This window comes from Bradyrhizobium sp. HKCCYLRH3099, assembly GCF_051167855.1.
Classification (GTDB): domain Bacteria; phylum Pseudomonadota; class Alphaproteobacteria; order Rhizobiales; family Xanthobacteraceae; genus Bradyrhizobium.
The window spans coordinates 446,398-499,438 of the sequence record NZ_JBNPTW010000002.1 but is presented as its reverse complement, the minus strand read 5'-3'; the positions used below and the strand labels follow the sequence as shown (position 1 = coordinate 499,438).

Genomic DNA, 53,041 nt, shown 5'->3' with positions numbered 1-53,041 from the left:
GTCGCTGCTCGGCGAACCGGCCGATGCCGCGTTGCAGGCAGCCTGCGTCGAGATGTGCGCCACGATCTATCCGGGCAAGCCGCTCGAGGTGCCCGGCATGATCATGCGCGGCGCCTACGGGCACATCCAGCATATCAAGCAGGACTATCACGGCAGAGCCTCCCTGGTGGAGACGGCGATGTCCCAGATCATCCCGAACTCGGCCGACGCGCTGTTCTCCGTCGGCTATGCGAGGCTGTGATGGCGGTTCTCGGACATCAGGCGGTCGCAGCGTCACAACCGAGATTTGCCGATCGCGCCTATATCGCGTGGGGGACGGTGGCGTTCGCCTACGCCATCGCCTTCCTGCAGCGGATGTCGCCGCAGACCGTGGGCCTCGGCTTCGTCCGTGATTTCGGCACCGACGCATCCGGCGTCGCGATGCTCGCCTCGAGCTACTTCTGGGGCTACACCCTGATGCAGATTCCTGCGGGCGTGCTGGTCGATCGCTACGGCGTCAAGCGTGTCGTCCTTTGCAGCATGGCCGCGTCCGCGCTCGGCAGCGCCGCCTTCGCGCTGTCGCCGACGCTGTTCGATGTCTTCATCGCGCGCGTCGTCGTCGCCTGCGGCGACGCGCTGGTGTTCACGGCGCTGTTGAAGCTCGTGGCTCAAAGCTTCTCCGATCAGCGCTTCGGCCTGATGTCCGGCATCTCCCAGGTGTCAGGCTATGCCGGCGGCGTCATCGCGACCACGCCGCTCGCGGCTGCGATCAGCGGCTTCGGCTGGCGCGCCTGCTTCCTGTTCATCGCCTGCGTCGGTGTCGCCAATCTTGCCTGCGCATCCACAGTGCTCAAGGCTGCGCCGGCGAACAATGCCGCCAGGACGCTCAAGAGTGTGCTGATCGCGAGTTGGCACGCGCTCGGATCGGCGGCGAACTGGGGCTGCGCCATGAGCTTCGCGGCGCATTTCGCGGTCGTCACGACGCTGGCCGGCGTGTGGGGCATCCCGATGGTCGCCCATTACTTCGGCCTCTCGTCCTCGGCGGCCGGGGGCCCGCTGCTCGCCTTCATGGTCGGCAATGCGGTCGGATCGATCTTTCTCGGTCACGCGGCAGACCGGACGCGGTCGCTGCACGGAGCGCTGATCGCCATCACCCTGTTGCGCATGCTGCTCGTCGCACTCCTCCTGCCGGCCTTCGCGCATGCGCTCGGCTTCTTCTATGTCGGCGCGGTGTTCGCGGTGCTGGGCCTGGTGGCCGGCGGCACCGTGCCGCTGATCCTGAAATGCACCAAGTCGCTCTATACGGCGGAGCGCATCGGCGTAGGCGCGTCGATCAACACGACCACCGCCGGCGTGTTCGCCGGTCTGGCGCAGCCGGTGATCGCGCTTGCGATGGTGGCGGCGAGCGGCCTCGGCGCGGACGCCGGCGGCAGCCTGCGCACGGTGGCCAGCGACGGCAGCTACGCCGCGCTGATCGAGATCCTTCTTTTGATGTCGCTTCCTGGACTGCTCGGGCCGCTGATGATGAGGCACAAGTTGATACTTCGTACTTAAATCATAAGAAAACAGAGAGGGTCAGTATGTCGCGTTTGTACTTGAGAAAGGACGAAGTCCGATCCGGCCACGCAGCCGGGAGCTGGCAAAGCGTCCTGTTTTCTGAATTCGAAGCTCAGATGAGCAGCGAAGCAAGACCCTTTCCTTGCGTGTTCGGCGTCGCGGGCTATCGCCACGATCAGTTGCGCTATCTGTTTCTCGACCCGATCGACATCGACGTTCTCGGCCAGCAACTCGCTCTATTCGTATCCGAGAGCAGATCTCACGGGCCCAACACGTCGCTGATCCTCTTCACCCGGCCGCGTCCGGTGCAGACGATGGACGCCTACTACAAGAAGTTCTGGCAGATCCTCGATCAGCTCGCTCAGATCGACAAGCAGGCCTGGCCTGCAGAGATTCCGGAGACGGTCGACCATCCGATGTGGGAATTCTCGTTTGCGGGCGAACCGATCTTCGTCGTCTGCAGCACGCCGGCGCACGTGATGCGGCAGAGCCGACGCTCGAGCGCTTTCATGCTCACCTTCCAGCCCCGCTGGGTGTTCGAGCGCATGCTCGGCACGGACGAAGCCGCGGCCAAGGCCTTCGATGAGGTGCGCAAGCGGCTGATCCCGTTCGACACGACGAGGCCTTCTCCCCTGCTCGGCCGCTACGGCAATCCGGAGGGCCGGGAGTTCAAGCAATACTTCCTCTACGACGACAACCAGCCGCCGCCGGCCTGTCCCTTCCACAAGCTGGCCCAGGGCAAGCCATCGTCCATCGGAGACAAGGAGCAAGCCGCATGACCCAGATCATCGCTGCAACGAAAACCGATTTCGCGATCGATCCCGACATCCTCGCGCTTCTGCCGAGCCAGGGCTGCATCGAGTTGCAGCACGATGCGGCCGGAAAGGTTCACGCCTTCCACACCCACCCGGTCGACGAAATCCTCGTCGTGATCAAGGGACGGCTGACGTTTCGCTGGGAGGGCGGCGAGCGCGTCTGCACCGCCGGTGACAAGATCCTCTTGCCGGCTGGGACGCTGCACGAATCGGAAGCGCTTGACGATGCAATCTACGCGATTGCTACGCGGCCACCCGCATCTCTTGCTTGCAGTCAGGAGACATAGCTTCAGGAGAGAGGACAGTCCGTTTCCGGACGAGGGGCGGAATTCAACCGCTCGACCATTTCGATCACTTCGATGCGCTGGCCCGGAGCCAGCTTCAGGAAAGCCTTCAATAGACGAAGGCTCTCCACGGCTTCGCTCGATGGGGCTCCGAGCTTGGTGTGCAGCTCCGCGATGAATGTGGGATTCTTCATCTCGCACCTTTGGCAGGAAACAGTAATGCCAGTCCTTAGCAAACGTGAAGGCCTTGCACGCAAGGTAGATACTGCAGCAATCGAGGCGGAGAGTCTCGGTCTGACGACTGCGACGCTGATCCTCAGGATGGCCCGGCTGGAAATCGACCGCGCGGAACCCGAAGAGGTAGAAAGTATGCCAGTGAACAACTCCTGCAGCAAGCCGAACTGACCGATAGGTTGAATTCGGCGGCGCAATTTGAGCTTTGTGGCAGTTTCCGGCTAACGACGCCAGGGGAAACGGTCATTTACCGAACGCAACAGGGGAATTCCGGCAGCGGTAAGCTTGTCCTCCACATTAGAGGTCTTCTATAGTTTGGCCCTGGGGGAGCATGGGGGCGGGTCCTGCGTCGGGTCCGCCCCCGCTCCCGCACGACAGCGGCTGCGGGAAGACCATGCGCACTTACTATTTCGATATGAAGGATGGCATTCCAACCCGGGACCGGACCGGCCTGGAATTCGCGACAAGTGCGGGGGCCATCGAGCACAGCCGGGATTTGGCCCGGCGGTTGCGGCACGATCCCCGCATTACAGACCGCAGGCTTTCGATCGTCGTGGTCGACGAGTCCGGCGCGGAAATTCACCGCGAGCCGGTCTATCCAGCAGCGGTGAAGGCGAGCCTGTCCTGATTTTTCCGGGCCCGTCGGCGCGCAAGAGCATCCGGCAGAAGTCACAACCTTTCGTAGAATTTGGCGCCACGGTCGCAACTTATCAGAGCATCTCGGCGGCCTCGAATCCGCAATCACCGCCACTGCTGGTCATCGCGCTGCACGTGGCACCGAAGAGATCGAGCAGCCGATCGCGAGCATCTATTGCTGCTTTTCCCAGAACGACAGCAGTCCCTGCGAGGCTGAGCCGCCGATCACGCAGGGAATGCCGACCGCGACCTGCCCCAGCGCAGCGGCCGAGACGCATCCGAGCGCCAGGGCCCCGACCCCAAGTTGTCCCCAGAAATCCATGTTGCGCCGGGCATCGGAGCCCTTGGTCTTGAGCTCTTCGACGGCGGCGACGGCATCCTTGCGCACCGCACCCAACTGCACCGTGTCGGCAGCCTCCACGACTTCCCTCAACGGCTCCTTGACGGGTCCTGACTGACGCGCCAGTTCCTCGCGCAGATAGTCGCGCAGACCGGCGTCACGCACCGAGTAGCTGGCGAGCGTGTAGCGCGCCATGCTGCCGACGGTGAGCTTGTCGACGGTGTCGCGGCTCTTCGCCCAGGGCAGCATCTGCACGATGCGCTGGATCGGGATGCGCGAGCCGGTTGCGAAGTAATAGCCCCAGAGGATGTCGAGCAGATCCTGGTGCGTCGCGTAGCTCAGCCTTGTGTCGAGCTTGCGCTCCTCCTTCTTGAACGGATTCTGCGTGAACGCGCCGCGCAGCTTGTCCATCATTCCCGGCTTCGCCTCCTCCAGCGGAATCTCCATCAGCGTCGGCTGCGTGCCGCTGAGATAGCCGTCGATCATCACGCGGCGCCCAGGCATCCGCGGCGCCACTTTGCGCAGGAGGTTGCGCCATTCCGGCACGCCTGAATAGGCGATGGCCCGGACGATCACCCACTCCTCCTCCGGAGGCACAGGAAAGAAGCTGTTGATCAGTTGCTCGGCCTTGGCCGGATTGGAGCCGATCGCCCCCGCGATGAAGCCGAGATAGATTCCCGAATTTTCCGGCTCCTTGAAGGTCTGCGAGTGGAATAGCACGCGCACGGCAGCCGGCACGTGAGCATAGTCCGGCTTTGTCCGATAATTGTAGATCCACTGCTGCACGACGCCGAGCGAGGCGCGCGGGTCGATCTCCGGAACGATCGCCGCAGCCAGGGCCGATTGCACGAAGGTACAAACAATGAGGGCCAGAGCGATCGCACGCATGGTCTGTTCCCACCTGGTTTGCGACGCCAGCGCCTTGCCGGCGCCAGCAGATGTCGAACGATGTTGACTGGCGTTTGAATCGACTCTGCGTCGATTCTGCGGCCTCCATCGGTTCCGATCCACTGGCGCTTTCGCAGGCGTGATTCATGGCCCGCAAGTCTCCATGGCCCTGACATGATTTGGCCGTCCGCCCGCTCTTGCATCCTGCCGATGACGAGCAGGCAGGACGCAGAGACATGACCGCCCGGGACGATCGTCTCCCTGCCTCCGGCAGATCGCGCAGCAGCAGAATGCTGTTGGCGGCACTGGCGGCAACAACGTTTCAGTGCGGGACGGCATCAGCGGAAACCCTTGTCGTAGAAGGCAATCGGCGCGTCGATGCCAACACGGTGCGCTCCTATTTCCATGCCGATGCCAAGGGACGCTACGACGACGCCGCGCTCGACGCGGGATTGAAGTCGCTGATTGCCACGGGACTGGTGGACGACGTGAAGCTCGCCCGTACCGGCGGCCGGATCGTCGTCCGCCTCCGGGAAGCAAAAGTGCTCGATCGCGTCGTCTTCGAAGGTAACAAGAAGGTGAAAGACGCCGATCTGACAGCGGCCGTTCTATCGAAGCCGCGCGCGGGTCTGCGACGCGCGACCGTACAGGGCGACGTCGTCCGCATCATCCAGGCCTACCATCGCGTCGGACGTGACGACGTCCGGGTCGTGCCGGAAATCATCGATCGCGGCAACGATCGCGTCGATCTGGTCTTCACCATCACCGAAGGCAAGAAGACGCCGGTCCGCGCCATCAGCTTCGTCGGCAATCATGCCTATGGCGCGCGTCAACTGCATGCCGTGATCAAGACCTCGGCGACCCACGTGCTGAGCTTCGTGACCGGCGGCAACGTCTATGACGCCGATCGGGTCAATGAAGATCGCGAGCTGCTGCGGCAATACTATCGAAGCCACGGTTATGCCGACGCCGAGGTGACGAATGTGAGCGTCGACTACGATGCGGCGAACAGCGGTTACAATCTCGTGTTCTCGATCGAGGAAGGCGGGCTCTACAAGTTTGGAGCAATCGACGTCGCATGCAACGTGCAGGGTCTGTCCTGCGACAGCCTGCGGGCGCTGGTGCCGGCGCAGCAAGGCGACGTGTTCGACGAGAGCAAGCTCGACAAGACCTCGGAGGTGCTGACGGCCGAACTCGGCAGGCTCGGCTTTCCATTCGCGCAAATCGAGCCCAAGATCACCCGAAATGCTCCGGCAGGCCTGGCCGACATCACCATCCAGGTCGAGCAGGGGCGGCGCAGCTACGTCGAGCGCATCGAGATTCACGGCAATACGAACACCCGGGACGACGTCATCCGCCGCGAATTCGATATCGGTGAAGGCGACGCCTACAACAGGACGCTGGTCGATCGCGCCGAGCGGCGCCTGCGCAGCCTGAACTATTTCACGACCGTCAAAATCACCACGCGGCCGGGATCGACGCGGGATCGTATCGTGCTGGACGTCGAAGCCGTTGACCAGGCCACCGGCGACTTCAACGTGTCCGGCGGCTATTCCTCGACGGACGGACTGCTCGCCGAGGTCAAGATTGGCGACCGCAACGTGCTTGGCACAGGCAACACGGCGCAGGCGAAATTCACCTACGGCCAGTTCGCGCGCGGCGCCACCCTGTCCTTCACGTCGCCCTATGCGCTGGGCCGGACAACACCCGGCCTGGAATTGTTCGCACGCCAGAACATGGTGAGCAACTTCCAGGCGTTCGGCAGCAATACCTATGGCGGCGCTCTCACTCTGGGCATGCCGGTCAGCGAGCAGACCGCCATGCTGTGGCGCTACTCGCTCTACGACCAGAAGGTGGTGCTCGCGCCTGGGATCTCGCCGGCGGCGGCTTCGTTGCCGGTGCGACAGGCGGTCAATGCGGGACGGCAGACCGTGTCCTCGCTCGGCAATACGATCACCACCAGCACGCTCGACAACAACAAGTTTCCCACCAGCGGTATCCGGTCACAACTGACGCAGGATCTCGCCGGCCTCGGCGGCGACGTGCGCTTTTTGCGGACGACCGGAGACGTCCGCTACTACCGCGCCGTCAATCGGGACTTGACCGCGATGGTGCGCGCCCAGGGCGGCTACATCACCGGATGGGGCGGCCAGCAGGCGCCGCTTCTCAATAGCTTCTTCGGCGGCCCCACCATGGTGCGCGGCTTCGCGCCCGGCGGCTTCGGTCCGCGCGATCTCACGCCGGGATCGACGCGCGACAATGTCGGCGGCAGCATGTATTGGGCGACCACCGCGGAGCTGCAGGGCAACATTCCCGGCCTGCCGCAGGAGTACGGCCTGCGGGCATCCGCCTTCGTCGATACCGGCACCGTGTTCGGCTATCGCGGACCAATGCAGAACGCGCAGGTCGCGAACCGGAACGTGCTGCGGTCATCGGTCGGCGTGGGCATGACCTGGGCCTCGCCGTTCGGGCCGCTCACGGTCGATTATGCGGTTCCGATCAGCAAGGCGCCCTACGACGTGGCGCAGCCGTTCCGCTTCAGCGCCGGCGGCTTCTAGGCGAAACGCCGGCGCCCGGACGGGCCTCATCGCCGCAGCATCCGTTCAGTACGGATGGTAGTAGTGAACGCGCGGCCCATAATATGGGTGGCCGTAGTACGGATGGCCGTAATAGGGCTGCGGTGCATAGTACACCCTCGGCTGCCCGTAGTAGCCGGGTCCCGCATAGTACCCCGGCCCATAGTAGTAGTCGTCGTCGTGCTGATGCGCGGCAATCGCGCCGATCGTACCGATCATCGCGCCCATGATGGCAAGGCCGGCGGCGGAGTTGCCCCGGTAGACACGACGATGGCGTCGACGCGCGCTCAGATCCGTGACGTCGCTCGAAGCCACCTTGGCGACCGCTGCCTTGCTGGCCGGGCCAGCCCCCCGCGCGGCGGCCGGCACCGGCTCGGCCGCTGTGAAGGCGATCGCCGCGACAGCTGCAAGCGCGGCCTTGCCGCCGGATGAACGGAACAGATAGTTACCTGTGAACATGGCATCCCCCGTCACTTCGCGCGTCTCTGATACGACAAGCCGAAGCAGGCAGCTTGACCTGCGTCAACAAGGGCTTCAACCCGGGACGAACAGCTTTTCGTTTGCACATGAGAGTGCTTAGACTCGGCTCGCGCCACCTGGTTCAAATCTTCGCCGCAATTATTTCAAGCGCTTTCCGCGAACCGAAAGCCACCTGCAGACCACCAAAGCCTGCGCGCTCAGCGACGACGATATGATGACGAGCAGGAGACCTCATGACTTCATTGACCCGCCCCATGTTCGGCGCTCTCGCCATGCTGGCGTTGACTGCGTCCGCCGCGCTGGCCGAGGAGGCCAAGACGTCCTTGTTCAAGGTGGTGACGGTCAAGGACGAGATCGTCATCGGGTTGACGGCCGACGAGATGAAGACGATCGGCGGCAATGATGCCGGTGCGATCGCGCACGCGCTGTCCCAGAAGGGCGATCTCACGGCCTGGCAGTACAATGTCCATCGTGGACCAAATGGCGAGCTGCAGATGGCTCCGTCGGCCAAGATCGCCCTGCTCGCCCATGCGTCGCTGCGGGTCGAGCCCTACAGCACGACGTACACCGTCGCGCCGCATCCCTGAACGCCGGACACCTCGACGGAGGAGGCGACCGGCGCTCGCTGCGCTGGTTGGAGATGCCTTTAGGTTTCGCGCCGCGGGCTCGATCGCGGCGTTTGCCCAGGCCGGAGCGCCGTGCGCTCCGTCGCAAGACCGTATACCACCGCCAGCCGGTCCAGGCACTCCTTGAAGCGGCGGGCGAAATAGTCGTTCCAGCGTTGGCTGGCCAGCCCGCGCTTGTGCCCGACCTGCTCCATGGTCAGACCTTGCACCAGAACGTCATGGGTGATGGCGGCCCCATCAGCGCCAAGCTCGCGCTCGGCGCGATTGAGACGCAGGACCGCCTGCCGCTGCGCTTCAGTGACCGGCTCGCGTCCGCGCGCGCCATCGACATGGTCGCGCGACGGGTCGATCGCCTGCGGCCCGCGCTCGGCCCGCTCCCAGTCGTTCTGAAACGCACGTCCGGCCTGGTACTGGGCGTCGTCGAGCTGCTTGTGCGCGTGCAGCCGTCCCAGCGGATCGCCGCGCACGGAGCGCAGCGCGACGATTTTTTCACCCGGTTCGAGCGCGAGGGGATCGTCGATTTCGACCGGAACGACATCCGCGTTCCGCGGCAGCTGGGCTGCCCGGCGGTCGTGCGTCTTGGCCATACGAATGGATTTGCTGCGTCGAGGGCGCGCCATGTCTCGTCTCCGGAACTGTGAAGGAAATCAGGTCTGTGGCAGGGACTGCGTCTCAGACCGCGTCTCACGCGGCGGCGACGAGCCGCAGGGTCAGAGGGCCCGTCGGCCGGTCGGTCGCCGGCTCGGCGGGCTCACGCGTGAGATGAAAATGCGGCGTGCAATAGCAGGAGCCGGGCTGGCGAGGATGACCGCAGAAGGTGATGGGATCATCATCGCGGTCGCCGCCATAGGGGTAGCGGCAATCGCCGGGCTCGAGCTGGTCGAGCGACAGCAGCCGCGGGCTGATGCCGACCGAGCGCAGCTTGACCCGGGTCTTGCGCTGCGGCGCCGACACCGGCCGGTCCGGGGCCTCGGCGCGTCGATGGCGGGTTCCCGACGCCGCCGACATCGGCCGGGCTTCGGAGCGAGCGATTCTGGGGGCTGCCGGCGCGACGAGACCGAGCCGCTTGCCGCGGCCGAGCGTCGCATTACGGGTATAGGCCGTACCGAACTGCGCATTGAGCGCCCGGGCGATCTCGGCGTAGGAGAGCCCCCTGGCATGGAGCTCGCGGAGCGCGCTGGAATGTGAATCGGGCCAATCGGTGGACTGCATTCTTGCCTCTTTCTTCTGGATTTCGACCGCCGGCTCTTGCATGCCGGCTTAATTTCCGTTATTCCGAAGGAAAAGTCAAGCTTGAGTTCTGATAAATCGAAACGTATAATCCTTTCCGAGATTCGCAAAAGGGGTCAATGCCATGTTGGACGTCGCCATGATCGAGCGTGCACTCGAGAAGCCGGGAAAAACGAAGGGAGGGCTGGCCCGCGCCATGGGCGTGCGGCCCGGCGCCGTCTCCGAGATCCTCGGAGGCCAGCGCCTGATCAAGGCCGCCGAAATCCCGCTGATCACCGAATATCTGGAGCTGAACTCCGTTCCGATCATGGGCCGGGTCGGCGCCGGCTCGGTGATCGAGCCCGATTTCGAGCAGGTGCCGCTCGAAGGCATGGGCGAGGTCGCCCTGCCGTTCCCGATCTCCGAGGAGACCATCGCCTTCGAGGTCATGGGCGATTCGATGCTGCCGAAATATGAGAATGGCGACGTCATCGTCGTCTATCGCGAACAGCGCCATCCGCTGTCGAGCTTCTACGGCGAGGAGGCCGTGGTGCGCCTCAAGTCCGGCGAGCGCTATCTGAAGACGATCGAGCGCGGCAAATCGCCGTCCGTGGTCAATCTGAAGAGCTTCAACGCCAAGCCGATCGTCGGCGTCAAGCTGGACTGGATCGGCGAGATCTTCGTGACCCTGCCGCGCGGCCAGATCTCGCGGATCCGCGCCAAGGCGGCCGCCAAGTCACGCGCCCGCGCGGCGAACAAGGAACGTTGAGAAAGAATGCGCGAGGAGGACCTCGGGCCTCCTCGCGCGCGGTGCCTGAGACGGCAAGACGATTCGCCTTGACATTTTCTTATTTTCAGAAATAATGCAGCGGCCGATTTGGTCCGGAGGCGAACTGGCGCTTCATGCAGTATTTCGTCGTGATGATCGACTATGGCCGCCGCGGGCGCGAGGCCGTCGTCGATCCTGAACTGACCCGGCGCGACGTCGTCGCGCGGGTCGCGTCGGGAGAGTATTCGAACATTAGCTTCATTCACGAGATCGTCGGCCACTCGGTCGCGGACATCACGCGCGACGTCATGTCCGAAGCCGCAGTGCCGGAGATCGACGGGCAAGACGCCGATCTGCAGGCGGCCCGGTTCGACCACCTGCGCGATCTGCGCAAGCACGAGCAGGTCTGATCGAAGGACGTCCCTCCGCGCGAACGGGCGGGGGCGGCTTCATCAGGCGACGCCTTGCGGACGCCCCGCTGTGAGCTCAGACGAGCAGGACAGTGGATCCCGTCGTCTTCCGCCCGGCGAGATCGGCGTGGGCGCTGGCGGCTTCCTTGAGAGGATAGGTCTGGTTGACCTCGATTTTCACCGCGCCCGACTTGACGACATCGAACAGCTCATTGGCCATCGCCACCAGGCTCTCGCGCTTGGCCGCATAGGTGAACAGCGTCGGCCGCGTCACGAACAGCGAGCCCTTCTGGGCGAGGAGCCCGAGATTGAGCGGATCGACCGTGCCGGAGGACTGACCGAACAGCACCGCATATCCGAGCGGCGCAAGACAATCGAGCGACTTCAGGAACGTATCCTTGCCGACGGAATCATACACCACCGGCACCTTTTTGCCGCCCGTGATCTCGTTCACGCGCGCGACGAAGTCCTCCCGCGTATAGACGATGGTGTGGTCGCAACCATGCGCCCTCGCCTGCTCCGCCTTCTCGTCGCTCGACACGGTGCCGATGACGGTCACGCCGAGATGCTTGGCCCACTGGCTGAGGATCAGGCCGACGCCGCCCGCGGCGGCGTGCAGCAGAATGGTGTCGCCCGCCTTGACGCGGTAGGTCTGCCGGATCAGGTACTGGGCGGTCAGCCCCTTCAGCATCATCGCTGCCGCGGTCTTGTCGTCGATCTCGTCGGGCAGCTTGAGCAGTTGCGCAGCCGGGATCAGCCGCGCCTCCGAATAGGCGCCGAGCGGCGACGAGCCATAGGCGACCCGGTCCCCCACCTTGAGATCGGTGACGCCCTCGCCCAGTTCCTCGATCACGCCGGCCCCTTCGCTGCCGAGGCCGCTTGGCAGCTGGACCGGATAGAGCCCGGAGCGATTGTAGATGTCGATGAAGTTCAGGCCGACCGCGGTTTGACGGATTCGCGCTTCGCCGACACCGGGCTTGCCGACCTCGACCTGCTCCCAGGTCAGGACCTCTGGGCCGCCGGTCTTGTGGAAACGAATGGCGTGGGTCATCTGCTGTCCATCCTCCCTTGTCGAATTGCGCTTGTGCAACTGCGCGCTCTCGCGCCCTCGGCTGCACCGCCGAAGTTTGAATCCGTAGCCGCAGTCGGTTCGGTTTGGCAATCGGCTTTGCTGCGCCTGCGCGGCAGCCGAGGAACCACGCTCGCCGTTCCAGCGTTCTCCGGCGAATGCGGAGGACAGGCTGATGCCGCCGAAAAGACGCAGCGCCGTGGCCAAGCCGGCCATCCTGATCGAGCTTGCCTGCCACACCTTCATGGGCGCCGCGCTGGGGCTCGGCTTCGCCTTCGCGCTGACCCAGCTGGACGCCTTCGGCATCTCGACGCTGATCGAGCACAGCCTCGACCCGCACATCACCTTCATGATCTTCGTCGGTGTGCTGACGTTGTCCTTCACGGTCGGCGCCACGCTGACCGGCTTCGTCTTCACGATGATGGAGGAGCGATAGTCCGCCAGCCTCGCCCCGACTTCATCATCTGTCATATGCGCGTCGTGCGAACGATGCACATGGAGGGCAGCGGCGACCCGCGCGGGGGGTGACGGAATGACCGGACTGTTTCGCGCAAAAGCTCTGCTTGTCCGGGACGCAGGTCCGAGGCCGCGCGCGTCCGCACGACCGAGTGAGCCGTTCCCATGAGCGGCTGGCTGTTCCTGCTCGCAGCCGGTCTGCTCGAGATTCTCTGGGCGCTCGGCCTCAAGCATTCCGATGGTCTGACACGGTTCTGGCCCACCGTCGCCACCGTGATCGCGATCCTGCTCAGCTTCGGGATGATGTCGCTGGCGCTGCGCTCACTGCCGTTTGGCACCGCCTACGCGGTATGGACCGGGATCGGCGCGGCCGGCAGCATCCTTGTCGGCATGGCCCTCTACAGCGAGCCGGCCGATCCGATGCGGCTGTTCTGCCTGACGCTGATCATCACCGGCATGGTTGGACTGAAGCTGAACTCGCCGGCCTGATTCCGCCACTGGCTTCCGATGCGAGCGAAACAACTCCACACCGCCGAACAGGAAGAGCGCAAGCAGGAACGGCAGCAGGTGATAGAGAACACGAAAGATCAACAGCGCCGCGAGCAGCCGCTCCTGATCCGCGCCGGCGAGCCCTAGCAGGATTGTCGCGTCGAACAGCCCGATCCCGGCGGGCGCGTGACTGGCGAAGCCGAGCAAGGTCGCCGCGATGAACACCGCCATGAGCCTGACGACGCCGATGTCCAGTTCGGCCGGGATGAGCACATACATCGCGAGCGCCGCGCTGCTCAACTCGAACACTCCGACCAGGATCTGCAGCAGCACCGCCGGACCGGATGGGAGACGAACCGGCCAACGCCGGCTGCGCCGGCCCGGCCAGCTCCAGATCACGAAGACGAACACGGCGCAAAGCAGCGCGGCTGCCATGCCCCGGTTGAGCGCGGGCGGCCAATACTCCACCCATCCGAACGCATCCGGATCGATCATCAGGCTCAGGCCGAGCGCGGTGAGATTGCCGAGCCAGAAGGTCAGGCCGGTCAGGAAGCTGATATTGGCGATGTCGATCGCGCGGAGCCGGTAAGGCGCGTAGATCCTGTAGCGAACCAGCGGCGAGATCAGCGCGACCGCGCCTATTCCATGCGCGATCGGATAGCTCGTGAAGCTGCCGATCGCCGCAGCGCGATAGGGAATATCGTGACGGCCGATGGTGCGCAGCGCGAACAGATCATACAGGGTCAAGCTCGCATAGGAGAACACGACCAGCGCCAGCGCGATCGCGATCAGATGCTTGTCCGTCGCCTGGGCGATCGACAGCACATGCGAGATATCGAGCTTCTTGACAGCGCGCGTCAGCACATACACCGCCAGGCACGCGATCGAGAGGCTCAGCGCAAGACCTCCGAGGCCGCGCAACCAGGTTCTGCGGTTCGCCTGCGGCAGCGGGGCGTCGTTCAAGTCAGCCATTCGACGCGTTTTCGAGTCACGGATGCGCACCGGCCGATTCGAGCTGGACGATGGCGCCGTTTGACACACGCATGTGACAGTGGCGTTACCGCTCCTCCACGAACCCTTGCCTTAATGTTCGGTTAACCCGCGACCATTGTTCACCGCTAACAACACGTCGGCGTCCATGCGGCACCGCAGATTCGAGATCATTCAAATTTGAATTAATTCGCCGCCGCTTCCGGCGTAATGAAACCGCCGTAGCACTACGGATGCATGAAGGTCGCATCTTCGTCACGCTGACTTTCTAAGACGAAGGCTGGACGGCAACATTCGAGGCCCCATGAACGCAGATGTCGAACACGAGCTCACGCCGGATCAATGGGAGACGCTGAAGGCGCTTCGCATTCCCGCGCGTGACCGCCGGCGGCTGAACGGCATGATCGTCGAACAGCTGACTGTCCTCGGCCTGGCGCACATCAGCAACGGCGCCGCGACGCTCACCGTTGACGGGCGCAAGACTCTCGTCAGGGGGTCATCGCGCCTGCTCGACGTCGCAGCCTGAACATTCCAGCCGAATTGCTCCGGCGCGCGCCGCGCCGGATTCACCACATGGATTGGCGCGCACGCTCGGGCCACTCGCGGTCATATGCGGCCCCGTCGATATCGGCCGTCATTGCCGCCAGGATCTGACCGGGCGTGGGCAACTCTCGTGCATCTACCCGCTTGTCCGGGTTCCAAAGATCGGCACGGACGATGGCCCGCGCGCACTGGAAGTAGATTTCCTCCACGGTCATGACGAGCACGGACCGCGGCAGCTTGCCTTCCATGCGGAAGGATTCCAGCAGCTCCGGCGCCGTCGACAGATGACCATGACCGTTCACGCGCAACGTGTTGCCGGATCCCGGAATCAGGAACAGAAGGCCGATCCGCGGATCGCGAACGATGTTGCGCAGTGAATCGACCCGGTTGTTGCCGCGGCGATCCGGCATCATCAGCGTCTTGTCGTCGTGAATGCGGATGAAGCCGGGCAGATCGCCGCGCGGCGAGCAGTCGAGCCCCTCGGGACCGCAGGTCGCGAGCGCAACGAACGGCGATTTCTCGATCATCACCCGATAGTGCGGCGTGACGCGATCAGCGACCTTCGCCGTCGAGGCCAACCCGGTTTTGCCATAGATCGCCTCGAGCTGTTCAATCGTGGTGATGATCGACATGGCTGCTTCCCTCGTTAGCTATGATCGGCGCTCCGTCACTCCGCCGCTTGATGATCTCGGCCAGGCGGCGGCCGTGCGGCTCGGGATCACCGACATTGACGATCGTGACATCCGCTGCCACGTCGTCGTCGCTCACGGCACGGTGGAGACGCTCGCCGATGTCGCCGTCACTCGCACGATGCCGCTTGCCGAGACGCTCGGCGAGAACGTCGGCCGGCGCGGTGATGACGACGACGATGACATGAGCATAGTCGCGACGCGCTGCTTGAATCACCGTGCGGGAGACATTCACGACGACGGTTCGGCCGGCCAGGATGTCGTCGTTGATCGAGCGCGGCACACCGTAGCCGTGGCCGTGGGCATCCCAATGCAGCGCGAAATCGCCGGCGGCGAGCGCTTCGCGAAAGCCGGCTTTGCTCATTTCCAGATTGTCTTCGAAAGCGGAGGATTCGCGCGTGACGACCCGCCGCGGAAAGACGACGCGGTCATCGACGGCGCATTCGCGGCGCGCGACATTGAGCAACGTATCCTTGCCCGCGCCGCTCGGCCCAACCACGAGGACCAGGTGCCCCGGACCGAGCCTCTCTCGCAGATCCAGCGATGCAGCCCGCACCTCGCTCATGCCACCCGAATTCCTTCCCGCCAGACGCTGCGCACGACGGGCACCTGGCCGGCAATGTGAACGCGGATCAGGTCCGCGCGCTTGCCCGCGGCGATCTCGCCACGGTCGTTCAGCCCGACCGCATCGGCCGGCGCCTTCGTCACGGTCCGCACGGCTGCGGCCAGATCGATCGACGGGACGCGCTCGGGCAATTGCAGCGCGCCCATCAGGAGGCTCGATGGCACGTAGTCCGAGGACAGGATGTCCAGCAATCCCTCGCGGGCGAGATCAACCGCGGCGATGTTGCCCGAGTGCGAGCCGCCGCGAACCACATTCGGCGCCCCCATCAGGATGCTGATGCCCGCGTCATGCAGGCCGCGCGCCGCCTCGATCGTGGTCGGAAATTCGGCGACCGCGATGCCGTCCTTGATCGCGTCGGCGACGTTCTCCTCGGTGGTGTCGTCATGGCTCGCAAGCGGCACGCCGTGCGCCTTGGCCAGCGCGACGATGTCCCGCATGTTCGGCGCCGCATAGGCCTGCTGATAGGCGAAACGTCGCGCAAACATGACGTCGAGCTCGGCATCGGTCTTGCCGCCGCTCTTGCCGCGGTAGTAGTCGCGGAGCTTGCCCTCGTCGCGAAACTGACGCTGCCCCGGCGTATGGTCCATCAGCGACATCAGCCGCACGTCGGAACGCCCGGCCAGCTGACGCGCTTCCTCGACCACGGTCGGCATCGGCACCTCGCAGCGCAAATGCAGGAAGTGACTCGTGCGCAGCAGCCCGCCATCACGTGCGGTCGCGATGGCATCGGCAAGCACGTTGGCCTGACCATCCACGCCCTCGGCGCCCTCCTCGCTCCACACCCGCAGCGAGTCCAGCACGGTCGTGATCCCGGCTGTCGCAAGCTGACCGTCGTAGGAGATCACGGCCGCCACGGGATCCCAATAGACCTTCGGACGCGGCACGAAATGCGCTTCAAGATGATCGGTGTGCAACTCGACCAGGCCGGGCATCAGCAGGTCGCCGCAGGCATCCAGGCTTCCCGCGGGAGAGGCGCCCTCGCCGAGTTCGACGATGCGGCCGTCGGCGATCGTCACCCACCCCTGCTCGATCACCTGGTCGGCCAGCACCAGCTTCGCGTTGCCTATCACGATGTCGGACATGTTCGCGCTCATCTGCAATCCATCACCTCTCAGGCGGCCGCTGCGAATGTCGTGACGTCGACCGTGCGATCCGCGATCTGCGCGCGGATCTCGTCATCATGGACGATCGCCAGCATCGCCACGCCCTGTTGCTTCTTCCCCGCGATCAGATCGACCACGACGGCACGGTTCGCCGCATCGAGCGAGGCAGTCGGCTCATCCAGCAGCAGGACAGGCAGGTTGGAAATGAAGCCGCGCGCGATGTTGACGCGCTGCTGCTCGCCGCCGGAGAAGGTCGACGGCGGCAGCGACCACAGCCGCTCTGGAATGTTCAGCCGGCCGAGCAGCTCACCCGCCCGTGCCCGCGCCTCGTCGCGCGACAGCCCAGCCGTCAGCAGCGGTTCGGCAACGACATCGAGCGCCGCCACGCGCGGCACCGCGCGCAGGAACTGGCTGACATAGCCGATGGTCAGGCGCCTGGCGTTGAGGACCTGACGCGGCTCGGCACTGGCGAGATCGGCCATCTCGCCCTGATGCCGGACCGCGATACGGCCGGCGTCGCAGCGATAGTTGCCGAAGATCATCTTCAGGATCGACGACTTGCCCGCGCCCGACGGACCCGACAGGACCACGCATTCGCCTGACATCACCTGGAACGAGACGCCGCGCACCACGGGAAGCGAAATGCCGCCCTGCAGATGCATGGTGAAGGTCTTCTCGGCCTTTTCGATATCGATCATCACGGTCATTGCGGTCTGGCTCATGGCGGCAGGATCGAGGAGACGAGAAGCTGCGTGTAAGGCTCGCGCGGATCGTCGAGCACCTGGTCGGTGAGGCCGGTCTCGATCACCCGCCCCTCCTTCATGACCATCACACGATGGGACAACAGCCGCGCGACCGCAAGATCATGCGTCACGACGATCGCCGCGAGGCCGAGTTCGTTGACGAGGCTGCGCATCAGGTCGAGCAGGCGCGCCTGCACCGACACGTCGAGCCCGCCGGTCGGCTCGTCCATGAACACGAGCCGCGGCTCGGTCACCAGATTGCGCGCGATCTGCAGCCGCTGCCGCATGCCGCCCGAATAGGTGCGCGGCGCGTCATCGATTCGCGCGACGTCGATCTCGACGCGTTCGAGCCAGGACGATGCGGTCTGACGGATCCGCCCGTAATTGTTCCAGCCCACCGCCATCAGCCGCTCGCCGACATTGGCGCCGGCAGAGACCGCCATGCGCAGGCCCTGCGCAGGATCCTGATGCACGTAGCCCCAATCGGTCCGGAACAGGAAGCGGCGCTCGGCCTCGCCAAGCTCGGCGAGATCACGCAGCACACCGTCACGCATCCGGTAGGACACGCGCCCCGCGCTCGGCGCAAGCTGCGCCGACAGCATCTGCAGCAGCGTCGACTTGCCCGAACCGGATTCGCCGACGATGGCGAGCACCTCGCCCGGATAGAGCACGAAGGACACGTCGCGGCAGGCGGCGAGACGGCCATAGCTCTTGGCAAGCCCCTCGGCGACCAGCAGCGGCTGGTCGGATGCGCCGATCATCTCAGCCATGAGCGGTCTCCTTGTGCGGAGCGGCGCTCTGGACGCCGCGATGCCCCGCGGCCTGCCGGCCCTCGCAATAGTCGGTATCGGAGCAGACGAACATGCGGCTGCCTTTGTCGTCGGTCACGATCTCGTCGAGATAGGAATCCTCCGCGCCGCACAGCGCGCAGGGCGCATCGAACTTGTAGCGGGTGAACGGGTGGTCCTCGAAATCGAGCGAGACGACCGGCGTGTACGGCGGAATGGCATAGATCCGCTTCTCGCGGCCCGCGCCGAACAATTGCAGCGCCGGACAATTGTCCATCTTGGGGTTGTCGAATTTCGGCGTCGGCGACGGATCCATCACGTAGCGCGCATTGACCTTGACCGGATATGCATAGGAGGTGGCGATATGGCCGAAGCGCGCGATGTCCTCATACAGCTTGACGTGCATCAGGCCATATTCGGCCAGCGCATGCATGCGCCGCGTCTCGGTCTCGCGCGGCTCGAGGAAGCGCAGCGGCTCCGGAATCGGCACCTGATAGACCAGCACCTGCCCGTCGCGCAGCGGCGCCTCGGGAATGCGATGCCGGGTCTGGATCACGGTCGCGGCTTCCGTCGAGGTCGTGGTCTCGACCCCCGCCGTCTTGGCGAAGAACTTGCGGATCGAGATCGCATTCGTCGTGTCGTCCGACCCCTGGTCGATGACCTTGAGCACATCAGCGGGTCCCAGAATGGCGGCGGTGACCTGCACGCCGCCGGTGCCCCAGCCATAGGGCATCGGCATCTCGCGGCTTGCGAAGGGCACCTGATAGCCGGGGATCGCGATCGCCTTCAGGATCGCACGGCGGATCATGCGCTTGGTCTGCTCGTCCAGATAGGCGAAATTGTAGGTCGGCGCGTTCATTCCGCGGCCTCCTTCATGGCCGGAGCCGCATGGGCGTCCGCGAACTCCTGACGCAGCTTGCGCAACAGGCCAAGCTCGGACTGGAAATCGACATAGTGCGGCAGCTTCAGATGCTCGACGAAGCCGGTCGCCTGCACATTGTCGGAATGAGACAGCACGAATTCCTCGTCCTGCGCCGGCGCGATCACGTCCTCACCCAGTTCACGCGCGCGCAGGGCGCGGTCGACCAGCGCCATCGACATCGTCTTGCGTTCGCTCTGGCCGAAAGCGAGGCCGTAGCCGCGGGTGAAGCATGGCGGCTCGGTGGCCGAGCCCTTGAACTGATTGACCATCTGACACTCGGTCAGCTCGATGGAGCCGAGCGGCACGGCAAAGCCGACCTCCTCGGCGAAGAACTCGACCTCGACCTCGCCGAAGCGAATCTCGCCGGCGAACGGATGGTTGCGGCCGTAGCCGCGCTGCGTCGAATAGCCAAGCGCAAGCAGAAAGCCTTCGTCACCACGCGCGAGATTCTGCAGCCGCAGATCGCGCCCCGCCGGAAAGCCGAGGGGATCACGCGTCAGGTCCCCAACGGGAGCGCCGGCTTCCGCCTGCGGCGACGGCTCGATGAGACCATCCTGGCCAAGAATGTCGGTCACTCGCGGCGTCGGCGCAGTCGAGGCCTCGGCCATCGCAGGGGACTCGGGATCGGCCCCTTTCGCAAGCTGCGGATCGAGCAGGCGGTGCGTGTAGTCGAAGGTCGGGCCGAGCACCTGCCCGCCCGGGATGTCCTTGAACGTCGACGATACCCGCCGCTGCACCCGCATCGCACCGGTATCGACCGGCTCACTCGCACCGAAGCGCGGCAATGTCGCCCTGAAGGCGCGCACCAGGAAGATCGCCTCGATCAGATCGCCGCGGGCCTGCTTGATGGCCAGCGCGGCGAGCTCGCGATCATACAGCGAGCCCTCGCTCATCACGCGATCGACGGCGAGGCCGAGTTGCTCGGAAATCTGCGCCAGCGACAGATCCGGCACATTGCGATCGCCGCGACGCTCATGCGCCAGCAGCCGATGCGCATTCTCGATGGCGCGCTCGCCACCCTTGACGGCGACATACATGCCTCAACCTCCTGCGGCGACGAGCCGCGCCGTGCGCGGGATGGCAACGATCGACGAACCGTCGACCAGCACCACATCGATTCCGCGCGGAAACAGTCTCTCATTGATCGACAGCCGCTCGAACAGATCGGCCGGCGCGATCGACGCGGCGAATGTCGCCGTTCCGTCGATGCCCGGGCCGCGCAACTGAAAGGTCCGGCCAGCGGACAGGCTCGCCACCTGCAGGATCAACGTCGTCGAACGGTCGGGATATTCGGCGGAACCTAGCGCGAATGAGCTGAAATCAGGCAGCGTGTCGGGCGCGGCCACCAGCGCGAAGCTCGCGTGCGAGGGCTTGCCAGTGATCGGCGCCCCCGTGTGAAATTTGAGCCAGGCACCGACCTCCGCGGCTGCGGCCAACGGCGCATCGAGCCAGATCGGGGTGTCGTGATCGAACAGCGTCAACGCGATCGCGGCGGTACCGTGCATCAAGCATGCAGGCCGCCCCACAGGAGCCTCGATGTGTCGCACGCTGCCAGGCCGCGCCATGGCTTCCATCACCGTGCGGAACGTCGACTGCGCTGCCAGAACCTTGTCGGAAAACCCGGGCTGAAGCTCGGACGTCACAATGGCCATCAGCCTTCTCCTCGGACCATCGTGTAGAAGTCGACGCGCGTCGCCGCAGCCTCCTGGGCCTGGCGCCGGCGGTCTTCCTGCAGTTGCGCCTGCAGCGGGGCGACCACTTGCGTGAGGACGCCTTGAGCATGGGCCTGCGATTGAATCATCGCGTCGCAGAGCGCGATCAGCCGCGCCTTGCCGCCATCGCGCCCGAGCACGTAGCCGAAGCCGACCTCGCCGCTCCCGAGCCGAACCGCCGCACGCGACACCGTCGCCTCACCGAGATTGAACGGAGCGCCATCGCCACCGACCCGGCCGCGCAGCATGACGAGACCGTTCTCCGCCGCGCGCAGATCCTGATGATCCGGCAGCCCAAGGCCTTCCAGCCTGGCTGCGATATCCGCATGCGAGGCGTGTGAGAGGACCTGCATCGCCGTCCTGCGCCGCTCCTGCATCGTTTTGGCGTCCATCTCCATCCGCTCTTGCCGTCGTGAAGTTGTCTATGATACTAGACAACTTCGTAACGGGACGCCATGACTGTTTGATGACATGGACGTGATTTTCGCGACCCGAAGGGCGGAGAACCGGGGATGAGCATGCAGGACGCTCCTTCGGGCGTCGCGTTGTGGCGGCGCGTGGCCGACGGGATCGAGCGCGACATCGCCGGCGGCCGCTTCGCGCCCGGGACGCGCCTGCCGGGCGAGACCGAAATCGCCGAGACATACCGCGTCAACCGCCACACGGTGCGGCGTGCGCTCGCGACGCTCGCGGAACGCGGCCTGGTGCGGGCCGAGCGCGGCAGCGGCACCTATGTCGAGGCCCCGCGGCTGTCCTATCCGCTGCGATCGCGCACGCGCTTTTCCGAGATCGTCGGCGCCGGCGGCCGCGAACCGCGTGGACAAATGTTGGCCGCCGGCGAAGAGCCGGCGACGCGCGATCTTGCGCGCGTGCTCGGCGTGAAGGCCGGCGCAGCGCTGACGCGCATCGACGCGCTGCGCTTTGCCGACAAGACACCGATCTGCGTGAGCACGTCATGGCTGTCGACTGAGCGGTTTCCCGACGCCGGCTCGATCTTCGCCTCGGCCCGTTCGATGACGGCGCTGCTCGCGCATTTCGGCATTCGCGACTATCGCCGCGGATCGACCCGCATCACCGCCGACATCGCCGATGCGAGCGATGCGGCACGCCTGGATCTCGCGCTGGGCCGCCCCGTGCTCGTGGTCGACAGCACCGACATCGACGCCGACGGGACGCCGCTCGTCGTCAAGCGCTCACGCTTCGCCGCGGAGCGCGTGACCTTCGAGGTGGAGAGCTAGACGCGACGGTGGGTCTGCGGCTCAGTCGATCAGAGAGCCATCCGGATTGAAGAAGGGATGCGGTCCGTCGAACGCACCGATCGGCACCTGATGCGTCACGAGGATGCCGAAGCCTGCGCCTGGAAACCAAACGTGCAAGTGGAAGGCGGGCGGCTCGACCCGGAAGGATGGCGGTTGCAGCTCGGCGAGATCAAGCGCGACGGCGTGGTTCGGCGCGGGACAGATCATGCAGGGAATGCCGGCGAACCGGGTTAGCGTGGCACGATGCACGTGGCCGCAGCCGATCAACTGCAGCCGCGGGTGACGCGCAACGACCGCGGCGAGTTCGTCGGCATTGAGCAGGTTCTGCCGGTCCATGTGCCAGATGCCGGTGGCGAACGGCGGATGATGCAAAAACATCAGCGCCGGCTTGTCGGGACGCGCGGACAGCGTGTCGTCGAGCCAATCGAGCGTTGCCCTTTCGAGTTCGCCATGCGGATGACCGGGCACGCTGGAATCGAGCAGCAGCAGATCGAGCTCCGGCAGCTCGACATGCCGGTTGAGCGGACCGGGCCTGCCAGCACCGAAATGATCCGGGAATGCGGCTCGCATCAGTTCGCGTGAATCATGATTGCCGGGCACCGCGACGAAGGGAATCGTCAGCTCGGCCAGCAATCCCTTGAGATGCTCGTACTCGGCCGACGACGGCGTGTCGGCGAGATCGCCGGAGATCACGACGAGATCAGGCTTCGGCGCGAGCCGGTTGAGCTCCGCAATGCAATGCGCCAGCGCCTGCGCGGTATCGACGCGGCGATAAGCGAGCCGCCCGGGCGCCTTGATGTGCAGGTCGGAGATCTGGGCGATGGTGACGGGACGCGTGCTCATGCCGTTCGGCCTTCCTCTGGCAGCAGACGAATGGAGTTCGGCGCGATCGACAGTCCGACGCGCTCCCCTGCTCCGACCCTGATCGTGTTCGGCGCGTCCACCGTCAATGCGACGGATGCGGCATCGCGCACGACGATGCGCTGGCGGTCGCCGGCGAAGCGAACGCTATCAACCACGCCGGTCAGGCACGAGGCCGACACGTCGGCAATCCCGATCGTCTCCGGGCGAACCATCGCGACAGCCTTCGCTTGCGAACCACCTTCGGCAACAGGCTGGCGGCCTCCGGGCAGCACGAGATGGCCGTCCGCGATCGGTGCCTCGATGATGTTGGCCGCGCCGACGAACTCCGCGACGAAGCGGCTGGCGGGCTCGAAATAGATCTCGCGCGGCGTCCCGACCTGCGCGATCGCGCCCTTGCGCATCACGACGATGCGGTCCCCAAGCTCCATCGCCTCGGCCTGGTCGTGGGTCACATAGATCGCGGTAATGCCGAGGGTGCGCAGCAGGCTGTTGAGCTCGCCGCGCAGCCGCTCGCGCAAGGCGGCGTCGAGCGCCGTGAGCGGCTCGTCGAGCAGCAGTACGCTCGGCCTGACGGCAACGGCGCGCGCGAGCGCGACGCGCTGGCGTTGTCCGCCCGACAGCTGATCGATGCGGCGGTCTTCGAGACCGGCCAGATTGGTCAGCGCCACCAGCTCGGCGACGCGCGCGGCGCGTTGCGCCCGCGAGACGCCGCGAATCTTGAGCCCATAGCCGATGTTCTCTGCGACAGACATATTGGGAAACAGCGCATAGGATTGGAACACCATGCCGACATTGCGCTTCTCGATCGGCTGCCTGGTCTGGTCCTTGCCGTCGAACAGCACGCGGCCGCCGGCGTCGGGCGTCTCGAGACCGGCGACGATCCGCAGCAAGGTGGTCTTGCCGCAACCGGACGGGCCGAGCAGCACCAGCGTTTCGCTCTGCGCGATGTCGAGCGTGGCGCGCGCGAGCGCGTTGGTGCCGTCTGCGAATGTCTTGCCGCAATTCTCAACCTTCAGCGCCGCGCCGTGACGGGTCATCGTGCTCACCTTGCACCTCCCCTTTCGCCGATCCACTGCATGGCGACCAGGAGCGGAATGATCAGGACGAAGAAAATCAGAGTATAGGCCGAGGCCACCTCGAGGCGCATCGACGCATAGGCGTCGGCGAGGCCGACCGGCAAGGTCTTGGTCAGCGGCGTGTGCAACATCCAGGTCAGGTTGAATTCTCCGAGCGAGAGCGTGACGACCATGAGGCTGCCGGCCAGGATTCCCGGCGCGGCATTGGGAACGATGACGTCGACGAAGCGGCGCCACGGCGAGGCGCCGACGGAGGCGGCGCCTTCGTCGAGCGATTTGACGTCGATGGTGGCGAACACGGCCATCACCGAGCGCACCATGAATGGCATCGTGAAGACGACGTGGCCAGCGAGGATGAACAGCCACGAGCGGCGGAAGCTGCCGAAGCCGCCATAGGTCAAGAGCAGCGCCAGCGCGATCGCAAGCCCGGGAATAGCGAGCGGCAAGGTGATGATCTCCTCGACCATCCGCGCGAGCCGTCCACCGCGGACATACAGCGCGTAAGCGGCGGGAACGCCGACCACGAGCGTGACGGCGAGCGTGCCGAGCGCAATCATGATCGACGCCAGGATCGTGCCGGCATAGAGCTCCCAGACCTGCACGACCCATTGCAGCGTCACGCCGGACTGGATCCCGCGGAAGTAGTTGACGGTGACCCCGGCCGCGATCGAGAGGCCGGCGGGCACGGCCAGGAACGCCGCGACGAGCAGCGTGAACAGGAACTGAAGCGTGAAGAGGATTCGGCTGCGCACGCGACTAGCCCGCCGCCGCGACAGAGGTACCGGCGAAGCTGCGCGCCAGCGCCAGGATCAGCCACGTCATCACCCCCAGCCCGACCGACAACGCCGCCGAGGTCGCGAGATTTCCCGCCAGAGTGAATTCTGTGTAGATCAGCATCGGCAGCACGTCGATGCTAGTCGCAAGCGTGAACGCCGTGCCGAACGCGCCCATGGCGGTGGCAAACGCGATCGCGCCCGAGGCGACCAGGGCCGGAGCAAGCGCCGGTAGCACTACGTCGCGCAGCACCGCCCATGGGCTCGCGCCGAGCGAGCGAGCCGCCTCCTCCAGGCCGGGATCGAGCTTCTGTGCCGCGGCCATGATGGTGAGAATGACCCTCGGAATGGAAAAGTAGAGATAGCCGAGGAAAAGCCCATAGATCGAATAAGCGAACACGATCTTGTCGCCGAGCACGCGCGAGGAAACGTCGCCGATGAGACCCTGGCGGCCGGCGAGCAGGATGATCATGAATCCGATCACGACGCCGGGAAAGGCGAGCGGGAACGTCAGGACGGCAACCAGGACGGCGCGTCCCGGAAAGCGATGGCGCTGCAGGAACAGGCCGGCGATGGTGGCAACGATCAATGTCGCGACCGTGGTCGCCGCAGCCAGCAGCACCGTATTCAGAAGCGTCGCGCGGTAACGCGGCTCCATGATGATCGCGAGATATTCGACCAGTCCGCGCGGTCCTTCGGCGCCCGCGATGAGAAGCCGGGCCATCGGCAGAAGAAAGAAGGCCGCGGTCACGGCGGCCAGCGGCAACAAGCAGGTCCAGACGAAGGATTTGTGCGACATGAGATCGGGCATGCCCCGCCGGATTTCGGCCCGGCGGGGCACAACGCTCCTTATCGGACTTCGGACAGATAGCGGTCGACGAAGCCCTTCTGCGCGGTCTCCATGTCGCCCCAGTTCACGCTCTTGGCGCGAGCGTAGTCGCTGTCCGGCAGGAACTTGGCCTTGACGGCTTCGGGCAGTTCGATCGGACGCGCCGGACGCAAATACGCGTTGGTCCAGATCGCCTGGCCCTTGTCCGAGAGCAGGTAGTCGATGACCTTCTTCGCCTTGTCCTTGTCGGGCGCGTTCTTCACCAGACCAACGACGTAGGGAAACACGACCGAGCCTTCGCAGGGAATGACGAACTCGAAATTGCCCTTCTCGGTGTACTTCGCGCGGTACGCATTGAAGTCGTAGTCGAACAGGATCGGGATTTCGCCCGAGACCACACGGGCATAGGATGTCTGCTTCGGCACGATCGGGTCGTTCTTGCGCAGGTCCTTGAAGAAGCTCAACCCCGGATCGAAGTTCGAGGGCGAGCCGCCGAGCGCGAGATTGACGGCGACGGCGCCGACATAGCCGACGGCCGCCGAGCTCGGATCGAGATAGCCGACCATGCCCTTGTAGTCGGGCTTGAGCAGATCCTTCCAGCACGCCGGCACAGGCTTGCCGCCGAGCGCGTCCTTGTTGACGAACAGGCCGAGCGTGCCGGAATGGATCGTGGTCCAGTATCCGTCGGCGTCCTTCAGACCGGCCGGGACCTGGTCCCAATTGACAGGCTTGTAGGCCTCGAGCGCATCCTGCGCCTTCGCCTTCATGCCGAAGGTCACGCCGAAATAGCCGATGTCACCGACCGGATTGGCCTTCTCGGCGAGAATCTGCGCCAGCGCCTGGCCGGAGTTCTTGTTGTCGTGCGGAATGTCATAGCCGAGATCGGTCTTGATCGCCTTGAGCATCGAGGCCCAGTCGGCCCACTCCGGCGGGCAATTGTAGCAGATGACGTCGGCGGCCTTGGCCTGCTGCGGCGGCGCCAGAACGATCAGCGCGACGAGCGCAAGAACGAGGCGGGTGACCTTCATGTGAATGAAACTCCGTATGTCCGACCAGGCGGCCGGTTCCGGAGCCCCATTACGGCCGGCACATGAAAGATTTGCGACACCGCGCAGGGGACACACAGGCATCCGCGCAGCCTGATCGTTCGCCTACGAATGACCGCAACCTTCGGATGCCGCTCCCGTCACGCGACGGCGCGACGTCCGATGATGGCGAAGCGCAGCTTGCTCGAGATCCAGTCGATTGCAGCCACGGCCACAAGGATCATCAGGATCAGGAACGACACCTTCTGCCATTCCAGCACGCGGATCTGCTCCGCAAGCTGCAGGCCGATTCCGCCGGCGCCAACGATGCCTATGATGGTCGCCGAACGCGTGTTGGACTCGATGAAATACAGCATCTGGCCGGCGATCACCGGCAACACCTGCGGCAGCAGGCCAAACCGGACCTCGTGCAGCGCGCTGCCGCCGGCCGCGCGCACGCCCTCGACCTGCTTGCGGTCGGCGCTCTCCAAGGCTTCCGAGAACAGCTTGCCGAGCGCCCCGAAATCCGACACCGCGATCGCCAGCACACCGGCGAACGGGCCGAGGCCGACGACGTTGATCCAGACCAGCGCCCAGATCAGCGTGTCGACGCCGCGGATGGTATCGAACAGCCGCCGCACCGGAAAACGGAAGATGGCCGAAGGAATGATGTTCCTGGCGGCCAGCAGGCTGACGGGCAGCGCAAAGACCGCGGCGAGCGTCGTGCCGAGCACGGCGATCGACAATGTCTCGCCGAGCGCCTTGAGATAGACCGGCAACGAGGAGCCCGGATCGGGCGGCAGCATCAGGAGCGAAATCCAGCCGAGCTGACTCAGCCCGGCAAGCATCCGCGCCGGCGAGAATTGGAGATCGACCAGGCCGAAGATGAAGATCGCCAGCGCCAGGACCAGCATCGCCGGTGTCGCCAGCCGGGCCGACAGCGGCCGATCGAAGACATGCGGATAACGCTCCCGCATCTGCTGCGGGTCCTGCGCGTCCATCGTGCTCATGTCCGCGCCTCCGCGCCGAACAGCCGGCCGCGCAGCCAGCCGGTGGCGATATCGATGAGGAACACCGTCACGACGATCATGACGAGGATCGCGCTGACGTCCGAGTAGTAGAACTTGCGGATCGCGACCACGAGCTCCTGCCCGATGCCGCCGGCGCCGACGAAGCCCATCACCGAGGCCTCGCGGACATTGATCTCGAAGCGCAGCAGGCTGTAGCTGGAGAAGCCCGCGACGACCTGCGGCAGAACGGCGAAGCGCATGCAGGACAGCCAGCTCGCCCCCGTCGCGCGAACGCCTTCCACCGGCTTCATGTCGGCATTCTCGACCACTTCGGAGAACAGCTTGCCGAGCGCGCCGCTGGAGTGAACGGCGATGGCGAGCACGCCGGGGATCGGGCCAAGACCGAAGGCGATGACGAAGATCAGCGCGAACACGATGCCCGGCACGGTACGGGCGAATTCGAGCAGCCGCCGCACGGTGAAACGGACCCACGGCGCGGGCGAGGTGTTTTCCGCAGCCAGGAAGTTGAGACAGAACGCCACGACGATTCCGGCCATCGTGCCGACATAGCTGATCAGCAAGGTCTCGCCGAGCAGCTTGAGCCACTTCTTGAAGCCCCAGAACCACTCCGGGACATTGGTCCAGACGCGGTGACCGTCATCGAGCGTGAAGATGCGATCGAAGTAGCTGACGAAATTTCCGAAATACGTGTACAGCGTCCGCAGATTGACCTCGGCACCGACCGCGGCGACCAGCAGCGCGGCCAGGAAAGCGGCAGCGGACAGCGCGAGCCGCAGGCGCCGGCGCGCGACCGCCCGACGATAGGCGTCGTTCAGAGCCTCAAGCTGCTGGCTCGGCAGGATCGAAATGGCGGTCGCCATCTTATAGGGCTGCTCTCGTTCGAAAAGAGGTCACGTCTCATACAAAGGGAGCCGGGCCATGCCCGGCCCGGCTCCCGCGTGGTTAAGGATGTCGATCAGGACGCCTTCTTGCGCAGGCTGTCGACGAACTTGATCAGATCGATCGTGCCGTCCCAGTCCTTGGTCGTGGCCGGGTGGAAACCCTTCTTCTGGCCATCCGACAGGCGATCGAACGCCGCCTTGTCCTTGGTGGGGGCGTCGAAGAACGCCTTGGCGATCGCCGTTTTCAGCTCGGCCGGCAGATCGGAATTGTAGGCGTAGGGGCCGTTGATGATCGGCGCCGACTTGTGGATGATGCGGAAGTCGTCCTTCTTCATCGGCGAACCGTCGGCGTTCTTCAGCATGCCCTTGGTGAGCATCTGCGCCAGCGTCGAATCGTTGTCGCTGGTCCACTGGTTGGCGGCGACGTCGACGGTGCCCTGCGCGAGCGCGAGGATCGCGTTCTCGTGGCTGCCGGCGAAGACGACCTTGCTGAAATAGGTTTCAGCGTCGGTCACGCCCATCTTGTTGAGCTCGAAGCGCGGCACGTTGTTGCCCGAGGTCGAGTTCGGATCGACCAGGCCCAAATTCTTGCCCTTGAGGTCCTCGACTTTCTTGTACGGGCTGTTGGCCTTGACGAAGAACACCGAGTAATAGCCGGTGCTGCCGTCGGCGTTGATGTCGTTGGCGAAGGCGTCGATCTTGACGCCGGTCAGGCGCGCCCGCGCGAACGAGGCTGAGCCATAGCTCGCGATGTGGATGTTGCCGGCGCGCTGCCCCTCGATCACGGCCGCGTAGTCGTTGGCGATGCGGAGCGTCACCTTGGTGCCCAGCTCCTTGGAGAGATAGTTGACGAAGGGCGTCCAGCGCTCGGTGACGCCTGAGGCGTTCTCGGCAGGAATGACCGCGAAGGTCAGTTCCGGATACTTCGCCTTCCAATCCTCGGCCGAAGCGGAACCGGCAAAAGCCAGCGCGGCGACACCGGCCAGAACGATGCGACGATTGATCATGACATGCCCTCTTTTTGAACGAAGTAAACAGGCCTCGTCCCCCGCACCATGCGAGATCCGAGGTGACCAAAATCGGTTTGTCAGGCGACAGCGGCTTCGCTGAGCGCCGGAATGGCAGCGGCCGGGACCGGATGGACCTTGTCCATCACCTCATCCGCTTCGAGATCGTAGAGCTCGCGCGCGATCTGCGCGGTCAGCGCCGCGGGAACGTCGTCGAACACGATCCGTCCCGTCGCCATGCCGATCAGGCGATCGCAATAGCTGCGGGCGAGATCGAGCGAATGCAGGTTGCAGATCACCGTGATGCCGAAATGCTTGTTGATGCGCAGCAGGGCATCCATCACGATCTTGGTATTGCGGGGATCGAGCGAGGCGATCGGCTCATCCGCGAGAATGATGTCGGGGTTCTGGACGAGCGCACGCGCGATCGCGACGCGCTGCTGCTGTCCACCGGAGAGCTGATCGGCGCGTTGTGCCGCGAGGGACGCCATGTCGAACTGCTCCAGGGCCGACATGGCCACCGCCACGTCCTGCGCCGGCCATAGCTGCGCCAGGGAGCGCCAGGATGGGATCTCGGCCAGCCGCCCCATCAGCACGTTGGTCAGCACGTCGAGGCGGCCGACCAGGTTGAACTGCTGAAAGATCATCGCCGAACGCGCGCGCCACAGCCGCAGGTCGCGGCCGCGGAGCGCCGTCACATCGAGATCCTTGAACAGGATGCGCCCGTCACTCACCGGGCTCAGCCGGTTGATGGAGCGCAGTAGCGTCGACTTGCCAGCGCCGGAACGCCCGATGACACCGACGAACGAGCCGGGCGCAACCGAGAATGATGCATTATCGACCGCGGCTTTCGCGCCGAACCGGCACGTCAAACCATCCACCACCAGCATGGACTTCTCCAGACGCCTCGCTTTGACTCCACCGCTAGCGTCGGGATTCTACAGTTGTGTGACAGTGACGCTGCGGTGCGACACTCGTCCACATCCAAGGTCCGCCGCTGCGAACGTCATGGAGACGTCATGCATCTGTCATACAGCGCACCCTAGACAGAGCCGTGAAGACAGACAGGACGTGAGATGGCCGGCAAGTCCCTTTCGATCGACCCTACCGTTGATTCCTCCGCAAAACTCCAGGGCGCGACACTCGGCGCCTATTGCGAGGTCGGCGCGCGCACCATCCTCCTTGACGTGGCGATGGGCGACTATTCCTACGTGGTCAACGATGCGCAGATCACCTACACAACGATCGGAAAGTTCTGCTCGATCGCGGCGATGACCCGGATCAATCCGGGCAATCACCCGATGCACCGGGCGACGCAATCGCATTTCACCTATCGGGCCAGCGCCTATTTCCCCGGCGAGCCTGATGATGCCGAGTTCTTCGCCTGGCGGAAGGAACATCACGTCACCGTCGGTCACGATGTATGGATCGGACATGGTGCCGTCGTTCTCCCCGGCCGCAGCATCGGCACCGGCGCCGTCGTCGCAGCAGGCGCCATCGTCACCAAGGACGTGCCTGCGTATACGATCGTCGCCGGCAATCCCGCGCGCCCGATCAGGCGCCGTTTTCCGATTGAGATCGAGCAGCGCCTGATCAATCTCGCTTGGTGGAATTGGGATCACGAAGCGCTGCGCCGGGCGCTGCCGGATTTCCGCAAGCTGGAGATCACCGCGTTCCTGGACAAATACGAGGCCGCTCTCGACGGCGCCCGCGCGCTGCGGCAGAGTGCCGCCCATGACTGATCTCTCGATTTTCCACGGCCGATGCCTGATCGGGTCCGGCCTGGCCGATGCATCACTGATCGTCTCCGACGGCAAGATCGCCGCGATCGACGCGGGACGACCTGACGCGGGACTTGCGCTTGACGCCAGCGGGCTGACGGTGCTGCCCGGAATCGTCGACATCCATGGCGATGCTTTCGAGCGGCAGATGATGCCGCGCGCGGGTGTGGATTTCCCGATCGACGTGGCGCTGCTCGACAGTGATCGCCAGGCCATCAGCAACGGCATTACGACCGTGTTTCATGCTACCACCTGGTCGTGGGAGCCGGGCTTGCGCAGCGCCGGCAACGCGCGCCGCCTGCTGGAGCAGATCGAGGCGCTGCGGCCGCGGCTCGCGGCGGATACGCGCTTTCATCTGCGCCACGAGACGTACAATCTCGACGATGAGGACGAGATCCGGGGGCTGCTCGCGGCCCGGCGCATCGATCTGTTTGCCTTCAACGACCACATGGATTCGACCGTCGCGAGCCTGGACAAGCCGCATAAGCGCCAGCGCATGGTCGACCGCACCGGCCTGTCCGGCGATGAGTTCGATATCCTGGTGGCCCGCATCGCCTCGCGAGCCGACGCCGTGCCGGCGTCGATCGCCCGCCTGGCCGAGACCGCGCGCGCGGCCGGCGTGCGCATGCTGTCGCATGACGACGACAGCCCGGAGATGCGCAAGGCCTTCCGCAGCCAAGGCGTCACCATCGCCGAGTTTCCCGTCAACGAAATCACCGCGCGCGAGGCGGCTCACGGCGGCGACGCCATCGTGTTCGGCGCCCCCAACGTGGTGCGCGGCGGCAGCCATACCGGATGGACCAGGGCGAGCGACATGATCGCGAAGGGTCTCTGCTCGGTGCTGGCGTCGGACTATTATTATCCAGCCCCCCTGCTCGCCGCCTACCGGCTGGTCGCCGACGGCATCCTTCCGCTGGCGCAGGCCTGGAGCCTGATCTCGGCAGCCCCGGCGCGAGCAGCCGGCCTGCCGGACCGAGGCTCGCTCGCGAGCGGCCAGCGCGCGGACATCCTCCTCGTCGACGATCGCGAACCGATGCGCCCCCGTGTCGTCGCGGTGGTTGCGGCGGGCCGCGTGGTTCACCTGACAGAGGCCGAACGCCTCTCCACCGCCGCCACGCCGCGAGCGGTCGCGGCGGAGTAAGCAGGACATGACCGGTTTTCCGCGCTATGCGATCTACTACACGCCGGCGGCCGACGCCGCGCTGACCGTGTTCGGTGCCAGCCTGCTGGGCTACGACGCCTGGACCGGCCGGGAACGCGGCTTTCCGGAGGGCGTGCTGGATGCCGCGCCGGATTGGGGCGACCTCACCACTGACGCGCGGAAGTACGGCTTTCACGCGACCCTCAAGGCCCCGTTCAACCTGGTCGAGACACGTCCCGAGGCCGAGCTGCGCGACGCCTGCGCGGCGTTTGCGGCAGTGCCGAGAGCCGTTCCGATCATCCGGCCCGTTGTCGATGCGATCAGCGGCTTCATCGCGGTGATCCCGGGAGAGGCGTCGCACACCTTGCAGGATTTGGCCGCCGACTGCGTGCGCGCGTTCGAGCCGTTCCGCGCCCCGATGACCGCCGAGGATCGCGCCCGACGCAAGCCGGAGCTGCTCTCAGCGCGCCAACGAGACCATCTCGATCGCTGGGGCTATCCTTACGTCATGGAAGACTTTCGCTTCCACATGACCCTGACTTGCCGCCTGTCCGACGATCGGCGCGGACCGATCCTTGGGATGCTGCGTGACCGTTTCGCGGCGCTCAGCCTGACATCCCTGTCGATCGACCGTATCGCGCTGTTCCGCCAGCCGAGCGCGAGCAGCCGGTTCAGCATCATCGACAGCTGGCCGATCACCGGGAGATAGCGGCCCTTCAATTCGCAGCGCTGGCGAAATGCGGCGGCGACTGCGGATTGAACAGCGACAGCGGCGGAGAGATATCGGCGCGGTCGCGCGGCAGGGCTTCGCGCATCTCCCGCTGCAGAAAGGCGATCAGCTTCTCGCGCACCTCGCAGCGCAAGTCCCAGGCCTGCGGCGCATTGCGCGCGCTGACGAGCGCCCGAAGCTCCATCGTGCGCGCATTGGTGTCGACGACCTGAAGATTGACCACCGCGCCGTCCCAGATCTTCGACTCCTTCGCGACCTTCTCCAACTGCTTCCGGATGCGCGGCACATCCGCCTGGTAGTCCACGTGCAGCACCACGGATCCGATCAGGGAAGCCGCATCGCGCGTCCAGTTCTGGAACGGACGCTCGATGAAATAGGACAGCGGCACCACCATACGGCGCCAGTCCCACAGCCGGATCACGACATAGGTCGAGGCGATGTCCTCGACCCAGCCCCACTCGTTCTCGATGATCACGGCATCCTCGATGCGGATCGGCTGCGTCACAGCGATCTGGACGCCGGCGATCAAATTGCTCAGCAGCGGCCGCGCGGCGAGACCGACGATCAGACCGGCCGCGCCGGCCGATGCGAACAGGCTGACGCCGTATTGCCTGACGGAATCGAAGGTCATCAGCGCAGCCGAAACGGCAACAATGATGATGAGCGTGTCGATGACGCGCTTGAAGACGCGGACCTGCGTCACATGTTTGCGCGCGAGGAAGTTCTCCGCGATGTCGTCGCGGAAGCGTTTGACATATCGGGTCGACACGAGATCGACGACGCGGATGGTGATCCATCCGATCAGCGCGATGGTCGTCACCACGAACAGATGCGCCAGCGCACGGCGCCAGCCTTCGTTCAACGGCGCGAGCGGCAGCACCAGCGCCACGGCCACCAGGCAAAGCGCGAGACGCGCGGGACCCGCGGTTCTCTGCAGGATGGGAAACAGGATCGAGTTCTGTGCGCCGATCGCGCGCTTCACAAAAGCGCGCGCGACGCCATAGACGAGCAGCGCGCCGAGAACGGCCCCGATGATCAGGGCCGGTCCGACCATCCAGTCCGGAAACAGTCCGGATAGCTGCTGCACGAGTGCCTGCATGCCTTGCTCTCCCTTGGGGGTCTCGAGCGCTCTCAACGCCCGAGACCGCCGGGAGAGTCGGACGGCAGCCGCAGTGCAGCATCCACATGCTGCATGGCTCGTCTGCCGTCCGTGCGAGGAACTAGACCGCCTTGGTCAAGGCGCCGTCGACGATGAGGTTGGTTCCCGAGATACGGCTCGCCAGCGGGCTCGCCAGCATCACCACGCCATAGGCCACCTCTTCGGCCGTTCCCATGCGTCCCGTCGGATTCAGACCCATCGCCATCTTGAACAGATCAGGCGAGCCGTTCTCGATGTTCTGCCAGATGCCGCCTTCGAAATAGGTGTTGCCGGGAGAAACGGCGTTGACGCGGATACCCTTGCTCACGAGCTGGTGCGCAAGCCCCTTCGCATAATGGATCAGAGCGCCCTTGATGGCGCCGTAGGATCCCGCCGCGAAATCGACCTCGAAACCGGACACGCTGGAGATGATGCTGATCGAAGCCGACGTCGACTGCTCCAGATAGGGAACGGCCGCCGCGACCGAGTTCACGGTGTGCATCATGTCGACGCGGAAGGATTTGTCCCAAGTCTCCGGCGTGTCGCCGACGGCGAGCGCACTGACGTTGCAGATCAAGCTGTCGACGCCGCCGAACTGCTTCGCCGCGCCATCCACCCAGCCCTTGAGCGCCACGGGATCGGCGACGTCGATGCCCTGCCCCCACGCCTTGACGCCCTTGGCCGCGAGCTTCGTCACGACCTTGCCGACCGCTTCTGCATCGCGCGCGCAGATTGCGACGTTGGCGCCCTCGGCGGCGAACAGCTCGGCGATCGCAAGCCCGATGCCTTTGCTGCCGCCCGTGATCAGCACGCTCTTGCCGGCCAATCCCAGATCCATGATGTTCTCCCTTTTCGAATTTACGGCGTCAGCCGTGATAGCCAGCGAGCAAGGCCTTATTGACCTTGCAGATGTAGGTGTATTTCGGATTGACCACCTGGGTGCAGCGCGCCTCGGCGATCTGGCCGAGCAGCATGTAGGCCTCCGGTGCCGGAATCTTCCAGTCATCCTCCAGCCAGTTGATCATCTCCTCGAACGCGCTCCGCATCGCGTCCTCCAGGGGACGCGCGCAGCCGAGCGTGCAGATGTGCGTCGGCGTCTCGATCCGCGGATGGTTCAGGCGCGCCGGCGCCTTGGCGAGCGAGACCTTGACGGTGAGGTTGGCCGCGATCTCGATCGCGCCCATGCCGTTGGCTTCGCCATCGCCCTGGATCGCGTGGCAGTCGCCGAGGAAGAGATGCGCGCCGTCCTTGTTCACGCGGAAGAACACCGAATTGCCTGACGTGATCTCCTGGACGTCGAGATTGCCGCCGTGCGGACCGTTATCGACCGTCAGCACCGCGCCATGCACCGGGGCCACGCCGGCAACGCCGATCATCGGCCGGACCGGAAGCTTGACGTGTTCGTTCCACAGCACCTGGCCATCCTTGACCTCGACCACGCGGGTCTGGATGCCGAACTCCTTGCGCCGCACCCAGTCCGGGAACATGCCGATGCCCGGCCACAGTGCGGTGAAGCCGAGGCGATCGAGCTCCATGTCGAGGATATCGAGCCGCAGCATGTCACCCGGCTTGGCCCCGCGTACCTCGATCGGCCCGGTGGCGCCGTTGACATAAGGCAAGGTCACGTCGCTCTCGACCAGTTGCTGGCCGAGCGCGCGGATCGTGCCGTCATTGACGTTGATCGCGCATTCGACCACGAATGTCTCACCCGGCTCGACCGACGCAATGAAGGCGTCGTCGCCGGAGAGCGCGTATTTGATGTTGCCGGCCTTGCTGACGCGCTTTGACATGATCACTCCCTGTCATCCATTCGGATTGCTTGTTTCATCGCAACTGCCGCCGCCACGGCATCAGCAGTTGCTCGATCTTGCCGACTGCGAAGGTCAGCGCAAGGGCAAGCGCAATGGTCGCAACGAGCGCGGCGAAGACCTTCGGGATGATGTACAGCGATCCCGCCTTGAAGATCGCGTGTCCCAGTCCTTCCGATGACGACATGAACTCGCCGACGATGGCGCCGATCAGGGCGAAGCCGACTGTCAGCTTGAGCCCGGCGAAGATGTCGGTGAGCGAGGCCGGCACGACAAGCTTGCGGAAGATCTGGAACTTCGAGGCGCCGAGCGTGCGTAGAAGGTTGATCTGATCGGGATCGACGCCGGTCGCTCCCTTGTAGGAGGTGACCAGCGCAACGATCACGACTGACAGCGTCGACATCGCGACCTTCGAGATCAGTCCCGTGCCGAACCAGATGATGATGATCGGCGCCAGCGCGATGATCGGGATCGAGCCGAGCGCGATCACGAACGGCTCGACGACGCGGGAGACGAAGCGCGAATACCACAGCGACAATCCGATCACCGTGCCGATGCAATTGCCGACGAAGAAGCCGAGCAGCGTCTCCAGGCCCGTGACATAGGTGTCGCGCCACAGGCTGCCGTCAATAGCCATCTGCGACAGGAACTTGAAGATCGCCGACGGCGAGCCGAACATGAAGGCCGCCGCCTTGTTCTGACCGGTCGCATATTCCCAGAAGGCGAGGAACGCCGCGAGGACGACGAGCTGCGTAGCCAGCACCGCCAGCGTGCTGCGCAGCCGCAGCCAGCGCCGCCCCGACGCCGCCATGGCCTTGGAAGCCGGCGCGGACGCCGGCGCACTGTCGATGTCGGCCGTCATTGCAGCACCACGTCGAGATCGGCCCAGATCTGGCGGACATAGTCGCTGAAACCGGACGTCTGCCGCACGGCCATCATATCACGGCGATCGCCGCCAAGGGCGATATCGTAGACGGCCTTCACCCTGGTCGGTCGCTTCGACAGCACGATGACGCGATCAGCCAGCGAGACCGCCTCCTCGATGTCATGCGTGATCAGCAGCAGGGAGCGCCGGCCCTCCCGGACCAGGCCGGCCGTATCGTTCTCGATCAGGAGCTTACTCTGGAAATCCAGCGCGGCGAACGGCTCGTCGAGCAGCAGCACGTCCGGCTCGTTGACGAGCGTGCGCGCCAACGCGACGCGCTGCCGCATCCCGCCGGACAGGGTCGATGGATAATGATCGGCAAAGCCATGCAGCCCGAGCTGGTCGAGCATCGCGCGGCAACGGTCCTCGGCCTGGGCTGCCGGCACACCGCGGATCTCGAGGCCGAGCATCGTATTGCCGAGCGCGGTCCGCCACGGCAGCAGCAGATCCTTCTGCAGCATGTAGCCGACATTCTGCGGCTGGCCCGAGACCTCGCGGCCATGCCAGCGAATGCGGCCGGCATCGGGCGCGAGCAATCCGCACAGCGTGTTCAGGAGCGTCGTCTTCCCGCAGCCGGACGGACCGACGATGCTGATGATCTCCCCTTCCCGCAAGGTGAGGCTGAGATCGCCGATGACGGGCACGGTCTGGCCACCGTCGAGCTCATAGCTCTTGGCCACGTGCTCGACGACGAGCGGAGGCGCGGGCGCCGCGACGGCGCCCGGCCCTGTTTGCACCGTACCGCTCACCTCAGTCATTTGAGACTGGCGATCGCCTTTTCCGCAAACGAATTGTCGATGATCTGATCGAACGGTACCGAGCCCTTGGCATTGCCGAGATAGACCTGCATCTCCATCAGGTTGGCCCACTGGTCCTTCTTGGTGATGACCGACTGCGCCGGGATCAGGTATTTCAGCTCGGCATCGATCGCCTTGTCGACGACCTCGCCGGGCAGATCCGGAAACTCCTTGCGTGCGACCTCTTTCGAGAACGCCGGGTCGGCGTAGGTCTTGCGCGAGGCCTCCTCGAACGAGGTCACCAGCGCCTGCACCATCTCGGGATCCTTCTGGATCGTGGTCGGCAGCACCATGATGCCGGTGTTGCAGAACGGGCCGATATAGTTGGAGAAGTCGAACACGACCTTCGCGCCCTGCGCTTCGGCGGCGGCGACGCTGGGCTGATAGGCGATGGCGATATCGGCCTGCCCCGCCAGCATCGCGGCGATCTCGGTGCCGGGATTGACCGGCACGATGGTCGCATCGACGCCCACCTTCATGCCCGCTTTCTCCAGCAGGCGCTTGGCGACGCTGAAATTGGTGTTGGGTTCGGGCGAGGTCACGATCTTGAGGCCCTTGAAGCCCTTGGGATCGGTGATCGGCTCGAGCGTCTTGGAGACGCCGAAATAGTGCGCGCGCTGCACGACCGTGCCGACGACGACGCCGGGGCCGCCGTTCTCGCGCGAGATCTGCGCCATGGTCGCGTCGCCGATGGCGAAATCAGCGGAGCCACCGAGCACGGCGGCAAAGGTCTGGGTGTCGCCGCCCGCGGCGCTCACCTGCATGTCCAGGCCGTTCTTCTTGAAGATGCCGGCATGCATGCCGACGTAGAGATTGATGTAGCCGAGATTGTGCACGGCCTCGCTGAAGCGGACCGTCTTCAGGCCGGCCGCCGCAGCCGTTCTGGTGCCCAACAGCGCAGGCGCGCTGAGGCCGGCGGCCACCGCCGCAGACGTCATCAGAAAACGACGTCGATCGATGAATGGATTTGCGCTCGCGGATGATGCCGAGACACGTTCGCTCATGGTGCAGAACTCCTCCCAGGCGTTGAAAGTTCGTGAGGAGACTATGGTCAGGGCGCCGCGCAGCAAGGCGAAATAACAGACGGGATCTGCTGAAAAGCTGACAAAAACAAGGGCCTCGGCGACCGGCATCACTGCGCGACGCTGCGCGCTGCCGAGCCCTTGTCACCTTGCTGCCGCTTCCGAAGCCGCCCTGGTCAAACGTGCATCGCAGCAAGGGCAATAATGTCAATTTTGCCATTCCGGCCGCACAAAGAAATTGCACGTTCGGATCGCGGGCCGCTGCCGCCCAGACCTCACATAAGCGCCACGACGCCCGGCGCATCAACCTCATTGTGCGCTGGCCGCGATACGCACCTTCCGCATGCACTCCACGCATTCACGCGAGTGTCACGAATCGCACGCGGTCGTTTGAGCTTCCCGCTTCCTGGTCAGATCTCGAACATTGCAATTATTCGCAGTCGCAACATCCGCAAAACGAGTGTTGCGTTTCCGACAAAGCATTGATGTTGATAGCTAATGGCATATCGCTTGCAATGCACAATGCGCCTCGCTATTGCAGCGCAGAAATTTCTTGGAGTGCGACATGCTGGGAATTGGAAGTAAGCTGCCTTCGTTCGAAATCGTCGGTGTGAAGCCCGGTTTTCACCTGCAGGAGGAGAAGGGCGAGAGCGCCTTCGAAACCCTGACCGAAGCCAGCTTCCCTGGGAAGTGGAAGATCATCTTCTTCTATCCGAAGGACTTCACCTTCGTCTGCCCGACCGAGATCGCCGAGTTCGCGCGCCTGTCGAGCGACTTCGCCGATCGTGATGCCGTCGTGCTCGGCGGCTCGACCGACAACGAATTCTGCAAGCTGGCCTGGCGCCGTGACCACAAGGATCTGCACAAGCTGCCGATCTGGCAGTTCGCCGATACCAAGGGCTCGCTGGTCGACGGCCTCGGTGTGCGTTCGCCGGATGGCGTGGCCTATCGCTACACCTTCATCGTCGACCCCGACAACACGATCCAGCACGTCTACGCGACCAACCTCAACGTCGGCCGCGCACCGAAGGACACGCTGCGCGTGCTCGACGCGCTGCAGACCGATGAGCTCTGCCCGTGCAACCGCGAGGTCGGCGGCGAGACCCTGAAGGTCGCTTGATCATGTCGATCGAGCAGCTCAAGGATCAGATCCCGGACTTCGCCAAGGACGTCAGGCTGAACCTGTCGTCCATGGCGTCCGACGAGACGCTCTCGCCGCAGGCCAAGTATGGCCTGTTCGTCGCCTGCGCGATCGCGACCCGCAATCCGACGGTGACGGCGGCGTTCGAAGCGGTCGCGGCCGCGCAGCTGTCGCCGGCGGCCCTGACGGCGGCGAAATCGGCCGCCGCGATCATGGCGATGAACAACGTCTACTACCGCTTCGTGCACCTTGCCTCGAACAAGGACTACGCCACGATGCCGGCACGGCTGCGGATGAACGTCATCGCCAATCCCGGCGTCGACAAGGCCGATTTCGAGCTGTGGTCGCTCGCGGTCTCCGCCATCAATGGCTGCGGCACCTGCATCGACTCGCATGAGAAGGTGCTTCGGGACGCGGGCGTTGCCACCGCCACGATCCAGACCGCGGTGCGCTTCGCTGCCATCATTCAGTCGGTTGCCGTCGCGATCGAAGCCGCGGGTGTGACCGTCGCGCTGGCGGCCGAGTAGAAATCGACCCGATCTGTGAATGCGGCCGGCATCGTCCGGCCGCATTTCATTTTGCCCGCCTCGCGCATGAGTTGCATGTCATTCCGCCGCGCTCCGTTCTGATCGGTCGGCTAAGCCCCTGACCTCGCGGCAAAGTTGAAGACGCTGCGGCACCCTGATACTCCTGATAGTCATCTCCATCCCGGTCTTGCTTTCCTTCGGCTCGCGCAATGCGCGTATTCATCCATGTGACACGCCGGGAAATTTCCACTAAATAGCCTTACCAACTCACCCTTCCCGCCAAGAACATTGATCAGCTTAGGGCCCAAGCAACATCGATTGTGACCAGGGCGCGCGAAAACGGTGGCGCGCATGTCGGAAGGAAATCGGACCTGTCAGTCTCGACGGAAGCGTTGGCGCAATCTCGCCGATGTCGCATGATGCGCACTTCGGACTGGCGGTGCGCGCCCGACGCCCTGAAGCTATCTCCCACGGCAACGCCGTTGGAGACCGGAGGCTAGTGATGAGTGCTCCAGATCAGAACGATCAGGCCAAGCCGGCGCCGCCTTGGGCCAGCGAAGAGCTTCGCCGTTATGCCCCGCGCCGGCATCAAGCGGACGCCGGCTTGGTGTCGGACCAGCCTGAGCAGGGCGTCCCGCTGCCGCATCATCTGGTCGCCCGGCAGAACTTCCTTCCCGCCCGGCCTCCTGCGCTCGATCTCGACGATGAAGACACCCGGCGCGCCTGGAGCGCCCAGCTCGATCCGGTGGTCATGCCGCTCCCGCCGGACGATTCGGACAAGGCCACCCGGCTTGGCGGGATCATCAAGGTCGCCGCAGCCATTGGCGTTGCGGCGTCCGTCGCGATGATCGTGGCGAACATGGTCTCTTTCGACAACGGCGCAGCGACACCGGGCGGCAAGAGCACGATCATGCCGTCCACCGTCTTGGAGAGCCTGGCCCAGATCGACCCGGCGGAAGCCAAGGTCGCCCAGGAGGATCCGCCGCAGACCGTTGCCGCACTCGCCCCCTCGACTGGCGAGACCACGATGCGGCCATGGCCGTCGGCGCCCGCTTCGCCTGCCCCGGCCGCAGCACCACCGCCCATGTCCAATCTGTCCCCGGCTCTTCCCGCAGCTCCGCCCCGCGCCGTCGCTCCACTGCCCCGAGACGAAGTGGATGCGCTGATGAAGCGCGGTCGCGACCTGCTGGCAGCGGGCGATGTTGCAAGCGCGCGCCTGATCCTGACGCGGCTGTCGGAGGCCGGCGTGGCGGATGCGTCTCTGCTGCTGGCGCGCACCTACGATCCTGCCGAGCTGGCCAAATCGCGGCTCCTCGGCGCCGTCCCGGACGCCGCCAAGGCGCGGACCTGGTACCTCAAGGCCGCGGAGCAAGGATCGCCGGAGGCCAGCCGCCGCGTCTCGGCACGCTGACGCCGCGAACGAGGCTCCGATGCAGGCGTGGCGCGATCATGCCGTCGGTGGCTTCCGCGAGATTCGTACCTGCACATCGCGCGGGCGCGCCAGATAGGGCGCGGATGTCACCAGCAGATCGGCGCCGGCTGCGGCATAGTCAGCTGCATTGTCGGCGTTGACGCCGCCGGCGGCTGCGATGATCGGTCGCCTCGGCAAGGCAGCCATCGTCTCGACCCGTTTCGCGAGCGCGCCGATCTCCGCCGGCGGAAACTTCTCGGCCTGGATCACGTCGAAGCCGGCCACGGCCGCCGCAACCGCTTGCTCGATCGTCGTGACTTCGATGACCAGCCTCTTCTCCGGCGCTCCCCGCCGCAGCCGCTCCGCCATGTCGGCCAACGGCACATCGTCGAGAAAAGCCCGATGCTCCGGAAAGACCAGAAGCGTCTCCGACAGGCCAAGCCGGTGCATCACCGCGCCGCCGGCCTTCACGGCGGCAACGGCGAACGGTTTGGTGCCGGGCACGTTCTTGCGGGTGCAGGCCACGGCGATACCGGGCCTCACCGCACGCGCCGCGCCGACGATCGCGGCCGCCTCGGTGGCAACGCCAGACCAGATCTCGATCAGCGTCTGTGCCACCTTCCAACTGCGTAGCAGGCCTGCAGCGTCGCCCTCTGCGCGCAGGATCTGAGCGCCCTCCTCGAGCACCGTCCCGCTGCCGGACAACAACTCGACGCGGCAGCCCGTCAGCTCGATCAGCGCAGCCGCATCCTCCGCCAGCGCCAACACCATCCGGCCGCGCGCCGCGAACTGCATCACGCCGGGTTCGGCTCCGATTCCGAGCGTCTCCGTCGTCAGGTCGCCATAGGGGACATCATCGCGCAGGAGCGCTTCGAGATCCTGTTTCGTAGCGGTGGTCGGCACGCGCGACATCTCCTCTTGGTCCCCGGGACCGTTTCTCGATATATCTCCAGCGCGCTGCTCGACCTCGATCGCCGGACCAACATGGTCAGGCGGGAGGACGACAGCCATCCGAGGTCGCCCCATGACGCCGCACGAACTTGCCGAGCCGGACGAGCTCGATCCGCCCCGCCTCGCGGCCATTCTCTACGGACCGGGCGACGACGCCGACACCCTGCTCGACGATTTCGTGCAAGGCCTGGTACAGCGCGGGGTGCGCGTCGGCGGCATCGTCCAGCGCAACACGCGGGACGAGATCGGCCGCAAGAGCGGAATGGATGTCATCGACCTCACCAATGGCGATACGATCTCGATCTGCCAGGACCTCGGCAGCGGATCCACCGCCTGCAAGCTCGACTCCGCAGGCCTCGCCGAAGCCGGCATGGCCGTCCACCGCGCCATCGCCGCTCATGCCGATCTCATCGTGGTGAACAAGTTCTCCAAGCAGGAATCGGCTGGCGGCGGATTGCGCGGCGAGCTCGCTGACGCGATCACGTCCGGAATTCCGGTGCTGACCGCCGTGCCGCAGAAATGCATCGAAGACTGGCGGACCTTCACCGGCAATCTCGGCACCCTGCTGCCCCCGTCGCGCTCCGCAATGGAGTCCTGGTGGCTGGACCTCAGCACGGTTCGTACCTCCGCCGGCTGACCGGCGCCGGCGCATGAGGCTGGCCGCTACTTGCCAATCATCACGTCGGACGACTTGATCACGGCCGACACAGTGTCGCCGACCGCGAGCCCAAGCTCTTCCACGGCTTCATTGGTAATCGCCGAAAACACCGTCAGTCCCGGCGCGAGCTCGACTCTGACATGGGCCGTGGTCGCGCCCTTGGACACCGAGACGACCGTCCCCGGCAAAACATTCCGTGCGCTCAGCTTCACCTGCCGCTCCTCATTCCCCCGCAGCTCCATTGCTGCGATCGGATGTAAGCAAAGACGGCGCCAGAACTCAATGACCTATATCAATTGCGATATAGGATAGACCGGACGGCCACACACCTCATGTGCTACGCCGTCCCTGGCCTCTGCCAATCTCAACCGAACTTGAACAGCACGCCATAGCCGCCGCGTGGATAGCTCCACTCGATGTCGCCGCTGGCCTCGCCGATCACCCGGCAGGTGCCGCATTCGATGCAGCCGTCGACGGTGATCTCGACCTGGCCGGAGTCGTTCAGCTCATAGCACCGCGCCGGGCAGGCCTTGAGCAGCGCCTTGAGCTGCGGGCTCGGCGTCGTATGCGGACGGACCTTGATATGGGCCCGGCCGGGATCGACCTGGTAGCGATTGTAGAACAGCTTGTCTTCGACCCGCACTGCGACGTCCGTGCTCATGTCCGTTCTCCCTTGGCTCCGGTTGCTTCGTTCATTCCTCGACTAGCGCCACGCCCGCGCGAACTTGAAGGCGTCGCCAAACAGGCCCGTCCACGACCGCGCACTCACGAAGGAGCGCAGCGTGCTGCTCTCCTTCTCCTTCTTCGGCGTGCCGTCGACGCGCACGAAGTTCTGCATCGCCTTGGAGACGAGCTGCGGATAGGTGAGGAAGAAGTTCTGCGACTGGTTGTGCAGCAGCGCCGGCATGTCCTTGTACTTCTTCAGATCCTTGATGACGAAGGACTCCTCCAGCATCTTCTTGTAGAGCGAAAGGTTAGCCTTGGTCATCGGATCGCGGCGCGACTTGACCTGGAAGATCGCCTCGGCCGCGATGCGGCCGGAGGTCATGGCAAGGTTCGATCCCTCGCGATGAATCGCATTGTTGAGCTGGGCGGCATCGCCGACCACCACCCAGCCATCGCCGCAGAGCTCGGGAATCGCGTTGTAACCGCCTTCGGGGATCAGGTGCGCCGAGTACTCCTTCACCTCCGAGCCTTCGATCAGCGGCGCCACCGACGGATGCCGCTTGAAGTTCTCGAGCAGGCCGTAGGGCGTCTCGCCGGTCTTCTGGAAGTCGGAGACGAGACAGCCGATGCCGAGCGAGATGCACTCCTTATTGGAGTAGATGAAGCCCATGCCTGTCATGCCGCGGGAGATCGTGCCGGCGGCCTCGATCACCGCGCCTTCGTCGCCCTTGAGGTTGAAGCGTGCCTCGATCGTCTCGCGCGGCAGGAAGTGCATCTCCTTGACCGCGAGCGCAACGTTCTCCGGCTTCGGCCGCTCGCGCAGGCCGGCGCGCGTGCCGAGCAGGCCGTTGACGCCTTCGGCCAAAACGACCACGTCGGCGTGGATCTCACCGTCGCGGCGATCGGTCCTGACGCCGATCACCTTCCCGTAGGCATCCTGAGCCAGCTCCGTTACCGTGGTCTCGCACAGCACCGTGGCGCCGGCTTCCTTGACCTTGGACGAGAACCATTTGTCGAACTGGGCGCGGATGATGGTGTAGCGGTTCGGCTTCTCCTCGTTGAAGTCGTCCGACTTGTAGTGCAGACCGACATGCGACTTGTCGTCCAGCATCCAGAAGCGCTGCTCGACCAGGTGCCGCTCCAGCGGCGCCTCCTCGCGGAACTCCGGGATCAGCTTCTCCAGCATGTCGGCATAGAGGATCGCGCCCTGCACGTTCTTCGAGCCGGAATACTCGCCGCGCTCGAGCTGCAGCACCTTCATGCCGCGCTGGGCCATGGTCAGCGCAGCCGCATTGCCGGCCATGCCGGCGCCCACGACGATCGCGTCGAAACGTTCCTCGATCATTGCCCTGCTCCTCTGGTGCCTAGCTAGCGATGCGGTCGCGCGAATGCGGCGACAGACGCGCGCGGAATGCTTCGGTCAGCGCCGGCAGTAGCCGGATCGCGTCGGTGACGATGCCGATATGCGCGAAGTCGAAGATCGGCGCGTTCTTGTCGGTGTTGATGGCGACGATCAGGTCGGCGCCCTCGACGCCGACCCGATGCTGGATCGCGCCGGAGATGCCGGCGGCGATATAGAGCTTCGGACGGATGGTCTTGCCGGTCTGCCCGATCTGGCGGTCGGAGGTGACCCAGCCCTTCTGCACCAGCGGCCGCGAGCAGCCGAACTCGGCGCCGAGCACCGCAGCCAGCCCCTTGACGAGCTGGAAGTTCTCGGGCGAGCCCAGGCCCAGACCGCCGGCGACGACGATGTCGGCATAGGCCAGATTCGATTTGGCGGAGTCGCGATCCGGAATAAAGGACAGGATTTTGGTGACGATGTCCTCCTCCACCAGGCCGAGCTTGTGCTCGATGATCCGGGTCGCCGGCTTCTCGATGCGCTCGGGCATCGGCATCACGCGCGGGCGCACGGTCGCCATCTGCGGCCGATAGTTCAGCGTGTAGATCGTGCACAGCAGCGAGCCGCCGAAGGTCGGCCGCGTCGCCGCCAGCGAGCCGTCGGCATCGACGTCGAGCTCGGTGCAGTCGGCGGTGAGACCGGTCAGCAAGGTGGTCGCCACCGAGCCGGCGAGATCACGGCCCAGGGTGGTGGCACCGAGCAGCAGGATCTCAGGCTTGAAGGTGTTGACGGTGTCCGTCAGCGCCTTGGTGTAGGCTTCGTTGCGATAGTCGGTGAGCACCTCGTCGGCGACGATATAAGCGAGATCGGCGCCGTAGCAGAACGATTCCGCCGCGGCATGCTGCACGGCCTCTCCGGGCGGTCCGATCACCACCGCTGCGAGATCGACCTTCAGCTTGTCTGCGAGCTTGCGGCCGGCGCCCATCAGCTCCCAGGAGACAGGATGAACCTGGCCACGCTCCTGCTCGATGAACACCCAGACGTGCTTGTAGGCCTTGAAATGCTCCGGCAGCTCCTTCTTGGTCGCGGCGCGACCGGCTGCGGCGGGCGGTGCTTTGGTGGGTTCGCTCATGGTCGTCGTTCCCTCGATCCGTCAGAAGCCGTTGGTCAGAAGCCGTGCGCCGACGAAATCAGTTCGGCTTCGAGCTTCGGCTGGCGCTTGAACAGTTCTTCGATCAGCGCCTCCGCCGGCGGCTTATTGGCGAAGTCGACGAAGACCGCCTTTTCGGCGCGTGCCGACGGCGCGAACACGCGCTTGACGATGGTCGGCGAGCCCTTCAGGCCGCACTTGGAGATGTCCTCGACGCCTGCGTCCTTGGCGCTCCAGGTCACGATCTGCGCCCGCGCGGCGCGCAGTGCGTCGGCCATGGCGCCGCGGCGAATCTCGTTGGTCGCCTCCAGCATCGTCACGAGACAAGGCAGCTTGGTCTTGAGCACCTGCACGCCGCCTTCCGAGCGGCGCTCGGCCTCGATGGTGCGCGCGACCGGATCGACCTCGTTGATCTTGGCCACATAGGTGAGTTGCAGCAGCCCGAGCCGCTTGGCGATACCGGGCCCCACCTGTGCGGTGTCGCCGTCGATGGTCTGCTTGCCGGTGAACACGATATCCGGCGCACCGAAGGTCTCGCTTATCTTGCGGATGGCGGTCGCCAGCGCATAGGTCGTCGCCAGCGTGTCGGCACCTGCAAAGAAGCGGTCGGTGAGCAGCACCGCGCGATCGGCCCCGTAGGTCAGCGCGCGGCGCAACGAATCCTCGGCCGAGGGCGGGCCCATGGTCAGCACGGTCACTTCGCCGCCGAACTTGTCGCGCAGCTGCAACGCGGCTTCGAGCGCGAACAGGTCGTAGGGATTGATGATGGTCGGCACGCCCTGGCGCATGATGGTATTGGTCACCGGATGGACGCGGATCTGCGCGGAGTCCGGGACCTGCTTGATGCAGACGACGATATGCATGCGATCTCTCCGGTGTAGGGCCTGCAATCAGGACAGCAATTGTCGTACCAGTTTCGAGCACGATGAATCTCATCGCCGATTCAATGCCTTGACCGAGACACTTGAAATTCTGCCGAGACGTCCTGCAGAGGTCCGACACGTCGCAAGCAACACGCGTCGGGAAAACGACAGGAGCTCAACTCGCTTAGCTCGTTAGCAAACAGAAGCGCCGCCGGCAGAACCGGCGGCGCTTGCGGATATCATGATGAGTTCGTCTGCTACTTGAGCGTCGTCAGCGACACGAACGGCTTGGGCGCCGGCTTCGACGGCGCCACGGCTTCCTTGAGCACCTTGAAGACGCGCTGGTCGAGCGGCGTCGACACTACGAAGTCCTGATAGGCCTGCTCCAGGAACGATTTGCAGCGGGTTGCGATCTCGTCGTTGGAGACGCCCGAGAAGTCCTCGCTGACGAGATATTGGCCCATCCGCCTGAGAATGTGCAGACGACAGACGTTCAGGACCTTGGGATCATAGTCGACGCCAAGCAGCTTGAAGAATTCTTCGGCCGCGGACGTCTGCTTCAGTTGCTCGAGCACATTCGGTGTTGCCGCACTCATTGCTTCGCTCCTTGAATCAAAGTCGGGTCAACTTCGCATCCGTTGATCGGCACCGGCGGCGGCGGCCCCTGGCGCACCTTCTGCCGGACATGCGCGAGCTGCGCTTCGAGGAACTCGATGCGGTCGAGCATCACCGACAGCGCCTCTCCGACGGGATCAGGCATCAGATGATGATCGAGATCGATACGGCCGACGGTGCGACGGTGCGTGAACTCCGGCCGCACCACCTTGGCCGGAATGCCGACCACAGTGACGTCAGGCGGGGTGCTCTGGATGACGACGGAGTTGGCGCCCACACGCGTGCGCGGCCCGATCGTGATCGGCCCGAGGATCTTGGCGCCCGCCCCGACGACGACGCCGTTCTCCAAGGTCGGATGCCGCTTGCCCGGCGACCAGGACGTGCCGCCGAGGGTGACGCCGTGGTACAGGGTGACGTCGTCGCCGACCTCGGCGGTCTCGCCGATCACGACGCAGGCGCCGTGGTCGATGAAGAAGCGGCGGCCGATCTCGGCGCCCGGATGAATGTCGACATTGGACAGGAAGCGTCCGAGCCACGACAGCAGCCGCGCCGGAAACCGCCAGCCGTTGATCCAGAAGCGGTGCGCGAGGCGATGCCAGATCAGCGCGTGGATGCCGGGATAGGTCAGCAAGGTCTCGATCTCGCTGCGCGCGGCGGGATCGCGCGAGCGGACGCAGCCGATGTCCTCGCGGATCAGCCGGAACAACGAGGGCGGGCTCGCTTCGGCGGCGACAGGCTTGGCGATCGGGTTGTCCACGATATCGGTCATGCTCAGGCAAAGCTCGCGTGCGGGTGATCACAGACTTCGCGCCAGATGGCGGCAACGGCTTCCTTCGGCACCGGCCCCTTATGCGCGACCGCATGCTTGCGCACCCGCGCGAGGATGCGTTGCGCCTGGTCGGCGCTCGCCGGCAGGCGCAGATCCGACAGCAGCGAGGTGATCGCCGAGAGACCTGAATGCTTGCCGATCACGATCCGGTTGGAACGGCCGAATAGCATCGGATCGAGCGCCTGATAGGTGCGCTGGTCCTTGAGCAGACCGTCGACGTGAATTCCCGACTCGTGGGTGAAGACATGCTCGCCGACGATCGCCTTGTTGAGCGGAATCGCGCGCGCCGCGGCGGCGGCCACGACATTCGCGACATGGTCGAGCTCGGCCAGCACGATTCCAGTCTCGCGGCCGTAGAGCTGCCGCAGCGCCACGGCGACCTCTTCCAGCGGCGCATTGCCGGCGCGTTCGCCGAGCCCGATCACCGTGACGGATGCATGCGTCGCGCCGGCCTTGACCGCGGCCAGCGTGTTGGCGGTGGCGAGACCAAGATCGTCATGGCCATGAAACTCGATTTCCAAGTCGGTCGTCGCACGCAAGGCACCGACCAGCGCGGAGGTCGCGTCGGGATCGAGCACGCTCAGCGTATCGGCGACACGGAAGCGGCGCGCACCGAGCGCCTTCGCGGTCGCGATCACCTCAGCGAGAAAGCCGACATCCGCGCGCGACGAGTCCTCCCCGCCAACGGCGACCGCCAATCCTCGGCTCCTGGCATAACCCACGACGCGCTTGAGCAGATCCAGCGCAGCACTCCGGCCACCGCCGAGCTTGGCGGCGATCTGCACGTCCGATGTCGGGATGGAGACATTCACCATCGACACGCCCGCGGCGATCGCGGCATCGACGTCGGCCTCGCGCATCCGGCACCAGCCGATGATGGTTGCCGGCAGATCGGCCTCGACGATGGCGCGGATGGCGGCGATCTCGTCGGCCCCCATCGCGGGCGTGCCGGCCTCGATCTCGGGAACGCCAGCCCGCGCCAGCGCGCGGGCGATCGCGACCTTCTCGGTGAGGGCGAAAGCGACGCCCGGGGCCTGCTCGCCATCGCGGAGCGTGGTGTCGTTGAGGATGACCCGGGGCATCGGGCTCCCGGACGTCGAACTCCCAAGACCCTTGCTCCCGAAAGCAGAGCCGGCATCCCGGGCACTCCTGATGCCATTCTTGGGCCCGCGCGGTCCGAGGACGTCAGGCATTCACTTGCTCCGTCGCAACCTGTGTCGACCGCCAGAGCTCGACGCTCCATCCACGGCCTGTCAGTCACTCAGCAACGGCCATGCCAGGGCGGCCACCGCTTTTAATCGCTTGAATTTGCGTGTATTTTCCGAGCGACCGAGATTGTCGGCTTTGTAACAGGGTCGGAAATCGGACGTGCCGGAGATGGAAAGACTTGCGGCCGACGCGGTGGCCTGCGCCTCAGCCGTGGCGACTGCGGCGCAGGTGAATGACGACGTCGATCCGCTCCATGGCATAGCCCGGCAGCGGCTCGGGCAGTTGCTCGAACGCGACGACATCCGGCACGTCGACGAGCTCGCCCTCGTCCTCGTAGAAGAAGTGCGGATGCACCGTGGTGTTGGTGTCGAAGAACGACCGGGAGCCGTCGACGCCGATCTGCCTGAGCAGACCGAGCTCCACGAACTGATTGAGCGTATTGTAGATGGTCGCCTGCGAGATCTTCATGCCGGTCGCAACCGCCTCGGCATAGAGCACATCGGCGGTGATGTGACGGTTGCCATTGCCGAACAGGATGCGGCTGAGCTGCTGGCGCTGCTGGGTCGGGCGCAAGCCGGCCAGCCTCAGCGCGTCCTCGCAGCGGCGCATCAGGGCCTCGCCAGCCTCGCAGGTCTCCGCTTCGGGACAGCGTCCGTGGTCGGAGTTACAGGGAGATCCAAGCTGGGGGTCCATCAACATCGTCGCAGTCCTTGACTTTACATGGCGGCGTTGGCCGCCTCCTGCAGCGCCACCTCGCGGCGCCGCTCGGCCATCCGGCTCTCACCGCTCTCCTCGCCAAAGCAGAGCGCGAAATCGTTGCATTGGGTGCAGACCGGCGTCGTGCACATCACGAAGCCGTCGTCCTCGCACAGCATGCGGTAGAAGAAGCGCTTCCAGCGCATGTTTCTCGTGTTGCGGCTCGCCAGCGGCCCGAAATGGCGCATCAGCAGCCGCGACAATTCGGACCGCTCGCGCAAGCCGAGGTCTTCCCAGAGATGGTTCGGCTCCATCGCGCGCCGCGCGACCATCGCCGCGAGCCAGCGGCTGACGTCGCCATCGGTCGAGCGCTGTGCCGCCAGCAGATCGCGCACCATCGCGATCTCGTCGTCATCGGGAGCTGGAGCTGCGCCGTTGATCGGCAGCCAGGTCGAATCGATCGCGGCGGCGGGAAACAACTGCGCCAGCAGCGCGATCAGCTCGACGGTCGAAAGCCCTGCGCGCTCAGCGAGCGCGCCATGCTCCATCGCCGACACTGCGAGGATCGATGCGATCACGTGGCGGTCGAAGTCGAAGTCGTCGTCGATCACCGCCTCGGCTGGGTCGTTCCCTGTCAGCAGGCGGTAGATCTGCCGGCCATGATGCCGCTTGTCGTCCTCGAAGGCGAGCGGTGCTTGCAGGTTCACCGCGGCGGCATGCGACGTATCGACGATTGCGATGGTCATGGCGCGATCTCCTATCGAGGCCGATGAGAGTTCGAAGAAGAGGTACCGGCCTTCCGACGGGAGGAAGGCCGGTACCAAGACTGCTTAAGCCGTTGCGGCGAGTTCGGCGGCAGTCTTTCCGATCTGGCTCTCGTCGACCGCCTTCATGATGCCGTGCTCCATCAGCATGTCCTCGAGCTCGTCCATCGTGATCGGCGTCGGGATGATGCCCTTGCCGGCATTGCCGTGGATCTTGGTCGCCAAGTTGCGGTAGTGATTGGCCTGGACCGACTCCGGCGCGTACTCCAGAACGGTCATACGGCGCAGCTCGGCGTGCTGCACGATGTTGTCGCGCGGCACGAAGTAGATCAGCTGGGTGCCGAGCTTCTTGGCCAGGGCCTCAGCCAGCTCCAGCTCCTTGTCGGTCTGGCGCTCGTTGCAGACCAGGCCGCCCAGGCGCACGCCGCCGGAGTTCGCATACTTCAGAATGCCCTTGGAGATGTTGTTGGCGGCATACATCGCCATCATCTCGCCGGACATCACGATGTAGATCTCCTGCGCCTTGTTCTCGCGGATCGGCATCGCGAAGCCGCCGCAGACCACGTCGCCGAGCACGTCGTAGGACACGTAGTCGATGTCCTCGTAGGCGCCGTTCTCTTCCAGGAAGTTGATCGAGGTGATCACGCCGCGGCCGGCGCAGCCGACGCCCGGCTCCGGACCGCCGGACTCGACGCAACGGATGTCGCGATAGCCGACCTTCATGACCTCTTCGATCTCGAGGTCCTCGACGCTGCCGGCGGCAGCGGCCAGGCTCAGGATGGTGTCCTGCGCCTTAGCGTGCAGGATCAGGCGGGTCGAATCCGCCTTGGGGTCGCAGCCGACGATCAGGATCCGATGACCCATCTCGGCCAGCGCGGCCAGGGTGTTTTGCGACGTCGTCGACTTGCCGATGCCGCCTTTGCCGTAGAATGCGATTTGTCGCAGGGATGCCATTCTGCTCTCCATCAACCGATTGCTAAGGTCGCGCCTGCTTGTCCGCAGGGCGGGACCGCGTCCTCTCATGTGTCCGAACCGGCAGACGGGTTATTGGGAAGGAGAGCATCGCTCGTCCGAAGCGTCGGCGTGCACTCAGCCCTCAACCATTGCCTGAACAGAGTTTTGCAACGGCTGTGCCAGCGCCCGCGGTGCAGCAAAATGATTGTGTTTAGAAGGAGATGCCAAACAATCCTGGGATCGATGCGC

The 53,041-nt window shown here is 65.0% G+C and carries 63 protein-coding genes (1 of these 63 cut by a window edge); 21 read left to right on the top strand and 42 right to left on the bottom strand.

Annotated features, from left to right (window positions below):
- The 4 genes from ACQR1Y_RS07725 to ACQR1Y_RS07710 all read left to right on the top strand — a co-directional run.
- Positions 1 to 241: the final stretch of a hypothetical protein gene (locus tag ACQR1Y_RS07725; protein WP_434876426.1), read on the top strand. It extends 467 nt beyond the left edge of the window; 241 of the gene's 708 nt are visible here — the last part of the coding sequence; the start codon falls outside the window, past its left edge; its stop codon occupies positions 239 to 241.
- Positions 241 to 1,533 carry an MFS transporter gene (locus ACQR1Y_RS07720; RefSeq protein WP_434859336.1) on the top strand — a complete coding sequence of 431 codons (1,293 nt, stop codon included), beginning with the start codon at positions 241 to 243 and terminating at the stop codon, positions 1,531 to 1,533. The genes ACQR1Y_RS07725 and ACQR1Y_RS07720 overlap by 1 nt, the downstream gene beginning before the upstream one ends.
- Before the next feature lie 119 nt (positions 1,534 to 1,652).
- Complete coding sequence (locus ACQR1Y_RS07715; protein ID WP_434859335.1) at positions 1,653 to 2,315, top strand: YqcI/YcgG family protein; 663 nt, start codon at positions 1,653 to 1,655, stop codon at positions 2,313 to 2,315.
- Positions 2,312 to 2,638 (top strand): cupin domain-containing protein, encoded by a 327-nt coding sequence (locus tag ACQR1Y_RS07710; protein WP_434859334.1) that lies wholly within the window; start codon positions 2,312 to 2,314, stop codon positions 2,636 to 2,638. Before ACQR1Y_RS07715 ends, ACQR1Y_RS07710 begins: the two co-directional genes overlap by 4 nt.
- Before the next feature lie 2 nt (positions 2,639 to 2,640).
- On the opposite strand, the gene ACQR1Y_RS07705 is transcribed toward ACQR1Y_RS07710, so the two are convergent.
- Positions 2,641 to 2,829, bottom strand: a complete 189-nt coding sequence (locus ACQR1Y_RS07705; RefSeq protein ID WP_434859333.1) for a hypothetical protein — start codon at positions 2,827 to 2,829, stop codon at positions 2,641 to 2,643.
- 25 nt (positions 2,830 to 2,854) lie between these two features.
- Between ACQR1Y_RS07705 and ACQR1Y_RS07700 the strand changes: the two genes are divergently transcribed.
- Both ACQR1Y_RS07700 and ACQR1Y_RS07695 read left to right on the top strand, forming a co-directional pair.
- On the top strand, positions 2,855 to 3,040 hold the full coding sequence (locus tag ACQR1Y_RS07700) for a hypothetical protein (protein ID WP_434859332.1): 186 nt from the start codon (positions 2,855 to 2,857) through the stop codon (positions 3,038 to 3,040).
- A 223-nt stretch (positions 3,041 to 3,263) separates the two neighbouring features.
- The gene (locus ACQR1Y_RS07695) at positions 3,264 to 3,497 is read left to right on the top strand and encodes a DUF6894 family protein (RefSeq protein WP_012028945.1); all 234 of its coding nucleotides are present in this window, start codon (positions 3,264 to 3,266) and stop codon (positions 3,495 to 3,497) included.
- A gap of 180 nt (positions 3,498 to 3,677) precedes the next feature.
- Here ACQR1Y_RS07695 and ACQR1Y_RS07690 read toward each other — a convergent pair whose 3' ends face one another.
- Positions 3,678 to 4,733, bottom strand: coding sequence for a hypothetical protein (locus tag ACQR1Y_RS07690; protein WP_434859331.1), 1,056 nt, complete (start codon positions 4,731 to 4,733; stop codon positions 3,678 to 3,680).
- Between the two features lie 290 nt (positions 4,734 to 5,023).
- Between ACQR1Y_RS07690 and bamA the strand changes: the two genes are divergently transcribed.
- Complete coding sequence (bamA, locus tag ACQR1Y_RS07685) at positions 5,024 to 7,291, top strand: outer membrane protein assembly factor BamA (protein WP_434876427.1); 2,268 nt, start codon at positions 5,024 to 5,026, stop codon at positions 7,289 to 7,291.
- Positions 7,292 to 7,336: 45 nt separating this feature from the next.
- On the opposite strand, the gene ACQR1Y_RS07680 is transcribed toward bamA, so the two are convergent.
- Positions 7,337 to 7,768: a hypothetical protein gene (locus ACQR1Y_RS07680; protein ID WP_434876428.1), complete on the bottom strand. Its 432-nt coding sequence runs from the start codon at positions 7,766 to 7,768 to the stop codon at positions 7,337 to 7,339.
- 254 nt (positions 7,769 to 8,022) lie between these two features.
- Here ACQR1Y_RS07680 and ACQR1Y_RS07675 point away from each other — a divergent pair, with 254 nt between their 5' ends.
- Positions 8,023 to 8,376, top strand: a complete 354-nt coding sequence (locus ACQR1Y_RS07675; RefSeq protein WP_434876429.1) for a hypothetical protein — start codon at positions 8,023 to 8,025, stop codon at positions 8,374 to 8,376.
- Positions 8,377 to 8,435: 59 nt separating this feature from the next.
- Here ACQR1Y_RS07675 and ACQR1Y_RS07670 read toward each other — a convergent pair whose 3' ends face one another.
- Positions 8,436 to 9,035, bottom strand: a complete 600-nt coding sequence (locus ACQR1Y_RS07670) for a DUF6456 domain-containing protein (RefSeq protein ID WP_434876430.1) — start codon at positions 9,033 to 9,035, stop codon at positions 8,436 to 8,438.
- A 64-nt stretch (positions 9,036 to 9,099) separates the two neighbouring features.
- Positions 9,100 to 9,627 carry a GcrA family cell cycle regulator gene (locus ACQR1Y_RS07665; protein WP_434859327.1) on the bottom strand — a complete coding sequence of 176 codons (528 nt, stop codon included), beginning with the start codon at positions 9,625 to 9,627 and terminating at the stop codon, positions 9,100 to 9,102.
- A gap of 142 nt (positions 9,628 to 9,769) precedes the next feature.
- On the opposite strand from ACQR1Y_RS07665, the gene ACQR1Y_RS07660 reads away from it, so the two are divergent.
- The gene (locus ACQR1Y_RS07660) at positions 9,770 to 10,393 is read left to right on the top strand and encodes a LexA family transcriptional regulator (protein ID WP_434859326.1); all 624 of its coding nucleotides are present in this window, start codon (positions 9,770 to 9,772) and stop codon (positions 10,391 to 10,393) included.
- A 134-nt stretch (positions 10,394 to 10,527) separates the two neighbouring features.
- Positions 10,528 to 10,803, top strand: coding sequence for a hypothetical protein (locus tag ACQR1Y_RS07655; RefSeq protein WP_434876431.1), 276 nt, complete (start codon positions 10,528 to 10,530; stop codon positions 10,801 to 10,803).
- A 76-nt stretch (positions 10,804 to 10,879) separates the two neighbouring features.
- Here ACQR1Y_RS07655 and ACQR1Y_RS07650 read toward each other — a convergent pair whose 3' ends face one another.
- Positions 10,880 to 11,854 carry a quinone oxidoreductase family protein gene (locus tag ACQR1Y_RS07650; protein WP_434876432.1) on the bottom strand — a complete coding sequence of 325 codons (975 nt, stop codon included), beginning with the start codon at positions 11,852 to 11,854 and terminating at the stop codon, positions 10,880 to 10,882.
- A 193-nt stretch (positions 11,855 to 12,047) separates the two neighbouring features.
- Here ACQR1Y_RS07650 and ACQR1Y_RS07645 point away from each other — a divergent pair, with 193 nt between their 5' ends.
- The 3 genes from ACQR1Y_RS07645 (at position 12,048) to ACQR1Y_RS07635 (ending at position 14,333) form a co-directional block, all read left to right on the top strand.
- Positions 12,048 to 12,308, top strand: a complete 261-nt coding sequence (locus ACQR1Y_RS07645) for a hypothetical protein (RefSeq protein WP_434859324.1) — start codon at positions 12,048 to 12,050, stop codon at positions 12,306 to 12,308.
- Between the two features lie 185 nt (positions 12,309 to 12,493).
- A complete protein-coding gene (locus ACQR1Y_RS07640; protein WP_434876433.1) occupies positions 12,494 to 12,817 on the top strand; it encodes a DMT family transporter in 324 nt (107 codons plus the stop codon).
- A 1,294-nt stretch (positions 12,818 to 14,111) separates the two neighbouring features.
- Entirely contained in the window at positions 14,112 to 14,333 is a 222-nt protein-coding gene (locus ACQR1Y_RS07635) for a hypothetical protein (RefSeq protein WP_434859322.1), read from the top strand.
- A 40-nt stretch (positions 14,334 to 14,373) separates the two neighbouring features.
- Here ACQR1Y_RS07635 and ACQR1Y_RS07630 read toward each other — a convergent pair whose 3' ends face one another.
- From ACQR1Y_RS07630 to phnG, 9 genes are read right to left on the bottom strand one after another with little or no spacing between them, the layout of a single operon-like run.
- A complete protein-coding gene (locus ACQR1Y_RS07630; RefSeq protein ID WP_434876434.1) occupies positions 14,374 to 14,982 on the bottom strand; it encodes a pyridoxamine 5'-phosphate oxidase family protein in 609 nt (202 codons plus the stop codon).
- Positions 14,960 to 15,604: a phosphonate metabolism protein/1,5-bisphosphokinase (PRPP-forming) PhnN gene (gene phnN, locus ACQR1Y_RS07625; protein WP_434876435.1), complete on the bottom strand. Its 645-nt coding sequence runs from the start codon at positions 15,602 to 15,604 to the stop codon at positions 14,960 to 14,962. The genes ACQR1Y_RS07630 and phnN overlap by 23 nt, the downstream gene beginning before the upstream one ends.
- Complete coding sequence (locus ACQR1Y_RS07620) at positions 15,601 to 16,758, bottom strand: alpha-D-ribose 1-methylphosphonate 5-triphosphate diphosphatase (RefSeq protein ID WP_434876436.1); 1,158 nt, start codon at positions 16,756 to 16,758, stop codon at positions 15,601 to 15,603. The genes phnN and ACQR1Y_RS07620 overlap by 4 nt, the downstream gene beginning before the upstream one ends.
- 17 nt (positions 16,759 to 16,775) lie before the next feature.
- A complete protein-coding gene (phnL, locus tag ACQR1Y_RS07615) occupies positions 16,776 to 17,474 on the bottom strand; it encodes a phosphonate C-P lyase system protein PhnL (protein WP_434876668.1) in 699 nt (232 codons plus the stop codon).
- A gap of 11 nt (positions 17,475 to 17,485) precedes the next feature.
- Positions 17,486 to 18,280, bottom strand: a complete 795-nt coding sequence (gene phnK / locus ACQR1Y_RS07610) for a phosphonate C-P lyase system protein PhnK (protein ID WP_434876437.1) — start codon at positions 18,278 to 18,280, stop codon at positions 17,486 to 17,488.
- Complete coding sequence (locus ACQR1Y_RS07605) at positions 18,273 to 19,157, bottom strand: alpha-D-ribose 1-methylphosphonate 5-phosphate C-P-lyase PhnJ (RefSeq protein WP_434876438.1); 885 nt, start codon at positions 19,155 to 19,157, stop codon at positions 18,273 to 18,275. Before ACQR1Y_RS07605 ends, phnK begins: the two co-directional genes overlap by 8 nt.
- The gene (locus tag ACQR1Y_RS07600; protein ID WP_434859316.1) at positions 19,154 to 20,257 is read right to left on the bottom strand and encodes a carbon-phosphorus lyase complex subunit PhnI; all 1,104 of its coding nucleotides are present in this window, start codon (positions 20,255 to 20,257) and stop codon (positions 19,154 to 19,156) included. Before ACQR1Y_RS07600 ends, ACQR1Y_RS07605 begins: the two co-directional genes overlap by 4 nt.
- 3 nt (positions 20,258 to 20,260) lie before the next feature.
- The gene (phnH, locus tag ACQR1Y_RS07595; protein WP_434876439.1) at positions 20,261 to 20,872 is read right to left on the bottom strand and encodes a phosphonate C-P lyase system protein PhnH; all 612 of its coding nucleotides are present in this window, start codon (positions 20,870 to 20,872) and stop codon (positions 20,261 to 20,263) included.
- Positions 20,872 to 21,324: a phosphonate C-P lyase system protein PhnG gene (gene phnG / locus ACQR1Y_RS07590; protein ID WP_434876440.1), complete on the bottom strand. Its 453-nt coding sequence runs from the start codon at positions 21,322 to 21,324 to the stop codon at positions 20,872 to 20,874. Before phnG ends, phnH begins: the two co-directional genes overlap by 1 nt.
- 120 nt (positions 21,325 to 21,444) lie before the next feature.
- Here phnG and phnF point away from each other — a divergent pair, with 120 nt between their 5' ends.
- Positions 21,445 to 22,170, top strand: coding sequence for a phosphonate metabolism transcriptional regulator PhnF (gene phnF, locus ACQR1Y_RS07585; protein WP_434876441.1), 726 nt, complete (start codon positions 21,445 to 21,447; stop codon positions 22,168 to 22,170).
- A gap of 21 nt (positions 22,171 to 22,191) precedes the next feature.
- Here the strand turns inward: phnF and ACQR1Y_RS07580 are convergent, their stop codons facing one another.
- The 9 genes from ACQR1Y_RS07580 to phnC form a co-directional block, all read right to left on the bottom strand.
- On the bottom strand, positions 22,192 to 23,034 hold the full coding sequence (locus ACQR1Y_RS07580; protein ID WP_434876442.1) for a phosphodiesterase: 843 nt from the start codon (positions 23,032 to 23,034) through the stop codon (positions 22,192 to 22,194).
- Positions 23,031 to 24,092, bottom strand: coding sequence for an ABC transporter ATP-binding protein (locus ACQR1Y_RS07575; RefSeq protein ID WP_434876669.1), 1,062 nt, complete (start codon positions 24,090 to 24,092; stop codon positions 23,031 to 23,033). Before ACQR1Y_RS07575 ends, ACQR1Y_RS07580 begins: the two co-directional genes overlap by 4 nt.
- Positions 24,093 to 24,097: 5 nt before the next feature.
- Positions 24,098 to 24,883 (bottom strand): ABC transporter permease, encoded by a 786-nt coding sequence (locus ACQR1Y_RS07570; RefSeq protein WP_434876443.1) that lies wholly within the window; start codon positions 24,881 to 24,883, stop codon positions 24,098 to 24,100.
- A gap of 4 nt (positions 24,884 to 24,887) precedes the next feature.
- Positions 24,888 to 25,703, bottom strand: coding sequence for an ABC transporter permease (locus tag ACQR1Y_RS07565; RefSeq protein ID WP_434876670.1), 816 nt, complete (start codon positions 25,701 to 25,703; stop codon positions 24,888 to 24,890).
- 50 nt (positions 25,704 to 25,753) lie between these two features.
- A complete protein-coding gene (locus tag ACQR1Y_RS07560) occupies positions 25,754 to 26,761 on the bottom strand; it encodes an ABC transporter substrate-binding protein (RefSeq protein WP_434876444.1) in 1,008 nt (335 codons plus the stop codon).
- Between the two features lie 158 nt (positions 26,762 to 26,919).
- Positions 26,920 to 27,768, bottom strand: coding sequence for a phosphonate ABC transporter, permease protein PhnE (phnE, locus tag ACQR1Y_RS07555; RefSeq protein ID WP_434876445.1), 849 nt, complete (start codon positions 27,766 to 27,768; stop codon positions 26,920 to 26,922).
- A complete protein-coding gene (phnE, locus tag ACQR1Y_RS07550; protein ID WP_434876446.1) occupies positions 27,765 to 28,649 on the bottom strand; it encodes a phosphonate ABC transporter, permease protein PhnE in 885 nt (294 codons plus the stop codon). Before phnE (ACQR1Y_RS07550) ends, phnE (ACQR1Y_RS07555) begins: the two co-directional genes overlap by 4 nt.
- A 95-nt stretch (positions 28,650 to 28,744) precedes the next feature.
- Entirely contained in the window at positions 28,745 to 29,677 is a 933-nt protein-coding gene (phnD, locus tag ACQR1Y_RS07545) for a phosphonate ABC transporter substrate-binding protein (protein WP_434876447.1), read from the bottom strand.
- Positions 29,678 to 29,757: 80 nt separating this feature from the next.
- Complete coding sequence (gene phnC, locus ACQR1Y_RS07540; RefSeq protein ID WP_434876448.1) at positions 29,758 to 30,567, bottom strand: phosphonate ABC transporter ATP-binding protein; 810 nt, start codon at positions 30,565 to 30,567, stop codon at positions 29,758 to 29,760.
- A gap of 186 nt (positions 30,568 to 30,753) precedes the next feature.
- Between phnC and ACQR1Y_RS07535 the strand changes: the two genes are divergently transcribed.
- The 3 genes from ACQR1Y_RS07535 to ACQR1Y_RS07525 are packed head-to-tail and all read left to right on the top strand — an operon-like array spanning position 30,754 to position 33,308.
- A complete protein-coding gene (locus tag ACQR1Y_RS07535) occupies positions 30,754 to 31,419 on the top strand; it encodes a chloramphenicol acetyltransferase (protein WP_434876449.1) in 666 nt (221 codons plus the stop codon).
- Positions 31,412 to 32,599 (top strand): alpha-D-ribose 1-methylphosphonate 5-triphosphate diphosphatase, encoded by a 1,188-nt coding sequence (locus ACQR1Y_RS07530; protein ID WP_434876450.1) that lies wholly within the window; start codon positions 31,412 to 31,414, stop codon positions 32,597 to 32,599. The genes ACQR1Y_RS07535 and ACQR1Y_RS07530 overlap by 8 nt, the downstream gene beginning before the upstream one ends.
- 7 nt (positions 32,600 to 32,606) lie before the next feature.
- Complete coding sequence (locus tag ACQR1Y_RS07525; protein ID WP_434876451.1) at positions 32,607 to 33,308, top strand: DUF1045 domain-containing protein; 702 nt, start codon at positions 32,607 to 32,609, stop codon at positions 33,306 to 33,308.
- A gap of 7 nt (positions 33,309 to 33,315) precedes the next feature.
- Here ACQR1Y_RS07525 and ACQR1Y_RS07520 read toward each other — a convergent pair whose 3' ends face one another.
- The 6 genes from ACQR1Y_RS07520 to ACQR1Y_RS07495 all read right to left on the bottom strand — a co-directional run bounded on the left by ACQR1Y_RS07520 (position 33,316) and on the right by ACQR1Y_RS07495 (position 39,001).
- Positions 33,316 to 34,428, bottom strand: coding sequence for a mechanosensitive ion channel family protein (locus ACQR1Y_RS07520; protein WP_434876452.1), 1,113 nt, complete (start codon positions 34,426 to 34,428; stop codon positions 33,316 to 33,318).
- A gap of 121 nt (positions 34,429 to 34,549) precedes the next feature.
- Positions 34,550 to 35,305 carry an SDR family NAD(P)-dependent oxidoreductase gene (locus tag ACQR1Y_RS07515; protein ID WP_434859301.1) on the bottom strand — a complete coding sequence of 252 codons (756 nt, stop codon included), beginning with the start codon at positions 35,303 to 35,305 and terminating at the stop codon, positions 34,550 to 34,552.
- A gap of 28 nt (positions 35,306 to 35,333) precedes the next feature.
- Positions 35,334 to 36,257, bottom strand: coding sequence for an acetamidase/formamidase family protein (locus tag ACQR1Y_RS07510; protein ID WP_434876453.1), 924 nt, complete (start codon positions 36,255 to 36,257; stop codon positions 35,334 to 35,336).
- Between the two features lie 34 nt (positions 36,258 to 36,291).
- Positions 36,292 to 37,137 carry an ABC transporter permease gene (locus tag ACQR1Y_RS07505; RefSeq protein ID WP_434876454.1) on the bottom strand — a complete coding sequence of 282 codons (846 nt, stop codon included), beginning with the start codon at positions 37,135 to 37,137 and terminating at the stop codon, positions 36,292 to 36,294.
- Positions 37,134 to 37,958: an ABC transporter ATP-binding protein gene (locus tag ACQR1Y_RS07500; RefSeq protein WP_434876455.1), complete on the bottom strand. Its 825-nt coding sequence runs from the start codon at positions 37,956 to 37,958 to the stop codon at positions 37,134 to 37,136. The genes ACQR1Y_RS07505 and ACQR1Y_RS07500 overlap by 4 nt, the downstream gene beginning before the upstream one ends.
- Positions 37,955 to 39,001: an ABC transporter substrate-binding protein gene (locus ACQR1Y_RS07495; RefSeq protein WP_434859297.1), complete on the bottom strand. Its 1,047-nt coding sequence runs from the start codon at positions 38,999 to 39,001 to the stop codon at positions 37,955 to 37,957. The genes ACQR1Y_RS07500 and ACQR1Y_RS07495 overlap by 4 nt, the downstream gene beginning before the upstream one ends.
- A gap of 583 nt (positions 39,002 to 39,584) precedes the next feature.
- Between ACQR1Y_RS07495 and ACQR1Y_RS07490 the strand changes: the two genes are divergently transcribed.
- The 3 genes from ACQR1Y_RS07490 (at position 39,585) to ACQR1Y_RS07480 (ending at position 42,098) form a co-directional block, all read left to right on the top strand.
- Positions 39,585 to 40,139, top strand: coding sequence for a peroxiredoxin (locus ACQR1Y_RS07490; protein ID WP_434876456.1), 555 nt, complete (start codon positions 39,585 to 39,587; stop codon positions 40,137 to 40,139).
- Positions 40,140 to 40,141: 2 nt separating this feature from the next.
- Complete coding sequence (locus tag ACQR1Y_RS07485; RefSeq protein WP_434876457.1) at positions 40,142 to 40,687, top strand: carboxymuconolactone decarboxylase family protein; 546 nt, start codon at positions 40,142 to 40,144, stop codon at positions 40,685 to 40,687.
- A gap of 409 nt (positions 40,688 to 41,096) precedes the next feature.
- Entirely contained in the window at positions 41,097 to 42,098 is a 1,002-nt protein-coding gene (locus ACQR1Y_RS07480; protein WP_434876458.1) for a sel1 repeat family protein, read from the top strand.
- Between the two features lie 36 nt (positions 42,099 to 42,134).
- Here ACQR1Y_RS07480 and modD read toward each other — a convergent pair whose 3' ends face one another.
- Complete coding sequence (modD, locus tag ACQR1Y_RS07475; RefSeq protein WP_434876459.1) at positions 42,135 to 43,001, bottom strand: ModD protein; 867 nt, start codon at positions 42,999 to 43,001, stop codon at positions 42,135 to 42,137.
- 121 nt (positions 43,002 to 43,122) lie between these two features.
- Between modD and ACQR1Y_RS07470 the strand changes: the two genes are divergently transcribed.
- Positions 43,123 to 43,686 (top strand): DUF2478 domain-containing protein, encoded by a 564-nt coding sequence (locus ACQR1Y_RS07470; RefSeq protein WP_434876460.1) that lies wholly within the window; start codon positions 43,123 to 43,125, stop codon positions 43,684 to 43,686.
- Between the two features lie 26 nt (positions 43,687 to 43,712).
- Here the strand turns inward: ACQR1Y_RS07470 and ACQR1Y_RS07465 are convergent, their stop codons facing one another.
- The 11 genes from ACQR1Y_RS07465 to nifH form a co-directional block, all read right to left on the bottom strand.
- Positions 43,713 to 43,919 (bottom strand): TOBE domain-containing protein, encoded by a 207-nt coding sequence (locus tag ACQR1Y_RS07465; RefSeq protein ID WP_434859293.1) that lies wholly within the window; start codon positions 43,917 to 43,919, stop codon positions 43,713 to 43,715.
- A 152-nt stretch (positions 43,920 to 44,071) separates the two neighbouring features.
- A complete protein-coding gene (locus ACQR1Y_RS07460; protein WP_006609708.1) occupies positions 44,072 to 44,368 on the bottom strand; it encodes a ferredoxin family protein in 297 nt (98 codons plus the stop codon).
- 42 nt (positions 44,369 to 44,410) lie between these two features.
- Positions 44,411 to 45,718, bottom strand: a complete 1,308-nt coding sequence (locus tag ACQR1Y_RS07455; RefSeq protein WP_434859292.1) for an FAD-dependent monooxygenase — start codon at positions 45,716 to 45,718, stop codon at positions 44,411 to 44,413.
- Between the two features lie 19 nt (positions 45,719 to 45,737).
- The gene (locus ACQR1Y_RS07450) at positions 45,738 to 46,844 is read right to left on the bottom strand and encodes an electron transfer flavoprotein subunit alpha/FixB family protein (protein WP_434876461.1); all 1,107 of its coding nucleotides are present in this window, start codon (positions 46,842 to 46,844) and stop codon (positions 45,738 to 45,740) included.
- A 35-nt stretch (positions 46,845 to 46,879) separates the two neighbouring features.
- Positions 46,880 to 47,725, bottom strand: coding sequence for an electron transfer flavoprotein subunit beta/FixA family protein (locus ACQR1Y_RS07445; protein ID WP_434859290.1), 846 nt, complete (start codon positions 47,723 to 47,725; stop codon positions 46,880 to 46,882).
- 257 nt (positions 47,726 to 47,982) lie between these two features.
- The gene (nifW, locus tag ACQR1Y_RS07440; protein WP_434876462.1) at positions 47,983 to 48,321 is read right to left on the bottom strand and encodes a nitrogenase stabilizing/protective protein NifW; all 339 of its coding nucleotides are present in this window, start codon (positions 48,319 to 48,321) and stop codon (positions 47,983 to 47,985) included.
- Positions 48,318 to 49,109, bottom strand: a complete 792-nt coding sequence (cysE, locus tag ACQR1Y_RS07435) for a serine O-acetyltransferase (RefSeq protein ID WP_434876463.1) — start codon at positions 49,107 to 49,109, stop codon at positions 48,318 to 48,320. Before cysE ends, nifW begins: the two co-directional genes overlap by 4 nt.
- Positions 49,110 to 49,111: 2 nt before the next feature.
- A complete protein-coding gene (gene nifV, locus ACQR1Y_RS07430) occupies positions 49,112 to 50,251 on the bottom strand; it encodes a homocitrate synthase (protein ID WP_434859288.1) in 1,140 nt (379 codons plus the stop codon).
- 331 nt (positions 50,252 to 50,582) lie between these two features.
- Positions 50,583 to 51,077 carry an iron response transcriptional regulator IrrA gene (irrA, locus tag ACQR1Y_RS07425; protein WP_434876464.1) on the bottom strand — a complete coding sequence of 165 codons (495 nt, stop codon included), beginning with the start codon at positions 51,075 to 51,077 and terminating at the stop codon, positions 50,583 to 50,585.
- A 17-nt stretch (positions 51,078 to 51,094) separates the two neighbouring features.
- A complete protein-coding gene (locus tag ACQR1Y_RS07420) occupies positions 51,095 to 51,820 on the bottom strand; it encodes a nitrogen fixation protein NifQ (protein WP_434876465.1) in 726 nt (241 codons plus the stop codon).
- Between the two features lie 84 nt (positions 51,821 to 51,904).
- On the bottom strand, positions 51,905 to 52,792 hold the full coding sequence (nifH, locus tag ACQR1Y_RS07415) for a nitrogenase iron protein (protein ID WP_012045780.1): 888 nt from the start codon (positions 52,790 to 52,792) through the stop codon (positions 51,905 to 51,907).
- Positions 52,793 to 53,041 lie beyond the last annotated feature (249 nt).

Bases quoted from the DNA above. Each gene is read 5' to 3' on its own strand.
- ACQR1Y_RS07535 (WP_434876449.1), top strand. From the start codon at position 30,754: ATGGCCGGCAAGTCCCTTTCGATCGACCCTACCGTTGATTCCTCCGCA.
- ACQR1Y_RS07575 (WP_434876669.1), bottom strand. From the start codon at position 24,092: ATGACCCGTCACGGCGCGGCGCTGAAGGTTGAGAATTGCGGCAAGACA.
- phnH (WP_434876439.1), bottom strand. From the start codon at position 20,872: ATGGCCATTGTGACGTCCGAGCTTCAGCCCGGGTTTTCCGACAAGGTT.
- ACQR1Y_RS07700 (WP_434859332.1), top strand. From the start codon at position 2,855: ATGCCAGTCCTTAGCAAACGTGAAGGCCTTGCACGCAAGGTAGATACT.
- ACQR1Y_RS07420 (WP_434876465.1), bottom strand. From the start codon at position 51,820: ATGACCATCGCAATCGTCGATACGTCGCATGCCGCCGCGGTGAACCTG.
- ACQR1Y_RS07525 (WP_434876451.1), top strand. From the start codon at position 32,607: ATGACCGGTTTTCCGCGCTATGCGATCTACTACACGCCGGCGGCCGAC.
- ACQR1Y_RS07505 (WP_434876454.1), bottom strand. From the start codon at position 37,137: ATGACGGCCGACATCGACAGTGCGCCGGCGTCCGCGCCGGCTTCCAAG.
- phnC (WP_434876448.1), bottom strand. From the start codon at position 30,567: ATGCTGGTGGTGGATGGTTTGACGTGCCGGTTCGGCGCGAAAGCCGCG.
- ACQR1Y_RS07560 (WP_434876444.1), bottom strand. From the start codon at position 26,761: ATGAAGGTCACCCGCCTCGTTCTTGCGCTCGTCGCGCTGATCGTTCTG.
- ACQR1Y_RS07470 (WP_434876460.1), top strand. From the start codon at position 43,123: ATGACGCCGCACGAACTTGCCGAGCCGGACGAGCTCGATCCGCCCCGC.
- nifW (WP_434876462.1), bottom strand. From the start codon at position 48,321: ATGAGTGCGGCAACACCGAATGTGCTCGAGCAACTGAAGCAGACGTCC.
- nifH (WP_012045780.1), bottom strand. From the start codon at position 52,792: ATGGCATCCCTGCGACAAATCGCATTCTACGGCAAAGGCGGCATCGGC.
- ACQR1Y_RS07490 (WP_434876456.1), top strand. From the start codon at position 39,585: ATGCTGGGAATTGGAAGTAAGCTGCCTTCGTTCGAAATCGTCGGTGTG.
- ACQR1Y_RS07670 (WP_434876430.1), bottom strand. From the start codon at position 9,035: ATGGCGCGCCCTCGACGCAGCAAATCCATTCGTATGGCCAAGACGCAC.
- ACQR1Y_RS07705 (WP_434859333.1), bottom strand. From the start codon at position 2,829: ATGAAGAATCCCACATTCATCGCGGAGCTGCACACCAAGCTCGGAGCC.
- phnN (WP_434876435.1), bottom strand. From the start codon at position 15,604: ATGAGCGAGGTGCGGGCTGCATCGCTGGATCTGCGAGAGAGGCTCGGT.
- ACQR1Y_RS07660 (WP_434859326.1), top strand. From the start codon at position 9,770: ATGTTGGACGTCGCCATGATCGAGCGTGCACTCGAGAAGCCGGGAAAA.
- ACQR1Y_RS07645 (WP_434859324.1), top strand. From the start codon at position 12,048: ATGCCGCCGAAAAGACGCAGCGCCGTGGCCAAGCCGGCCATCCTGATC.
- ACQR1Y_RS07665 (WP_434859327.1), bottom strand. From the start codon at position 9,627: ATGCAGTCCACCGATTGGCCCGATTCACATTCCAGCGCGCTCCGCGAG.
- ACQR1Y_RS07510 (WP_434876453.1), bottom strand. From the start codon at position 36,257: ATGTCAAAGCGCGTCAGCAAGGCCGGCAACATCAAATACGCGCTCTCC.
- ACQR1Y_RS07690 (WP_434859331.1), bottom strand. From the start codon at position 4,733: ATGCGTGCGATCGCTCTGGCCCTCATTGTTTGTACCTTCGTGCAATCG.
- ACQR1Y_RS07710 (WP_434859334.1), top strand. From the start codon at position 2,312: ATGACCCAGATCATCGCTGCAACGAAAACCGATTTCGCGATCGATCCC.
- ACQR1Y_RS07500 (WP_434876455.1), bottom strand. From the start codon at position 37,958: ATGACTGAGGTGAGCGGTACGGTGCAAACAGGGCCGGGCGCCGTCGCG.
- ACQR1Y_RS07450 (WP_434876461.1), bottom strand. From the start codon at position 46,844: ATGAGCGAACCCACCAAAGCACCGCCCGCCGCAGCCGGTCGCGCCGCG.
- ACQR1Y_RS07620 (WP_434876436.1), bottom strand. From the start codon at position 16,758: ATGAGCGCGAACATGTCCGACATCGTGATAGGCAACGCGAAGCTGGTG.
- irrA (WP_434876464.1), bottom strand. From the start codon at position 51,077: ATGTTGATGGACCCCCAGCTTGGATCTCCCTGTAACTCCGACCACGGA.
- cysE (WP_434876463.1), bottom strand. From the start codon at position 49,109: ATGACCGATATCGTGGACAACCCGATCGCCAAGCCTGTCGCCGCCGAA.
- ACQR1Y_RS07680 (WP_434876428.1), bottom strand. From the start codon at position 7,768: ATGTTCACAGGTAACTATCTGTTCCGTTCATCCGGCGGCAAGGCCGCG.
- phnL (WP_434876668.1), bottom strand. From the start codon at position 17,474: ATGACCGTGATGATCGATATCGAAAAGGCCGAGAAGACCTTCACCATG.
- bamA (WP_434876427.1), top strand. From the start codon at position 5,024: ATGCTGTTGGCGGCACTGGCGGCAACAACGTTTCAGTGCGGGACGGCA.
- ACQR1Y_RS07530 (WP_434876450.1), top strand. From the start codon at position 31,412: ATGACTGATCTCTCGATTTTCCACGGCCGATGCCTGATCGGGTCCGGC.
- nifV (WP_434859288.1), bottom strand. From the start codon at position 50,251: ATGCCCCGGGTCATCCTCAACGACACCACGCTCCGCGATGGCGAGCAG.
- ACQR1Y_RS07580 (WP_434876442.1), bottom strand. From the start codon at position 23,034: ATGAGCACGCGTCCCGTCACCATCGCCCAGATCTCCGACCTGCACATC.
- ACQR1Y_RS07675 (WP_434876429.1), top strand. From the start codon at position 8,023: ATGACTTCATTGACCCGCCCCATGTTCGGCGCTCTCGCCATGCTGGCG.
- phnF (WP_434876441.1), top strand. From the start codon at position 21,445: ATGAGCATGCAGGACGCTCCTTCGGGCGTCGCGTTGTGGCGGCGCGTG.
- ACQR1Y_RS07640 (WP_434876433.1), top strand. From the start codon at position 12,494: ATGAGCGGCTGGCTGTTCCTGCTCGCAGCCGGTCTGCTCGAGATTCTC.
- phnE (WP_434876446.1), bottom strand. From the start codon at position 28,649: ATGGCGACCGCCATTTCGATCCTGCCGAGCCAGCAGCTTGAGGCTCTG.
- phnE (WP_434876445.1), bottom strand. From the start codon at position 27,768: ATGAGCACGATGGACGCGCAGGACCCGCAGCAGATGCGGGAGCGTTAT.
- ACQR1Y_RS07480 (WP_434876458.1), top strand. From the start codon at position 41,097: ATGTCGCATGATGCGCACTTCGGACTGGCGGTGCGCGCCCGACGCCCT.
- ACQR1Y_RS07650 (WP_434876432.1), bottom strand. From the start codon at position 11,854: ATGACCCACGCCATTCGTTTCCACAAGACCGGCGGCCCAGAGGTCCTG.
- ACQR1Y_RS07455 (WP_434859292.1), bottom strand. From the start codon at position 45,718: ATGATCGAGGAACGTTTCGACGCGATCGTCGTGGGCGCCGGCATGGCC.
- phnK (WP_434876437.1), bottom strand. From the start codon at position 18,280: ATGGCTGAGATGATCGGCGCATCCGACCAGCCGCTGCTGGTCGCCGAG.
- ACQR1Y_RS07520 (WP_434876452.1), bottom strand. From the start codon at position 34,428: ATGCAGGCACTCGTGCAGCAGCTATCCGGACTGTTTCCGGACTGGATG.
- ACQR1Y_RS07460 (WP_006609708.1), bottom strand. From the start codon at position 44,368: ATGAGCACGGACGTCGCAGTGCGGGTCGAAGACAAGCTGTTCTACAAT.
- ACQR1Y_RS07630 (WP_434876434.1), bottom strand. From the start codon at position 14,982: ATGTCGATCATCACCACGATTGAACAGCTCGAGGCGATCTATGGCAAA.
- ACQR1Y_RS07515 (WP_434859301.1), bottom strand. From the start codon at position 35,305: ATGGATCTGGGATTGGCCGGCAAGAGCGTGCTGATCACGGGCGGCAGC.
- ACQR1Y_RS07655 (WP_434876431.1), top strand. From the start codon at position 10,528: ATGCAGTATTTCGTCGTGATGATCGACTATGGCCGCCGCGGGCGCGAG.
- ACQR1Y_RS07445 (WP_434859290.1), bottom strand. From the start codon at position 47,725: ATGCATATCGTCGTCTGCATCAAGCAGGTCCCGGACTCCGCGCAGATC.
- ACQR1Y_RS07695 (WP_012028945.1), top strand. From the start codon at position 3,264: ATGCGCACTTACTATTTCGATATGAAGGATGGCATTCCAACCCGGGAC.
- ACQR1Y_RS07715 (WP_434859335.1), top strand. From the start codon at position 1,653: ATGAGCAGCGAAGCAAGACCCTTTCCTTGCGTGTTCGGCGTCGCGGGC.
- ACQR1Y_RS07565 (WP_434876670.1), bottom strand. From the start codon at position 25,703: ATGTCGCACAAATCCTTCGTCTGGACCTGCTTGTTGCCGCTGGCCGCC.
- ACQR1Y_RS07485 (WP_434876457.1), top strand. From the start codon at position 40,142: ATGTCGATCGAGCAGCTCAAGGATCAGATCCCGGACTTCGCCAAGGAC.
- ACQR1Y_RS07635 (WP_434859322.1), top strand. From the start codon at position 14,112: ATGAACGCAGATGTCGAACACGAGCTCACGCCGGATCAATGGGAGACG.
- ACQR1Y_RS07495 (WP_434859297.1), bottom strand. From the start codon at position 39,001: ATGAGCGAACGTGTCTCGGCATCATCCGCGAGCGCAAATCCATTCATC.
- ACQR1Y_RS07720 (WP_434859336.1), top strand. From the start codon at position 241: ATGGCGGTTCTCGGACATCAGGCGGTCGCAGCGTCACAACCGAGATTT.
- ACQR1Y_RS07600 (WP_434859316.1), bottom strand. From the start codon at position 20,257: ATGTATGTCGCCGTCAAGGGTGGCGAGCGCGCCATCGAGAATGCGCAT.
- phnD (WP_434876447.1), bottom strand. From the start codon at position 29,677: ATGATCAATCGTCGCATCGTTCTGGCCGGTGTCGCCGCGCTGGCTTTT.
- ACQR1Y_RS07605 (WP_434876438.1), bottom strand. From the start codon at position 19,157: ATGAACGCGCCGACCTACAATTTCGCCTATCTGGACGAGCAGACCAAG.
- phnG (WP_434876440.1), bottom strand. From the start codon at position 21,324: ATGGACGCCAAAACGATGCAGGAGCGGCGCAGGACGGCGATGCAGGTC.